A 57,671-nucleotide genomic window follows, 5' to 3' on the forward strand; every position below is an offset into this window, starting at 1 on the left:
GATTTTGCGCCAGCCCTGCATGCTGGACACCACGGCGGTGCGGCCTACGTTACGCAGATAGGGGCCGGGCACCGCCATGCCGATGGCCACGATGGACGGGTCGTTGTCGAGCAATTGTTCGACGCGCTGGTGGATGGTGACGATGGTGTCGTTGATGGTGTTGTCGTACACCGTGGGCAGGTTTTCGAAGCTCAGGGTGTTGCCGCACAGGTCGAACACGCCGATCTGCACCAGCGAGCGGGCGAATTTGATGCCGATGATGCGGAACCGCGTGGTGTCGAGTTTGAGACCGATGGAACGGCGGTTCTTGGAGCCTTCCAAATCGCCGGTCTCTTCAATCATACCGGCCTCGATAAGGCGTGCGGTGATTTTGGTGATGGCCGCGGGGGTGAGTTCCAGTGCCTTGGCGATTTGCGCGCGGGAGCTGATGCCGTTGTGATACAGGTGCTTGACGATGCGGGAGCGGTTGGATTCGGAGACACTGGCCTGGGAAGTGGCATGGGCGGTGTTTGTTGCCATCGGTCTTAAGTCCTCCTTGTCTGCACCGCTGCGAGTTGTTCCGCTCGTCTTTGAATCTGAACTTGATTAAGATATTAACGCTGTTAATTAATTGACGCAATCAATATGTCATTCGGCGTGTCGTGTATGTGAGTGTCGCCTTGGGTGAATTTGTTAAGATAGTTGTCAATAGTCGGATGCACACTTATACCAAGCGAAACGTTCGATGAAGAACAGGGGAGGGCTGATGTCCGAAAACATTATGAACAATCTCAGAATCGGTGTTGACGTGGGCGGAACAAAAATCGAAGCTGTGCTGGTTGACGCAATGGGCACGGTATTGGGTTCCACCCGCATTCCCGCCAGACATGGCAACGATGCCGTGATCGAAGACATCGTCGCTGTGGCACATCAGGCGGCGGGTGAGCGTTTTGACGAGGTGAGCGCCATCGGCATCGGCACTCCTGGCACGGTGGATTCAGCCAGCGGGCATGTGGGCAATATCGTGAATCTCGACGTGGTCTCGCTGGACATGGGGCCGTTGGTCTCGCAGCGTTCGGGCGTGCAGGCCCATGTGGAAAACGACGTCAACGCCGCCGCCGTCGGTGCGGCCACCGTGTTGGGCGGTGCGGATGGCATGGCCGGTACCATTGCGTTCCTGAACTTCGGCACCGGACTGGCTGCGGGCATTGTCCAAAACGGCGTGCTGATGCATGGCTATAGCGGTGCGGCCGGCGAAATCGGCCATATCCCAGTCGAACCTCATCGCCTCAAGTGCCCTTGCGGGCAATACGGATGCTTGGAAACCGTCTGCTCGGGCGCATCCGTGGGGCGTCTGTGGCCCAACGCCGACCCGCCGATGCCCGACCTGATTCGTCGCGCGAAAAAGCGGGAGGCCGAGGCCGTCGATGTGCTGGACATGGTAGTGCGCGCCATCGGCGACACTATACAGATTCTGGCCCAATCCGTTGATCCGCGGCTGATTATCTTGGGCGGCGGCATGGCCAAGACCGGCGAACCGTTGGTCGAGGTGATCACGGCTGAGCTGCGCCGGCGCGAATCGCAATGCCGATTCCTCGAAACGCTGGACCTGCCGGCCCGGCTGCGTCTGGCACCCGTCGGCCAACCGGTTGGAGCCATCGGTGCCGCCATGGCGGCGTAGCACTGGCATAGTGCCGGGGCATGGAAGATGAGGCGTCGGATTTGTCTCCGAGGCCCCATCTTCCACGCAGTCCTATATCGCTTTATATCGTGCTGTGCCGCGCTTGGTCTTGCGCGTTTCGTTGCCGGGGTGACCGGCTTTTATTTGGTCAAGTGTTGGAAGACCGCGGCGATGGCCTCGCCCTGCACGGTGATGTCGGGTCCGCATTCGCAGCGCCGGATTACCGTGTGTTTGTGGAAGGACGAGGACGTGGCGGCATCCAGATATCTCTGGGCCGCGTCAACGAACGTCTCGTTGATGATGTTCGGCTGCCCATAGACGCATACGTCTGCCATATCCAAAAGGCCCACAGGCATGGACAGGGCCTGGCCGAGATAGCGGCCCGCCCGAGCGAGGATATTCTGATGCTGCTCCACGTCTGCCGTGCTGAGCTGCTTCTTCAATGCGGTTCCGGAAATCATCGTCTCCAGGCAGCCGCGCTTGCCGCAAGGGCATAGCGGCCCATCAAGATCGATGGAAATATGGCCGATTTCGCCGGCTGCATGCAGTTCGCCGATTACCGGCGTGTCCGAGAGCAGAATCGCCGAGCCGATGCCTCTTTCGATGCATACGAAGAGCATATTCGGCCCGCCTTGGCCGAAGAAACGTTCGGTGAGCATGGCTGCGGTGGCGTCGTTGCTGACGTTTACTTCAAGTCCAAAATGCTCGGCGATCGGTGTGGACAGGTCGAGATTGTTCCAGCCGCGCATCGTGGAGGAGCGGACCACGCCGTTGTCTACCACGCCGGGGGAGGAGACTCCGATGCCGATGACATCGCCGTCGGACATGCCCAGCATCTTCTCGATAAGTTCGATGATCACATCCACGGAAACGAATGAGCCGGTGTTCAGGGTGACTTCGGCGTGGCGTAGCGGCTGTCCGAGCAGATTGGTGACTGCACCGTGCAGCAGGTGCTCCTGCGTCAGGTCGATGCTGATGATGCGCAGCCGATCGGTATCGATGCTCAGCAGTGTGCCTCGTTTGCCTTTGCCGCCGCTGGGTGCCTGACCGGTCTCGCGCAGCAATCCTTCCTCCAGCATCTGACCGACCACATCGGAAACGGCCGCGCGGCTCAATCCGGTGCGTCGGCCGAGCTCGGCGCGCGAATACTGGTTGGTGGGGAACAACAACCTGAAGATGAGTTGGCGGTTCTTGCGGCGCACATCGGCGGGGGAGGCCTTGGCCTCATGGTCGTCGGTCGTTGTGTTGAGACCGAGATATGGCATGTTTCCTCCTGCCTGATGGCGAGCGAATGGACGGTGATTGTTGTTCCGTACACAGTTTAGACGGTGAAGCACAATTTCGTCGTTGAAATTGTTATGAAACTTCACCAATAAATTCCAGTGTACCTGTGCGAAGCGTCAGGAAACACCGTGAGTGTTCACAAGGTCCAAAATTGTTAGTATCATTAACAAATAGCGAATCGCCAATCGGCACTATGCCGAATGGTGGTTGGAACGCCGCACATCACCCGGACGTGACAAGGATGTTGCCATTATCCGCAAGACGGGCGGCAGTACAGCGACTCGCATCGGGCGGGCCGCACGGAACTGGAGGAAACCGATGCCGGAAATCATCATTGTCAAGAACGAAGCCGAGGCCGGTGAGATCTACGGCCGTTGCGTGGCGGACCTGATCAAAGCAAAGCCGGACGCCGTGCTGGGCCTGGCCACTGGTTCCAGCCCGCTGGCCGCCTATCAGGCGCTCGCCAAGATCGTCAAGGACGAGGCCATTGACGTTTCGGGCGTGCGTGGTTTCGCGCTTGACGAATACATCGGACTGCCGCTGACCCATCCTGAGTCCTATCATGCGACCATCCATCGTACCGTGGTCGAACCGCTCGGCCTGGACCCAGCCAAGGTCCATGTGCCCGGCGACGTACTCAACGGCACTCCGCTCGAAGACGGCGACAAAGTCGCGCTGGCCGGCCCGGCCTATGATCGTGCCATCGAAGCCGCTGGCGGCATCGACGTGCAGATTCTCGGCATCGGCACCGACGGCCACGTCGGCTTCAACGAGCCCGGTTCCTCGCTGGCCTCCGGCACTCGTGTCAAGACCCTGGCCGAGCAGACCCGCGTCGACAACGCCCGCTTCTTCGACAACGACATCAACCAGGTGCCCACCCACTGCATCACGCAGGGTATTGGCACGATCATGAAGGCCCGTCACCTCGTGCTGCTGGCGTTCGGTGCCGGCAAGGCTGAAGCCATCGAGGAGACGGTGGAAGGCGGCTTGTCCGCGTTCTGCCCGGCTTCCGCGCTGCAGATGCACCCGCACGCCACGATTATCGTGGATGAGGAGGCCGCCTCTCGTCTGCGCCACAAGGACTACTATCGCTACGCCTACACCCACAAGCCGGCCTGGCAGGGCATCTGATCCGATCCGTTCGCCCCATTGCTGAGCTTTCGAGCCTGCAAGCGGTCCATCGGGCCGCCTGCAGGCTCGTCTTGAGCGCAAGACGAGCGGACGGGAAACCATGTGGAGGAGTTGAACATGTCTGATAGGGAAGAGATCGTTTCCCGCGTGACCACGGCGTTGAATGGCAGGCCGTCCCCGGTGGCCATCCGCAATGCGCGCAAGGTGGATGCGCGCGGCGAACAGCGTGGATATTGGGTCGTCTCCGACGCCTCGGGCGTCATCGTGGCCTCGGGCACGGGGGAGGAGACCTTCGAACATTACTGTCGTGCGGTGGGGATTGACCCGGCCGATCGCAACGCGGTCATCGATGCCGAAGGCCGTATTCTGACCCCCGGCTACGTGGACATCCACGCACACGGCGCATGGGAGAAGAGCTTCGATGACGGGTCGGATGGCATCGACGTGGCACGGGCCGGCCACGCCGTGCACGGCACCACACGTCAGGTGCTCTCGCTGATCACCAATCCGGTGGATGTGATCTGCCGGAACATCCGCACCGTCCGCGCCAAGATGGAGTCCGGCCGCCCCGACATCCTCGGCTGCCATCTGGAAGGCCCGTTCCTGGCTCTGGCCCGCAAGGGCGCGCATGACCCGGAATGCCTCAAGGACCCGGTGCCCGACATCGTCGATAAGATGCTTGAGGTCTCCGGTGCCGACCCCGCCTCCGGTGGGCTTGGCTGCATCCGTCAGATCACCATCGCGCCCGAACTACCCCACGGCATCTCCGCCATCCGCCAGTTCGCCGCGGCTGGCGTGGTGCCGGCCGTGGGCCACTGCGACGCCGACTACGAGACCGCCAAAGCCGGCTTCGACGCGGGCGCGGGCATCATGACGCACATGTTCAACGCGATGAACGGTCTGCATCACCGCGAACCCGGTCCGATCCCGGCCGCGGTGGAGGATCCGCGCGTCACCATCGAGCTCATCAACGACGGCTTCCACGTGCAGAATCCGATGGTCAGGCTCTCCTTCCGGTTCGCGCCCCACCGCACGGCCTTCGTGACCGATGCGATGGCCGCCACCGACTGCCCGGACGGCGCCTACAAGTTGGGCGCGCTGGACGTGAACGTGGTCGACGGCCATGCGCGTCTGGTCTCCAACGGCGCCATCGCCGGCTCCACCCTGCTACTGGAAGTCGCCGTGCGTCGCGCGGTGTGCGAACTGGGCTTCAGCCCGGTGGACGCGGTCGAGGCGGCCACTCTGACGCCGGCCAAGGCGTTCGGCTTCGACAAGCCGAATCCGGTGACCGGGGCGCCGCTGGGCCTCATCGCCCCCGGCTATGCCGCCGACTTCAACCTCGCCGACCCGGCCGATTGGACGGTCGAACAGGTGTGGTGCGCGGGCCGCAAGTTGCGCTGAGGCCGATTGCGCGCGGTGCGCGCGGAAGGCATGTCGGAAGTTCGTCGACGATTCGGCGGACCGATGGCATGACGCCCGCGCACACCGCGCTTATGCGTATGCCGTGAATCCCCGTTCGGCTTGACATGCGCGATGGCAGTGCCGCCATCGCGCACACCGTCGCGGATCGCGCGTCTGTGCAACAAAGCTAACATATTGGAAACGCTGACCGTGTCGTGTCACGGTTTCCGAAACCCCAGTGATTGCAAGGCTTATGACGATGTTCTTCGTTGTCTTGCAGCGATAATCCCGCGGTGATTTCATTTGCCGAGAAACATAGTGTACATTAAGAAAACGTACAGAGAAGTACAGAAGCGCATTCGCGCAGGAGAGTGAAGTGGCGTCCGTCGCTTCGGCTCTCCATATGACGGACAACAAGGAGGTTCGTGATCATGACTCACTTCAGCACTGTGAAACGCGTCATCGCTCTCGCCGGTGCCGGTGCCATGCTGTTTTCCGTGGCGGCCTGCGGTGGGGTAACCGCTTCCGATGGCGGCAAGACCACACTCAAATTCGCGGCGTTCGAGGGCGGCTACGGTGCCGACATGTACAAGGAGGTGGTCGCCGCATACGAGAAGCTCAATCCCGACGTCAAGATCGAACTGACCACATCCAAGAAGATCGAGGACGAGATCACGCCGGGCATGAAGGCCGGCAACTATCCCGACATCGTGGAGCTGGGACAGGGCTCGACCTCCGGACTGACCGAGACGCTGCTCAAGGACAAGGCCATCGAGGACGTGACCGATGTGCTTGACATGAAGGTCCCCGGGGAAAACAAGACCGTCAAGGACAAGCTCGTCGACGGCGTGATCGGCCTGTACACCAACCCCTACGGCGGAGACAAGACCTACCTCATGCCCATGTACTACTCACCCTCCGGCTTGGTGTACAACAAGACGCTGCTTGAACAAAACGGCTGGAAGATGCCCACCACATGGGACGAGATGTTCAAGCTGGGCGATGAGGCCAAAGCCAAGGGCATCTCGCTGTTCACCTACCCGACCGCAGGTTACTTCGACGCCTTCTTCAACGCGCTGCTCGCCGACATCGGCGGCGACCAGTTCTACCAGGACGTGATGACCTACAAGAAGGACGTGTGGAAGACCGACGAGGCCAAGGAGGCGTTGGAGACCACCTATAAGCTGGTCACCGAATACCTCAACCCCGACACCGTGGGCTACGCCAACGCCCAGGACTTCACCAAGAACCAGCAGTCCATCCTCGACGGCAAGTCCCTGTTCATGCCCAACGGCACCTGGATTGTCAACGAGATGAAGGATGCGCCGCGCACCAGCGGCTTCGAGTGGGGCTTCGCCCCGGTGCCCACCGTCAAGAATGGCGGCACCCGCTACATCAACACCACAATCGAAGCCGTGTGGATTCCCGCCAAGGCCAAGAACAAGGAAGCGGCGAAGAAGTTCATGGCCTACCTGTACTCCGACGAAGCCGCGTCCATCTTCGCCAAGACCGGTGCCATCCAGCCGATCAAGGGCAACACCGATGACCTGGCCTCCGACATGAAGGTGTTCTACGACGCCTACAACGAGGACAACGTCAAGGCCGTGGCCGGCTCGTTCTCCGCAACCGCCACCGTGGAAGGCAAGAACATCAAGGACGACCTGTACAACGCGGTCGACTCCGTGGCCTCCGGCAAGACCACGCTCCAGCAGTGGCAGGACAAGCTCAACGAGACCAGCAACGCACTGAACGCGGCGGCCAAGCAGTAACCTCGCCGTCGAACAACGGCCGGAGCAGATGGTCCCACGGTCCGGCCCGTCGCACCGATGCATTCATCGGCGGCGGGCGGGGCGGCGGACCGCTCCGGCCCCGCTTTGCCTCAGCGCCATACAGGCAACGCTTTTCAGGGGGAACGATGTCTTCAACGAAACATACAACCGACCTTGGCAGGATGCGCAGCCGTTTCGGCATTCTTTGCTCGCTGCCCACCGCAATCCTGCTCATCATCTTCATCTTCATACCCACGGTCAACGTGTTCCGCATGTCCGTATACAAATGGAGCGGCTACTCGGACGAACAGACCTTCGTGGGGCTTTCGAACTTCCGGAAACTGTTCGTCGATCCGAACTTCATCCACGCGTTCCAGAACACCGTGCTCATCCTCGTGCTGGTCACCTCCGTCACCATGCCGCTGGCCATCATCTTCGCCGCGGTGCTCACGCAGAACCGCATCATCGGAGGCTCGCTGATTCGCTTCATCCTCTATGTGCCCTCGGTGCTGTCCATCGTGGTGGTCGCGGCCATATTCTCCGCCATCTACGATCAGAACAACGGCCTGATCAACGGCACCCTGAGCTTCCTGCACCTGAACGGGCTCAAGCAGGTGTGGCTGGGCAATCAGGACATCGTCATCTTCTCCATCGCCTTCGCCATGCTATGGCAGTCCTGCGGATACTACATGGTGATGTACATGTCGTCGATGGCGGGCATCGACCCGAGCCTGTACGAGGCGGCGCAGCTGGACGGCGCCAGCAAGACTCGACAGCTGTTCTCGATCACCATCCCATTGATCTGGGCGAACATCCGCACCACGCTCACCTTCTTCATCATCAGTTCGGTGAACCTCAGCTTCGTGCTCGTTACGGCCCTGACCAACGGCGGGCCCGATAACGCGTCTCAAGTGCTGCTCGGCTACATGTACGACCAGGCGTATTCGAACTCGTCCTACGGCTACGGCATGGCGATCGGCGTGGTGATCTTCCTGTTCAGCTTCATCATGTCGTTGATCGTGAACCGTGCCACCAAGCGCGAAGTGCTGCAATACTAAAGGAGGGCGAGATATCATGGCTTATTCATCAGTTTCCGGAAGACCGGCCCACTCCAGGCGCGTGCGTCCGGCGGCCGATCGAGGTTCGGCCCATTCATGGACGGCGGGCCGCATGGTTGGCCAGGTGGTGCTGGTAATCGCCGCCTTGGGCATCGCCATCCCCACCCTGTGGGTGTTCGTGGCTTCGTTCAAGGATAAAAGTGAGTTCTACGGATCACCCTGGACCTGGCCCAAGGGCCTGCACTGGCAGAACTATGCGGATGCTTTCGTGGACGCCAAGCTCGGACAGTACTTCGGCACATCGGTGCTGGTCACCGTCATGTCGATGGCCATGGTGCTGGTGATCGCGCTGCCCTGCTCCTACGTGCTCGCGCGCTTCGATTTTCCGGGCAAGAAGATTCTTAAACTCGCCGTTCAGGCCGGCCTGTTCATCAACGTGAACTACATCGTCGTGCCGATCTTCCTGATGCTTGTGGACGCCGACAAGCTGCTCTACAACATCATGCCGAACGGGTTCTTCGTGAACAACGTGTTCATCCTGGCGCTGGTCTACGCCTCGACGTCGCTGCCATTCACCATCTTCCTGCTCCAGGACTTCTTCGCCTCCATTCCGAAGGACTACGAGGAGGCCGCCATGATTGACGGCGCCTCGCAAACCAGGATCATGACCCGCATCTTCTTCCCGATGGCCATGCCCGCCATCTCCATGTCGATGCTGTTCAACTTCCTGACCTACTGGAACGACTACATCATCTCCATGACCCTCATGACCGGCAACAACCGCACCGTGCAAGTGGGCCTGCTCAACCTCATGCAGACGCAGAAGGCGGCCACCAACTACGGGCGCCTGTACGCCGGCATGGTGATCGTCATGGTGCCGGTGCTGATCTTCTACGCCGTCGTGCAGAAGAAACTCCTCGAAACCTCGACCATGGGAGGAATCAAATGAGCGACAGGACGAAAAGCGTGATCGCCACGACGGTCAAAGTGACGCTGTATGTCTGTTTCGTGGTGCTGACCATCGTCGGCGTCGGTCGTGACGGATGGGACGGGCTCTGCCTGGAACTCATCGGATTGGCCGGCGTGATCGGCGTGGTGTGGTGGTACAACGCGCATAACCGATGATCCGGCCGGACGGTGTGAGGCAACGGCCTGGTCACCCAGGCCGTTGCCTCACACCGTTTCTCGCCCCTCCCATGAAAAAGGGCAAGAAACGAAGGCGCACGAGCCGCGGCTAGTGCATCCGGCCGTCGGCCATGAACAAGGCATGGGCGTCGCCCTTCGCCTTGGCCTCAAGATAGCGGCGGAACACCGACAGGCGTTCCGTGGTGCTATGGGCTAGGGGAGAGGGCAATTCGTTCAATGCGAACCAGCCGACGTTGAGGCTTTCGTCATCCCCCACAAACGGTTCGGCATTGCCGCCGGGCTTGAGCGCGCACAGGAAGGAATGATCCATATACTGCGCGTGGTCGCCGTTGGCATAGGTGAGGATACGCTGCTCGGAATTCACGGACACCAAGTCGGTGACCACGACGTCCACGCCGGTCTCCTCCTTCACCTCGCGTACCGCGGCGTCGGCAGGCTGCTCGCCCGGGTCGATGATGCCGTACACCATCGCCCACTCTCCGGTGTCGGCGCGCCGACCCAGCAGTATGCGTCCATGTTCGTCAAGTACGCATGCCGTCACGCCATGCAGCCACAACAAATCATGGCCGATCTTCTTACGCAGTTCCAGAATGAACGGGGGCGTGCTCATGCGTTGGCCCGTTCCGACATCCACGCCTCGACTCCCTCGATGGTCTTCGGGATGCCGGCGGAAATCCATTCGGGGCCGTTCTCGGTCATGAGCACGTCGTCCTCGATACGGATGCCGATGCCGCGGTATTCCGGCGGAATCAGCAGATCATCCTCGCGGAAGTACAGGCCGGGCTCGATCGTGAAGATCATGCCCGGACGAATCGGCGCGCCCTGATAGGACTCGAAACGAGCCTGCGCGCAATCGTGCACATCAAGACCCAAGTGGTGGGCCACACCGCAGGCGAGCCAACGGCGGTGCTGCTGGCCTTGCGGAGACAGCGACTCCTCGACGCTCACCGGCAGCAGACCCCAATCGTGCAGACATTCGGCAATCACGCGCATGCAGGCGTGGTGGATGTCGGAGTAGGTGGCACCCGGCTTGGCGGCTTCGAAACCGGCCTGCTGCGAGTCGAGCACGGCCTGGTACAGACGCTTCTGGAAGTCGGTGAACTTGCCGTTGGTCGGGAAGGTACGGGTGATGTCGGCCGTGTACAGGGAATCGACCTCAACGCCGGCATCCACCAACAGCATGTCGCCGTTCTTCACCACACCGGTGTTGCGCATCCAATGCAGAATCGGAGCGTGGGGGCCGGAGGCCACGATGGAGTCGTAGCCGACGGCGTTGCCGATCTCGCGGGATACAGCGTTGAACGCGCCTTCGAGGATACGCTCGGAGCGCGGCTTGTCCAGCGCGTCCGGCAGTGCGGACAGCAGGCGGTCGAAGCCATGCTTGGTGGCGTCCACGGCCTTGCGCATCTCGTTGATTTCGTAGCCGTCTTTGACCATGCGTGCCTCGGCGGCGAACTCGTGCAGCTTGTCGTCGGATGCGGAGTTCTTGTCCGGATCGGCGAAACCGTTGGCCTCGCGGATGGACTCGACCATCGAAGTGATTTCGGGGTCGGTCTCGCTGACCACGCGCACACGCACGGCACCGGCCTCGGCACCCACGTCCTTGGACAGGGCGTCAGCCAGCTGGGCGATGTCGTGGGTTTCGATGCCGGTCATCGCCTGCATCTCCTGGAGGCCAGCACGCGGGCCAACCCAGTATTCGCCGTAGTGGGCGGACATGAAGAAGTCCTCGGTGGAGTTGTCGGCGCGCGGTGCCACAAACAGTTCCGGGGTGTGGGTCTTGCCGGCGGCAGCTTCGGGGGAGTCGGGATCGACCGGGTTCAGGACCAGCACGGCACCAGCTTCATAATCGGAACCCAGGCCGGTGTAGTAGGCGAACGTGGTGTCCGGGCGGAACATGTAATCGCAATCATTGTTGCGCACCTTCGGCTGGCCGGCCGGAATGACCAGACGCTCGCCGGGGAATGCCTTGCCCAGCGCCTCAAGACGGGCTGGCGTGAACTTGGAGGATTCGAGAGGCTTGATCTCCGGATCGTCATCGGCCCAGCCGGACTTCATGAACTCCTTGAATGCGGCCGACTGCGGGCGCAGCGAGCGGTTGTTCACGCGGTCGCTCATCGACTGGTTCGCGCCCGGCGCCGTAGCGCGCTCTTCGGCCTCATATTCCTTGTCCTTGGCGGTGATCACTTCACCCATTGCCACTCTCCTGTATGTAGTTGTTGTCGAATCATCGATTCCCACTTCATACTAGTCGGCTTTATGCGATGTGCCACGATTGACGGCTGACGGTAAAACCAAGTACGGAATTTGGACGGTCTTCTGGACATGCCCATATTGCGAGTGCATCGGGCTGGAATGCGGGCCCGTTTATTGTTCTCGGCAGGGAAGGAGAGGGGCATGGGCTTGAGCTGGAGCTTGTCGATTGATATTGACATATTTTGCGGGCTGAATCCATGTGAACCCATGCGATGAAGGTTTATCGCGTCGCGGGACTCACTGCTATGCGGAGGTCTCCACCTGAGGCACCCCGGCTTTGATCAGTTTTACCCGCAGCGGAGTGCGTTCGATGACGTCGACGTATGTGAAATGGACGATTTCGGTGGCACCGGCTCGTTTCAGTCCTTCGTCGCGTGCGCGTTCCTTGGCCACCACCTCCTGAATGCTGCGGTTATCGGTCATGGCTGGGTCCACGTATTTTTGTGTGCCGTCGTATTCGGCCACTATCACGCGCCCGTCATCGAGCTTCCATACGAAATCAACGCGGTGCTCGGTATTCGTCTGTGGGTCGGTCACCGTTACCTGAATACGCGGCGTGAGGAAGCGATCTTCGATGATGGTGCCTCGCGCGAGGGATTCTCCACCATTCTCGCTCCTTTCGTTTGCATAGCGCAGCAGGCGGAATACTCGGGCATAATCGATTCTCCATTGAACGCAGTCGGCGGCTATCCCTTCCTTGGTTATTCCCTTGGCAAGGGCCGAGTCAAAGATCGGCAACGCAAACCGAAAATCAAGGTCTATAGCGGCCTCGACCAAGGTTCTAGCCGGTGATATCAGGGATAGGCCGGAGGCCTCGTGATGTGTCTTCGGATTGTTCATATCGGGCATATAGACATGTCGTAAGCGCTGATGGCATTGACGAGATCCATGATCGGAAGTCACGATGGTTATGCAGCCATCATGCAAATGCCATTGATGTTCGAATCCATAGGCACTTACTGCCACCAAGCCGCCAAAAACCCACTGAGGATGCTCTTGCGCAAGAGCGCGGGCCATATGCAACGTTCGCTCCGGCGGCGTCAAACCATCCCAGTATGCGGTATTTGCATAAAGACTGGGAATGCCGTCATACACTTTCAACAACTCACCACTCTGGGCACGGCGGCGTAGAGCGGTCTGTTCCGCTTCATTTCTTGAATAGACGCATCTCAGCTCATTCTGCGCGGCTGATATGAGCGAGGCCACTGCTTTGTGTGTCTTCATGACGTCGAGCGTAGCCGGAACGAAGCAGCGTAAGTATGAATTTCAGCCATTGTGGTTCTAGCCTCGGAGCTTGGCTGTCTTGGAGTGAGACATTCCCGATAATTTCAAGGTATTAGGCCACTAATTCGGAATAGTGGATAACATACAAAACTTATCCACCATCAGTAATGTCATTCGAACAACGTGCTTTGGGGATTCGAACAAGATATCATCGGCGAAGGCGGATGTAGCTGGTAGAGGGCGGCGAATTGACGGTTAACAGTGCTTATGCTTTGTACGCCGTCGGTGCTGATTCAGATATTGGCTGGCTTCTGTCTGAGTGTGGAATCTAGCGTCGGCGTGAGTCCAATGGTTGTATCGTGGCCGACGATTCGCTGCGATTTATTGGCGACATAGATCCAGGGCTTGGACGGCTGCCGACGGTGAGAGCAGTCATAACAGTGAATGAGCCTCTGCGAGTTCAAAAGATGATGTAGCGGACGTTTGTGAGAGTCGTTTCCGGGGCAAGACATGGTCGATTGACGATGTTGAAATTTCTCAGCGACGGCAGAATGGCATGCCTTGGCGAGGAGGCGACACTGAGAGGCGATGGAGTCGGGATTAATCCAGGTTTTGGCCAGCTACCGACTCGCAAGAGCATCATAGCGTCGGTGTACCGCCAGAAGCTGGCACTGTACCGACGCTGAATAGCATCAGCGTCGCCGGACATACAAGTTTTGGATTGCAGCCGACTAAGAATGGGATGCCGACGGCAAGAGCCGCATTGCAACTATATGAGACGGCTTCACTGTGCGCGCTGCAGGAAAAGGCCGCCCGCGCGGCGGCGACATATGAGGCGGTTTCACTGTGCGCGCACGATAAACCACCCCGGCGGCTAGGATAGAGGGAATTGAGGAGTGTGACTCCACGCGTGAAGGCAAGAATCCCGAACCATGCAGGGCAAACCTGTGCGAGGGGAGCTTCCTGCGCATGCGGAAGCGGAATATATGCGGGCATGCGTAGACATGACGAGAATGGCGCGAACACGTAAGTGGCATACGCACTCCGAACGGTGCAACAGCAACACGAGCAGAGGTTAGAAGAGAATATGTCATTCGAGCATCCGAATCGGAACAATGAGAGCATGCGGGACGTCGAACTGGACATCATGAGCCGCCCGCCGGAGCATAACACCACCAATCTGGATCTCGACCGGATGAACCTGATGCTCGACATCCTGGGCCACCCGGAGCAGTCGTTCCGCGTGATTCATATCACCGGCACCAACGGCAAAGGCTCCACCGCACGCATGGCCGAGGCCATCTGCCGCGCCTACGGTATGCGCACCGGCCTGTACACTTCGCCGCATCTGGAGAAGATCAACGAGCGTATCGCCATCAACGGCCAGCAGCTGTCCGACGACGATTTCATCGACATCTGGGACCAGACCAAGGATCTCGTGGCCCTGGTGGACGCCAAGATGGAGGAGCAAGGCAAGCCGAAGATGAGCTTCTTCGAGGTGCTCACCGCCATGGCCATCTGGAAGTTCGCCGACACGCCCGTGGACGTGGCCATCGTCGAGGTCGGCATGGGAGGCCTGTGGGACGCCACCAACGTGCTCAACGCGGATGCGGCCATCATCGGTCCGGTGGACATGGACCACATGCAGTGGCTGGGCGACACCGTCGAACAGATCGCCACCGAGAAGGCCGGCATCATCAAGCCGAACTGCACCGCCATCATCGGCCCGCAGCCGCATGAGGAAGCCGTCATGCCGATTCTCACCGAAGCCGCCGAACGCAACCACGCCACGCTCGTGCGCGACGGTTACGAAATGACCGTGTCCGACCGCATGGCTGCAGTCGGCGGACAAGTCGCCACCCTGACCACGCCCAACGGCACTTACGAGGGCGTGCCGATCGCCAAGTTCGGCGAGCATCAGGCCCATAACGCACTTGCCGCGCTCGTCGCCGCCGAAGTGGTGATTCCGGTCAATGGCCCGCTGGACGGCGACTTGGTGGCCGAGGCGTTGAGCTCGGTCAAGATTCCCGGCCGCATCGAACAGATCCGCACCTCGCCGACCATCATTCTGGATGGCGGACACAACGTGAATGCCGCCGAAGCCCTACGCAAGGCCATCGAGGAAAGCTACGACTTCAAGCAGCTGGTCGGTGTGGTCGCCATGATGCGCGACAAGCAGGTCGAGGAATATCTGGGTGTTCTGGAGCCGATCCTGAGCTCCGTGGTGGTCACCGAGAACTCGTGGCGCGAGCGTGTGATGCCGGCCGATGAACTTGAGAAGATTGCCGTGGACGTGTTCGGCCGTGACCGTGTGATCAAGGAAGCGAACCTGCCCGACGCGATTCAGACTGCCGTCAACATGGTCGATGCCGAAGACGAGCTGGGCGTGGGCTACGGCCACGGCGTGCTTATCTGCGGCAGCTTCGTCACCGCCGGCGACGCACGCCTGATGCTTGAGGAACACGCCAGCCCCACGATGAGGCAGGCCATGGCCGTCCATCAGCCGGCGGTCGACCCGGACGATTCGGATCGGCCGGCAGACAAGGCCGAGGATGAGGCCGCCGACAACCTCGAGGATTCGGTAAGCCCGGACGACTTCGACGTATTCGACGTCCTCGGCCTCGGTAAGGAACAGGCCAGTGACGCCGGTAACGCCGGCACCGGCACGGCCAGTGCCGACACAGGCACCGACGATTCCGCCGACGCCCGGTAACCCGAATCCAAGGCATATCGGATACCCGGACACACGGAAAACAATCTCACGCCATGTATCTCAAGGAACTCACCCTCCGCGGATTCAAATCCTTCGCCTCCGCCACCACGTTGCGCTTCGAGCCCGGCATCACGGCGGTCGTCGGCCCCAACGGTTCGGGCAAGTCGAACATCGTCGACGCCCTGACCTGGGTGATGGGTGAGCAGGGCGCCAAAAACCTGCGCGGCACTTCGATGGAGGACGTGATTTTCGCGGGCACGTCCTCCCGCCCGCCATTGGGCCGTGCACAGGTGAGCCTGACCATCGATAATTCCGATCACACGCTCGATATCGATTACACGGAAGTCACCATATCCCGCACCATCTTCCGCAACGGAGGCTCCGAATACGCGATCAACGGCTCGCAATGCCGTCTGCTCGACATTCAGGAACTCCTCTCCGATACCGGTCTTGGCCAGCAGATGCACGTGATTGTGGGTCAGGGACGATTGGATGCGATTCTGAAGGCCGACCCGTCCGGCCACCGCGCGTTCATCGAAGAGGCCGCCGGCATCCTGAAGCACCGCAAGCGCAAGGAACGCGCGTTGCGCAAGTTGGCCAATACCGAAACGAACCTGAGTCGACTTGACGATTTGCTGGGGGAGATTCACCGCCAGCTCGGCCCCCTCGGACGCCAGGCACGCATCTCCCGGCGCGCCGACGCGATTCAGATATCCGTACGCGACGCCCAAGCACGCCTGTATGCCGAAGACGCCCAACGCTCGATGAGCCGCCGCGACACGGTACGTCAAGAGCTTGGCGATGTGCGCAACCAGCTGGCCGTCGCCCAACGTGAACTCGCCCACGTCAAAGTACGCATCGAACAGGTCGAGGCGTTGAGCTCTGAATCCAGTCCGGCCATCGCCAAGGCCAACCAATACTGGCATGAATTCTCGCAGACCCGTGAACGACTGAACGCGCTCGCCCAGTTGGCCGAAGAGCGTAGCCGGTCACTCACCGGCCAGATCGTCACCAACTTCGGTGAGGATCCCGGCATACTCGTCAAACGAGCCGAGGAACTGGAGTCTCAGGCCGCGGCACAAACCAAGGCCGTGGCCGATGCGCGCATCGCACTTGACAAGGCCACCGAGGAACGCGCCGACGACGAGAAGAAGCTTGCCTCAGTCCGCCAGACCTTGACAGAACTGCGCAAAACCGCACAGGAGCGCGATGCACAAATCGCCCGACTGCGCGAACTCATCGCCCGTGAGGAATCCGCCGTGCAACTGGCGACCAGCCGCGCCAAGGATTATGCCTCCCAACGCGACTTGCTGACTTCCCAGCGCGACGATGCCCAGCAACAGCTGGACGCATTGCGCAGCGAAGCAGACTCCATTGCCGACGATGACGGTGCCGCATTGGACGCCGCGCGTGCAACGCTCGCCGAATGCCGCGAACGACTGAACGAACTCGCCGATAAGCAGCGCGAGATACAGTCCAAGATCATCTCGCTCAAATCCAAGGCCGATGCGCTTGCCGACACGCTAGGCAGCCGCAATGCCTCCGGATCATTGGAACGCGACACGGACGTGGCCTCGCTTGGCCGACTCACCGACTTCATCCATGTGGCCGAAGGCTGGGAAGAAGCTGTGGCCCACGCGCTCGACCAGTATGCCAGCGCCATCGTGGTACCCGAGGCAGGCAACATGTTGCACGCCCTCGAACGCGCTCGGGAAGATAAGCTCGGCAAAGCCGTGGTGCTGACCGCGAGCATTGCCGGCGATCCCGTCACAGAGCCAGGCACGGAGTCGGAGGAGAGTAGCGCCGAGAACACGGCGGCCGCCCCGCAATCGGGCAACGCGCTGGCAGCATTCGTCACCGCGAACCCGGATGCCGAGAACCAGGCGCAGGCCGAAGCTGTCGTGCACACCGTGCGTCTCCTGCTGGCTGATGTAGCCATGGCCGGCACCGCCGACGAAGCACAGCACATCGTGGCATCCGGCGAAGCCATGCGGGCCGTCACCAAGAACGGCGAGACCTTCACACACGGCGTGGCGGCGGTCGGCGGCTCTTCCATCTCTCAATCGGACCTGTCTCTGGCCGCCCGTCGAGACAAAGCATTGGCACAGGTCAAACAGTTGGCCGCCCAAGACGGCGGAATGGCTGAGCAAGTGGCCGAGGCCAAAGCCAAACGCGATGAAGCGGCCCGACTCGTCGACCAGGAATCCGCCAAACGCACCGAAGCCCGGCTCAAAGCCCAACAGGCGGAGAAATCTCTGAAATCCGCCACAGACCGCGTCGCATCGTTCACCCGTCAGCTCGAGCAGCTGGATAGGAAAATCACCGAGACCCAAGAGAATCGCAACGAGCATCAGCTCAGGCTCGACGATCTCAATCGCGCTTTGGCATCGGCCCAGCAATCCACAGCGGAACATGCCGATTTCGACGAACTTGATGAACGTGAACGCACGCTGGAGCGCGAACTGAACCTGACTCGCGAGCATGAGGTCGCCGCGAAAATCGCGTGGACCGAAGCAAGCCGCCAAGGGGAGTCACTGAGCCGGCAGGCCGGGCTGCTGCGGGACAACGCCAGAGAAGCCGCTGAACGCCGCGCCCGCATCGAGGCGTTGAACGATCGCAGACGCGAGCAGGCCTCACACCTGCAAGGCGTGGCCGATGACGCGCGAGCAGTGGCCGCCATGGTGGAACATACGCTGCATGACGTGGCCGCCAAACGAGACGAGCTGCAGGCCGCCGCCTCCAGCCATGACGAGGAACTCAAGGCCCTGCGCGCGCAGCGCAACCAGATCGAGCCCAAGGTCACCGATCTGACCGGGCGCGAACATGCCTTGGATGTAAACCGCGAACGGTTGGCCGCCGAATCCGGGCAGCTCATGCAAAAAGTGTCCGACGAACTCGGTCTCACTTTGGAGGAATTGGTTAGTGGTTACGGCCCCGAACAGCCGGTGCCCGTGCTGGATGATGAGGGCAACCCTGTGCCGTTGGATGAGACGGAAGCTGAGGCTGGGACCGAAGAGGGAGAAACCGGGGGAGAGGCCGGCACCAACGGCGATTCCGCCCTCTTTAAGACCGTGCCGTATAACCGTCAGGAGCAGAAGAAGCGTCTCGATAAGGCTCGCCGCGATCTGGCCGCACTCGGTAAGATCAACCCTTTGGCCACCGAGGAATTCGAAGCGCTTGAGGAGCGGAACAAGTATCTCAATGATCAGCGCAACGATGTGGTCAAATCACGTGACGATTTGATGCAGCTCATCAAGGATCTCGATTCCACGATGGTCCAGGTGTTCAAATCCGCGTTCGACGATACCGCCGAGGCGTTCGAGCAGATGTTCGCCACGCTGTTCCCAGGCGGCACCGGACGACTGCGCCTGGAAAACCCGGAAGACATGCTCACCACCGGCGTACTGGTCGAGGCCAGCCCGGCCGGCAAGCGCGTCAAACAGCTGAGCCTCCTGTCCGGCGGCGAACGTTCGCTGACCGCGCTGGCGCTGCTGTTCGCGATTTTCACCGCCCGCCCCAGCCCATTCTATGTGATGGACGAGGTCGAGGCCGCGTTGGACGACGTGAACCTGACCCGTTTGATTAATGCGTTCAATGAGCTACGCGCCCATGCGCAGCTCATCATCATTACGCACCAGCAACGCACCATGTCGATTGCCGACGCGCTTTACGGCGTAACCATGAGAGCCGATGGCGTAACAGCCGTGGTGAGTCAAAAACTCGAACGATAAACGAATGGTTCCCGCTGGCAGGAACTGGTACCACAGGTGACAGAGGGCGGTCCATATCGAAAGACCGCCCTCAGTCTCGCTTCGTTCGACAGCTCCCGCCAGCGGGAGCGGGGCGGTATTAGCGCAATGCCTTGCGCACGCCCTGTACAGTCTGCAGCGTCTTGTAGAAGACCTTCTTGATGGGTACGTCGCGGGCGGGGGCCACCGGGGTGATTTCCTCGGTGAACTTGCACTTGAACTCGTTAAGGCCCTTGAGAGACGGCGCGAAGTCGGAGCCAATGCCCATGAGATCGTATTCAGTAATACCCTGCGAGCCTAGGATGCAGCATTCGGAATACAGCAGCTTGTCGGTCACATGCAGACGCATAACCTCGTTGCGCATGCCGGCATAGTAGCGCACCGCATGTGTGCCGTTCACGGTGACAATCGACCATGCCACCACACGGTCTTCAATACGTGCGGCGAACACACGGCAATGGTCGGCACCCAACGCGCCGATCATATCGGAATAGTCGCTCATCGGAGCAGGCGTGAATCCATCGCGCTGGCCGGTCTCGACCATCACATCGTAATATTCGGAGAAATCGGCCAGCGCCTTATCCGTCTCATCGGCAACCTCGGCCGGGCACTCGCGCAGAGACTTGCGCACGTCACGGCGTCCACGACGCTTCATCCGAGCCAGAATCTCATCATCGCCACCGGTGACGTCGATGATCACGGTCTGGTCGTACGGCACTGTGGAGAGCACCTTCTCCGTACCATCGGCGAACCAGGTGTCGATACGCAGGAACGCGATGTTCTTGTCGGCCTTCTTGACGGTGTCCATGATGGCGTCGACGACCTCGCGCTCCTCAGCCTCGGTGGGCTTGGCGACCCACGCCGGCCCATGCATCGAGCGCAGATAATGATAACCGTGCGTCTCAAAATCGATAAAGGAGATCACGGCGACCAATTCACCATCACGCTTGATCAGATAATCGCCCCATGGTGTGCGTCCGTCGATATCCGCCTGAAAACCAGACCAAACCTTGGTCTGTTCGATAGGCAACGTGATGCCGGCCTTCTCGGCTTCGGCTTCCAGTGTGGCTCCGTCAACTTTCTCCAACGTGATCATTACGATTCAGCTATCCTTTTTCGTTCGTATCCGTATGTCGTGTTTCTGGTTTGGTCGTATTGCGCGTGATCTGATGTGGGCCAATCGGGATCCGATCAGGATCTGATTGGCCGGAATCCCGTCACAAGCCAAACATGCGTTCGACGACGTGATCGTCGCCGTCGAACGGCACATGCTTGTGATGGTCCTTGATCCAACGCTCGTTGCCCTTGCCGATAATCAGCAGGATGTTGAATCGGTCGGCGTGCGCACGGGCATCGTAAATGGCGTTGGTGATGGCCGTCGGACGGTCGGAAATCACCGTGGAGGCCACATCCTTGTTCGTGATGTAGCCTTGCATTTCCATGCAGATGTCGATGAACGGCTCGGTGTCCGTATCTTCGGCGGTGAAAATGAAGTTCGCGATACGGTTCTCGGCAGCCTCGACGATTTCCTTACGACGATCGTAGGCCTTGTTGCCGGCCGATCCGGTCACCAGCGTGATACGCGGGTTTTCCTCGCCCCAACGCTCGTAGACGAAGTCAAGCAGCGCGGTGACGGATGCGTAGTTGTGCGCATAATCGACGATGGCGAGCGTGTTCGACTGCGGATCGCGGAACTGTTCCATACGGCCGGCGATACGTACGGATTCGATGGCGTGCAGTGCGCCGGCGTCATCGAGCGATACGCCAGCCGCATGGGCGATGGCGATGGCCGCCGCCGCATTGAGGTAGTTGAAGTCGCCATCGATGGACAGATGGTAGTCGCCAAGGGTCTGATCTCCGTCGGCGATGTGGAAGGAGGCGTGCGCCGTGTCGGCGGGCCAGGCGACGACGTCCGCACTGGTGCCGGCATTATCCGCGTCATGCAGGGCGAAGGTGGTTGCGCCGATGCCGGCTGCCGCCGCGTCCTCCCGCAACAGATCGGCGTGCAGACTGTCCGCGCCGAGTACCAGCGACTTCGCGTTGGCGATGATCTGGCGCTTGCAATACAGGTAATCCTCGAACGTGGGGTGTTCGATCGGACTGATGTGGTCGGGGGAGATGTTGAGGAACGCGGCCACATCGAAAGTCAGGCCATAGACGCGGTCCACCTTGTACGCCTGGGAGGAGACCTCCATCACCAGATACTCCATGCCGTTATCGGCCGCCTCGCGCATCATGCGGAAGGCGTCCATCGATTCGGGCGTGGTCAGATCGGACTCGACGTAGGTGTGGCCGTCAAGGCAATTATCGACCGAGGAGAACAATGCGGCCTTGCCACCGGAGACGGCGTTGATAAGCGCCTGCGTGAAGTACGAGGTGGTCGTCTTGCCCTTGGTGCCGGTGACGCCGATGACCGTGAGCTCGTTCTGCGGATATCCGTAGAACGCGGCGGACAGCAGGCTCATCGCCTTGCGTGCGTCGTTGACGATCAGGCCGGGGGCGGCGGTTGCGGCTGAGTACTCGGTTTCGGCCACGTATGCGGCCAGGCCGGCTTCGTCGATGCCGTTCAGATACTCGGCCTTGAATCGGCCCTTGCAGCACAGCAGGGTGCCCGGCGTGACCTTGCGGGTGTCGTAGGTGATGCCGGCGAACGGTTCATCCGTCGAAGCGATACGGGCCGGGTCGTCGGTCCAGACATCCCCTTGGATGATTTCACGCAGCAGATGGTGTTCCTTGAGCAGGTCAGCGGCCGAAGCCAAAGTCAAAGCCATAATTGTTTCTCCCTATTATCTAGCCGATACGCCATTCTACAGGTGGGGTGCAGCGTGTTGTGGCTCACACGTCATCGACCACGATATGGGCACATGATTTGATTAGAATGGTGAACCGTGACGACAAGCGAAGCAACTACGCAATCCGGGCAGTCGGCCGGATCGGGCGAGTCCATGGCAGCCAAGCGCGCCAGATTCGAGCAGCTCGCCATGCCCGCCGTCAATGCACTGTACCGGCAGGCGATGAGGCTGACCAACAATCCCGATGACGCGCAGGATCTGGTCCAGGACACCTTCGAACGCGGGTTCAAGGCCTTCGACTCATTCCAGCCGGGCTCCAACTTCGAGGCGTGGATGACCACCATCGAGCGCAATGCCTACTTCAACCAGTATGCCAAGGCCAAGCGGCGCCCGCAGCGTGCCAACGACTCCACTGGCGAATACGACGATTGGGACATCTACGATGCCGCCGAACATACGTCGGAGGGGCTCAAGTCCGCTGAAGAGGAATATTTGGACGCCTTCGCGCCCGAGGAAATCATGGCCGCGCTCGCCAAACTCTCGCCGGAACGCCGGCAGGTGTTCATCGACGCCGCCATCGACGGCAAGTCCTACCAGCAGGTGGCCGATGAGCAGGGCGTGAAAATCGGCACGGTAATGAGCCGCCTGAATCGCGCCCGCACGCAACTCAAGCGTGAGCTCGCCTCGTATGCGAAAGAGCGCGGGTACGTGACTGGTTCGTCGGCTGGTTCACCATCCGCGAAGTTGAGCGAAAACGTTGGTCGAATCGCCGATTCCGGCCATAATGAAAGTAGTGGACAAACTGTTGGCAGCAATGGCGACACGCAAGCCGTAGTGAGACATAGTCATGCGACTCACGCCCACACGCCACAACAGTCAAGCAAGCTTTCGGGAAAGGAGATCTGATGAACGATCAGCCGGTAGAGCGTACTCGCCATATCTCCATAACCCGTACGGCGGCCGATGGCACGGTAAGCCAGACCGAAGTGCATATCACGGCGGTGCATCATCGTTCAGTAGATACCGGCTCGGCCGCTGCGTCGGTCCAGACAGACGTGCATATCGTTACGGAGGGCGACTGTTTTGACCCCCGTACCTGCTGCGACGAGCGTGAACAGGCGTTGATTGCCGCGTTGCGTGCCTACTTGCGCCCGGATGTGGCGCCCGAATGTCTGATGGCCCGGCTCAAGGCCACGCTTGATCACTGCTGCGGCGAAGATAAGTAACGACATATACAACAAGGCCCGTCTGATGTATCATCAGACGGGCCTTGAGCGTTCTATAAGAAACGCGAAGAATCAGGCGTTAGGACGCTTGCCGTGGTTGGCGGCCTTCTTACGACGATCCTTGCGCTTACGTCCGCGCATGCCCATGATGGACTCCTTTGCTGCAGTAAAAAAATAAGCCTTCGGAATTATGCCACATAAGTACGACGTGATGCAACACGGGTGTCCATGTGGCGATGATCGTCAGGCTTGGTTATTCGGTTTTTCAGATTTGTTCGGCGTGGAAGGTGACCACGGTGGTGTAGTCATCGCCCGGCTCGAGCACAACCAGATCCTTGCCGGTGCGGAAGGCGTCGGCGTAGGCGGTCATCGGTTCGACGGCCACGCCGGCCTGACGAGCCTTCTCGCCGATTTCGTTGCCGGTGCACACCTGCCAGGAGTTGATGGTCTTGTCGCCGGTCAGCGTGACCTTGATGCCGTCGGGGCGGGTGAACACGGCGGAAGTGCTGCCATCTTCACCGCGGTTGGTGATATCGGTCCAGGCATCGTCGAAGCCACGTCCCTCCAGCGTGGGGTTATCGCGCAGGTCGAAGATGCCGGAAACCGGCTCTTCACCGGTGGGCAGCAGGTGTTCGTCTACGGTCACGTGGGTATCGCAGTGCAGCTCAAGACGGCAGGACTCGTTGTCGGCGGTAATGGCCTGACCGGTGGCGTGCTTGCCGTTTGCCAGCCACGGGTGGATGCCAAATGCCCATGGGGCCTTCACGCTGTCGTTGTTGTGCACGGTGAAGGTTTCCGTGAGACCGTTCTCGTCAAGTGCATAAGTGGCGGTGATGGTGATATCAAACGGGTAGCCGGCGATGTCGGGGGAGCGCCAGGAGAGCGTCACATGTGACTCCTGCAAATCAACGAGCTCCCACATGTAGCGGTAGGCGTAGCCGTGCAGGGAGGATTGGCGGTCGAACTCGTCGATCGGCATCTGGTAGTCTTCGCCATCGAAAGAATACTGACCATTGGTCACGCGGTTCGGGTACGGTGCCAGCACCCAGCCGTTGCAGCAGGGGATGACCTTGTTCGGGTCGAAGGGGACGATGAGGTCTTCGCCGCGCCACTTCAGCTCGCGCAGGCTGGCACCCATTTCGGTGACGACGGCACCCCATTCGCCGGCCGAGATGACATATTGGTTACCAGTGCGAGGCTTCAAAGCCATAGTGCACACTCCTTGGTGAAACAGATTGTTACCGCTCACAATCGTATCGCACAAGTCCCAAGACGCGGCGGCACATAAGGATAAATAATTGGCTCCCCTCTGGCGGGGAGCCAACGTAACGGAACTACTTCTGGGCTACTTCGTAGCGGACCACAGTGGTGTAGTCGCCGTTGGGGGCGAGCGTCACCAAGTGGTCACCAGTGCGGAAGGCATTGGCCGGGGCGGTCATCGGTTCGACGGCGATACCATACGGATGCTCGGAGAACGGCGCGCCAGTGGCGGTGTAGCACTGCCAAGCATTGATCGTCTCATCGCCAATGAGCTTCACTTCAATACCGTCCGGGCGGGTGAATGTGGTGGTGGTCGTACCATCGGCGGCACGCTCCACGTCGACCCAGGCATCATCAAAGGCGCGGCCTTCGAGCGTCGGGCCATCGTTCAGGTCGTAGATGCCGGTAACCGGTTCGGTGCCGGTGGGAATCAGCGCCTCGTTCACCGTCACATGACTGTCGGCCTTAATCTGCAGGTGGCAGGCGGCGGAGTCGGCATCGCGTTCGGCGACAGTCGCGCCCTGCTTGCCGTTGGCCAGCCACGGATGCAGGCCGAGAGCCCACGGTGCCGGCTCGTCGCCATCATTGCGGGCATTGACGGTCACGGTCATGCCGTTGTCGCCGAGTTCGTAGGTGACGGTCACGGTCACATCGAACGGGTATCCGTCCAGGTTGGGGAAGCGCAGCGAAAGCGTCACGGCGCTATCGGTCAACGATTCAAGCTTCCACATGTAGTGGTAGGCGTATCCGTGGTTCGCATTGTTGCGCGGTGCGGGATGATATTCGTTAACCGGCGCGCAGTAATGCTTGCCATCGAAATCGTATTCGCCGTTTTCGATGCGATTCGGCCACGGGGCCAGCACATAGCCGTTACAGGTGGGGGTCAGGTCGTTGACGCCGAACGGGCAGAAAATTTCCTTGCCTTGATAATCGAATCGGCGAATCTTGGCACCGAGTTCGCAGATGACGGCGGAATAATCGCCATAGTGAATCGAATACTGATTTCCGGTGCGTGGTGTTTTACTCGTCATGGAATCACTCCCGTAGTGAGGTTGGTGAGCCGGTAGCTCCTGCTATCGCTGGCTCCAGTCTAGCGCGTCTCCTCTATCGAGGCGGGGATTGGCGATAGCCGGCATATAATAAACAATTCGTACAGACACGGTAGCAATACGTGGAGTGACGAGTCTCACACCATCATGCGAGAAGCACGTGGATTCCTTGGAAACCGGTGATTCGTGGGAGACACGGAATAGTTGTGACGGCAGATTCCTGTAATCCCTGCCTTACACTGGAAAACACTATTGACGTTCAGGAGGTTCCGATGACCAAAAGCGTTGTGCTCGCTGATCCGCGAGGCTTCTGCGCGGGTGTGGACCGTGCGATTCTTACCGTACAGACCATTCTCAAAGCCGCGGAGGCTTCCGGAAAGCGGACGCGCGAGGATGGGCTGCCCCCGGTATATGTGCGCCGGCAGATCGTGCACAACAAGCATGTGGTCGAGGACTTGGCCGGGCAAGGCGCGGTGTTCGTCCAGGAATTGGCGGAGATTCCGGATGCTGCTGCCCAAGCGGGTATTCCGGTGGTGTTTTCCGCCCATGGCGTATCTCCGGTAGTGAAGGCGGAAGCCGAACGTCGTGGCATGCATGTGGTGGATGCCACCTGCCCTCTGGTGGGTAAGGTGCACCGTGAGGTGCTGCGTTTCGTGCGCAAGGGGTATGAAATCGTCTATATCGGGCACAAGGGCCACGATGAAGCAGTCGGCGTGGTGGGGGAGAACCCCGAACATGTGCACTTGATCGAGCATGAATCGGATGTCGATTCGTTGGATTTTGCGCCCGACACCAAGTTGGTGCTGCTCTCGCAGACCACGTTGAGCGTGGATGAGACCGCCGGCACCATTGCCGCGCTGAAGGCCAAGTTCCCGTGGATTCAAGAGCCGCCGAGTTCGGATATCTGCTATGCCACGTCGAATCGTCAGGCTGCGGTCAAACTGGTGGCCCAGCAGTCCGATTGCGTGGTGATTGTCGGATCGGCCAACTCCTCGAATTCCGTGCGACTGATGGAGGTGGCGCAGGAGGGCTTGGGGAAGCGCGGCAAAGCGTATCGCGTGGATGATGCCAGCGAGCTTGATCCGGCGTGGTTCGTCGGACTGGAGTCCGTGGGTATCTCCTCAGGTGCCTCCGTGCCGGACGAACTGGTGTCCGGTGTGATTGACGCTCTGCAAAACTTGGGTTTCACCGGTATGAAGTCCATCGAAACCATCAAAGAAAACATGCACTTCGTGTTGCCGGCGGAGTTGCGTAGGAAGAAATAGTCATCCTTGGCTCCCCTCACCGAGGGAAGCCAAGAACGGTCACCACGTGCCGATTGGTGCGGCAATGGCGTTCATCACCTTCAGCAGGTCCTGCGGGTTCACCCCCACGGACAGTCCGCGTTTGCCGCCGGAGACCAGAATCTGGTCGAATTGCAGGGCGCTTTCATCCAACACAGTCTTATGACGTGTCTTCTGGCCTAACGGCGAGATGCCACCTACCACATAGCCGGATTCACGCATCGCGACCTTGGGATCGGCCATAGAGGCCTTCTTGGCACCTACGGCTGCGGCCAATGCCTTCAGGTCCATATGTCCGCTGACTGGTACCACGCCTACCACACGCTCCGAACCGGTGTCCGCCATTAGGGTTTTGAACACCTGATGCTCGTCGAAGCCGAGCTTGGTGGCCGCTTCCACGCCGTAGCCGTCATCCATATGGTCGTTGGAGTGCTCGTATTCGTATACGTGGAATTCCACGCCCGCCTTCTCCAGTTGGACTGTCGCCGGAGTGGAACCCACGCCCTTATCATGCTTGCTTTTCTTTGCCATGATTACCGTTCTACTACGAAGAGACCCCCGCACAAGGCGGGGGTCTCACAGCTTAGTTCTCAAACGAACCGTAGCGGCCTAGACCGCAGTGGTTCACTCGGAGATCTCAGCGAAGTACAGCAGGGTACGGATCATGTTGGAGGTGAAGCCGTACTCGTTGTCGTAGAAGGACACGGTGCGAGCCAGGGTCACGCCGTCAATGGTGTTGACGTCGGTCTGGGTCGGGTCGAACACGCCACCGTGGGTGTCGCCGAGAATGTCGGAGGAGACGATGCCCTCATCGTTGTAGCCGTAGTACTCGGTGTCGGAGAAGGCAGCCTTGAAGGCTTCGTTGATCTCGTCGGCGGTGGTCTCGGTGTTCAGCACGGTGGTCAGCTCGGTGACGGAGCCGTCCGGGACCTGGACGCGCTGGGCGTGGCCCTGCAGCTTGCCGTTCACGGACGGAACGACCTTGCCGATGGCCTTGGCAGCGCCGGTGGAGTGGGCGATGGTGTTGATGGCGGCGGCGCGCAGGTTGCGGCCGGTCTTGGTGCCACGCGGGCCATCGAGCAGCATCTGGGTGCCGGTGTAGGCGTGGATGGTGGTCATGAAGCCGGCCTTGATGCCGAACTTCTCGTCCAGCAGCTTGACCATGGCGGCCATGGAGTTGGTGGTGCAGGAGCCGGCGGAGACGATCACGTCGGAAGCCTTGAGGATGTCGTGGTTCACGCCGAACACAACGGTCGGGGTGGTGTCATCCTTGGCCGGGGCGGAGATCAGGACCTTCTTGGCGCCAGCGTTGATGTGAGCCTGGGACTTCTCGGCGGAGGTGTAGAAGCCGGTGCACTCGAGCACGTACTCGACACCGTCGTTCTTGACCCACGGAATGTTGTTGGCGTCCTTCTCGGCGTAGACCTTGTATTCCTTGCCGTCGACGATGATGGAGTCTTCGGTGGCCTTGACGTCAACCGGAGTGCCATCGTCATGACGGAAGGTGCCGTGGGTGCTGTCGTACTTCAGCAGGTAAGCCAGGGTAGCCGGGGTGGTCAGATCGTTGATGGCGGCAACTTCAATGTCACCAGCCTGGCCGCCGCGAGCCTGCAGCTCGAAGATGCGACGGAAGGCGAGACGACCAATGCGACCGAAGCCGTTGATACCAATCTTAACTGTCATGTAATTCTCCCTTGTAGGGTGGCCTTGGCGCGCTTTGGCACACCGGGCCATTGTTTACCAACAGTTGCTACTGTAATGCCGACTCTGTACACATGGCAACGTTTCAGCGTGCGTTTTGGGCAAAAATGCCGTATTTTTTGTGAGCGCTCACAATTCGGATTGCCCGCAACCGGCATGTGATTTTCCTCTCCTTTGGAGGAATGTCTTGAATCATCACGAGCAAGCGCACGATACACGAGTCAGCGAACCAGCAGCTTGGACACTGCGGTGTCCAGCTCGCCGATATCGCCGCCAAATTCGTGAAATCGGCTCACCTGAGGCAATGCCACCTCGATGGGGAAAGTGACGATCAGTGTGCCGTGTTCCACGCTGATGGCCGCGTCCACGCCGTCGCGGAACTCGTTGCTGACGCCTTGCACCACCGTATTGGTCAGCGTGCCGTTCTTGAGCTCGTATTTCAGCCCCGGTTCGTTCACGCCAAGCGAAACATCGGAGTGGGAGAACGCCGACACCATACGGCCGTCCTCGGGCACTGGATGCGCGGGGAACGAAAGCCTGCCATCGGTGATGGCCGTGACGATGAGCCCGTCACCATACAGGTACCCGCTTGCCCCATGCCGGGCCAATAATGCCATCAGTTGAATGCCGGAAATCGTATGGTCAATGCGGCCGCCCAAACCGCCATAGACATGGAATTCGCGGCAACCCGCCGACCAACCGACCTTCAGCGCGGAAAGCATGTCCGGGTCGTCCTTCAACGCGGGCAGCGCGATGGTGCGCACATCAGTGCGAGGCGGCCGGCCCTCCAGCGAATCGAAATCGCCCACCACCACATCGGGCACGATGCCCAACTCGCGCGTATGGTCGAGCCCGCCATCGGCCGCCACCACATACGCGCCGGCCGGCACCACGGGCGTGCCCGCATAGTATTCGCCCGCACCAAAAATCACGCATACCTGAGCCATGATGCCCACTGTAGCCGGTATCCACCCACCGACACACGGGCCGCGAATGTCCGGGCGTGTGGTAGGATTCCTATTTGGCTTGAGAAATCAAGAAAGCGGGGCAACCCCACCTGGAAGCCTTTCAAGGCCTCGGGTTCAAGGCAAACAGCCTAGCGATTGCGATATACAACGCGCAATCAGGAATGACGCAAAGAACTGATATGTGTCTGCAGAAGCTGAGCGCATATTGGCGCTGGTTTTGGCTTGCCATGAACCCAAAGCATTGAACAGGACTCCAGCAAAGGACCTCGCCACGGAATTAAAGTAGAGGATTGGAGTCATCATCAGCGACGAACCACGTATTAACGACGAGATTCGCGTCCCGCAGGTACGCCTGATCGGCCCGAAGGGCGAGCAGGTGGGCGTCATCGCGACTTCCGTCGCGCTGAACCTGGCCAAGGAGGCAAACCTCGATCTCGTCGAGGTGGCCCCGAACGCGAAGCCTCCGGTCGCCAAGCTCATTGATTACGGCAAGTTCAAGTACAACGAGAAGATCAAGGCTCGTGAGGCTCGCCGCAACCAGAGCACCGCGGAAATCAAGGAGATTCGTTTCCGCCTGAAGATCGACGACCACGATTTCGACGTGAAGAAGGGCCATGTGACCCGTTTCCTTAACGGAGGCGACAAGGTCAAGGTCACCATCATGTTGCGCGGTCGTGAGATCTCCCGCCCGATTGGTGGCGTGGAACTGCTGCAGCGTTTGGCCGACGATGTCGAGGAATACGGCACCGTCGAGTCCAAGCCGAAGCAGGAGGGCCGCAACATCATCATGACCCTTGCGCCGAAGGGCAAGAAGGTCCACACCCAGTCCGAGCAGCGTCGTCGTGGCGCCGAGTCCCGCGCCGAGCGTCAGGCTCGCCAGGCGGCTCGTCTCGCGGCCAAGCAGGAGTCTCAGGCTCAGGCCGCGGCCGACGCGCAGTCCGCGATTTCTCAGAAGACTTCCGACAAGAAGCAAACCAGCAAGGAGGGCAGCAATGCCGAAGATGAAAACTAATTCCGCCGCTTCCAAGCGCGCCAAGATCACCGGCACCGGCAAGGTGAAGCATGTCGGTTCCGCCATGCGCCACAACCTCGAGCACAAGTCCGCTCGCAAGCGCCGTGAACTGTCCGCCGACGATGTGCTGCGCGGCGGCCAGGCCAAGAAGCTGCACCAGCTTCTGCAGAAGTGAACATAGGGCTTACCCGGAAATAATAAGACTTTAGAAAGCTGAGGAATAGATTATGGCACGTGTCAAGCGCGCAGTGAACGCCCACAAGAAGCGTCGCGTTGTTCTCGAGAGGGCTTCCGGCTACCGTGGCCAGCGCTCCCGCCTGTACCGCAAGGCCAAGGAACAGCTGCTGCACTCCTTTAACTACAACTTCCGCGACCGCAAGGCTCGCAAGGGCGATTTCCGCAAGCTGTGGATCCAGCGCATCAACGCTGCCGTCCGCGCTGAGGGCATCACCTACAACCGCTTCATCCAGGGCCTGCGTCTCGCCGGCATCGAGCTGGATCGTCGCGCTCTGGCTGAGATTGCCGTCTCCGACCCGAACACCTTCAAGACCATCGTGGACGCCGCCAAGGCCGCCCTGCCTGAGGACGTCAACGCTCCGGTTGAGGCCTGATTGCTTGAAGTCGTGACTTCACACTAGAAACCCCGCTTCCGAGCGGGGTTTCCTATTATCAGTCCCCTCTGACGAGGGGGCTCTCGCGCAGCGGGTGGGGGAGAGAACAAACTCATGACCAACGGATTCACCAGACTCACCGAGCAGTTCCTCGTCCACATCGGTGTGGAGCGAGGACTCGCCACGGCCACCGTCACCGCCTACGAATCCGACATCGCCAAATACATTGATTGGCTCGAAACCCGCGGCATCCACGAACCGGACGCCATAACCAAACAAGACGTCGAAGACTACATCGCCGCCCTTGACCAGGCGGGGGAGTCCGCCCGCTCCAAAGCCCGAAGACTGGCCTCGATCCACGAATTCCATCGCTTCGCGCTCGGTCAGCACGCGGTGACTGCCGACGTTTCTGCCGCAGTCAAGGCACCCAAAGGTGCCAGCACCCTGCCTGACGTACTCACCGTGGACGAGGTAACCCGTCTGCTCGACACGGCGGCAGTCGGCGGATCAACCGATCCGGTGGTATTGCGGGACAAGGCCCTGCTCGAATTCATGTACGCCACCGGCTGCCGCGTCTCGGAAGCCACCGGCACGAATCTGGACGATATCGACCTGGACGAGCACATCGCGCGACTCATGGGCAAGGGCTCCAAGCAGCGGCTTGTGCCATTGGGCAGCTACGCATGCCGGGCCATCACCGCATACCTCAATGCGGGGCGTGGCGAGCTGGAACGGCGCTCCAGCGCCAAGATTCCCGAGAGACGCGCACTGTTTCTCAACAAACGTGGCAAGCGCATCTCGCGGCAATCGGTATGGGAAATCGTCAAAGCAACCGGGGAACGGGCCGGCATCACCAAACCACTCCATCCGCACACCCTGCGTCATTCGTTCGCCACGCACCTGATTCAGGGTGGCGCGGACGTGCGTACCGTGCAGGAACTGTTGGGGCATGCCAGCGTGACCACCACGCAGATCTACACGCATGTCAGTCCCGAAGCGCTTATCGAAACCTATCTCACCGCCCATCCTCGGGCGCGATGACCGATGTCTGGCGAGGTGATGAGACGGGTTGTCCGCGATATGTCGAAGCAACGTGTTTGCGGCGATATTGGCGAACGGATAAGAGTACGCTGGTCAGGTGAGATCAGGATTCGACGGAGGTCCAGGCATGGCAGATCGGCGTGGCGACCACGGGCAAGACGGCGCATTCCGTCAAGGCACGCTGCCCATGGACGAAGCGTATGTCGTTACACCACCCCGGAACATGGATATTGATAAGGTAGACAGTATGCCTACCGATTTGCTTGGACGTGAATACGAAACCTTCCCCGCACCCGAACCGCTGCAACAGCACGGTCCGGCGCGCGTCATTGCCATGTGCAACCAGAAGGGCGGCGTAGGTAAGACCACCAGCTCCATCAATATCGCCGGTGCGTTGGCCCAGTATGGCCGCCGCGTGCTTATCGTCGATTTCGATCCGCAGGGCGCCGCCACTGTGGGACTGGGCGTCAACGCGAATACCGTGGAGAACACGATTTACACCGCGCTGTTCGATATTTCCGTGGATCCACATGATGTGGTGCAGCACACCGCATTCGAGAACATCGATGTGATTCCGGCGAACATCGATTTGTCCGCCGCCGAGGTCCAACTGGTCACCGAAGTGGGCCGAGAGCAGATCCTGAACAGCGTGCTGCGCAAGCTCAAGTCGGAATACGATCTCATCATCGTCGACTGCCAGCCATCGCTCGGCCTGCTCACCGTGAACGCGCTTGCCGCAGCTGATGGCGTGATCATTCCCGTGGCCGCCGAATTCTTCGCCTTGCGCGGTGTGGCCCTGCTGATGCAGTCCATCGAAAAAGTGCAGTCCCGCATCAATCCCGCATTGGAAGTGGACGGCGTGCTCATCACCATGTACACCAAGACACTGCACTGCGAAGAGGTCTGCCAGCGCATTTACGAGGCGTTCAGCGAAAAGGTGTTCCACACGTTCATCTCCCGCTCCATCAAACTGCCCGATTCCACGGTTGCCGCCGCGCCCGTGGTGGTCTATGCACCTGAGCACAAGACATCAAAGGAATACCGTGAGGTGGCACGTGAGCTCATTGCTCGCGGCATCGTGGCGTAACGATTGTTTCGATAAACGATGAATGAGACTTCCCTTTCTCGGATCCCCTCTCTGAGGGAAGCTGGCTCGCGTAGCGAGGCTGAGGGGAGCTCCGCGGAAGCCGAAATCAGCACGGAGGAATCCGCCACCTCCGGCTTCCAAGTCAACCTCGAAGTCTATTCCGGTCCGTTCGATGCCTTGCTCGGCATGATCGCCAACAACAAACTCGAGCTGACCGAAGTTTCTCTCTCCTCGATCACCGAGGAATTCCTGACATACGTGCGGGGGCTCGATTTCACGAAAAACATGGATGAGGCCAGCGCCTTTCTCGATATCGCCTCTATTCTGGTCGAGGCCAAAAGCGTGGCGATTCTGCCCGGCAGCGAAGACAGCCAGCACGATGAGCAAAGCCTTGAAGCACTGCGCGAACGCGATTTGCTGTTCGCCCGACTCCTCCAATACCGCGCCTACAAGCAGGCCGCAGGTGACTTCCGGGCGCGTATCGCCGCCAACTCCGGCCGATTCCCGCACCCGGCGGCCATGGACGAGGGCATTGCCGCCATGCTGCCTGAGCTGGTATGGACGCTGACCCCGCTCGAACTCGCCCAACTGGCCGCCCAGGTCATCGCCAACGCGCCCGCCTCCGAAGTATCGATTCACCAGCTGCACGTGCCGCTGGTCGATCTGCGGGCCCAATCGCTGGTGGTGCGCGACCGACTGATCGCGGCACTGGAATTCAAGGGAGACCAGTCGATGTCGTTCAGCGAATTGACCCGGGACTGCACTTCTCGTATTGAGGTGGTGGCTCGGTTCATGGCCGTGCTCGTGTTCTTCAAACAAGGTGTGCTGCAGTATCAGCAAGATGGTCCGTTTGCCGAACTGCATCTGAGGTGGGTGCCCGGCGTAGACGAAACGATGAGCGACGTGAACATTTCCGAAGGCGATTTTGCGTAAGGACGGCGACTGGTGACTGAGCGGATTGACGCAACGAATGCAACCGAACACATGGCGGATACGGAATCGACGGCTGGATCCGCAAAGGCCGCGGTGAGGGGAGTGGAGGAGGCGCGTCCCCAATACGTGGATTTCACGGTAGACGTTTTTCCCGGCGGGCTGCCCGCATGTCTGGAAGCGATTCTGATGGTCTCCGACCAGCCGCAGACCGCCACCGAGCTGGCCCGTATTTTGGCATTGGACCGCAACACAGTCGAAGGGGCATTGCAAGCCCTGCACGATGACTATGAGGGCGATGAATCCCGTGGCATCCGCCCGCGCGGCTTCGAACTGCGCCGCACCGCTCGTGGCTGGCAGTTCGCCAGTCGCGCCGCGTTCGAGCCGGTCGTCTCATTATTCGTCACCGACGGCCAGACTGCGAGACTCAGTCAGGCCGCACTGGAGGCGCTTGCCATCGTGGCCTATCGCCAGCCCGTCACCCGAGCCCAAGTGGCCGCGATCCGCGGTGTCAACTCCGATGGCGTGATTCGCTCGCTCACGGTACGCGGCCTTATCAAGGAAGACGGCGTGGACCCCGAATCCCGCGCGGCCCTTTTGGTCACCTCCGAGTTCTTCCTCGACCAAATGGGACTGAAGAGTCTCGACGAACTACCCTCCCTGGCGCCGTTCCTCCCGCCCGTCGCCGAAATGACACAGTCGAAATCGGAAGACGCGGACGTGATTTCGTAGCGATTGGGGCCCGCTACCTGACCAATATTCGTGCGCTAGACCATCCAATATGTGATTTATGGTCATTGTGACTATAAGTAGTGCTATGCTCTCAATGCAGGGAGAACAACCGGTATGGAAAGAGGCATGGCATGGGATTCGGCAATGTGTCCGAGCGCCGCAGCGCACCGCCACAGGTCGGCGTGTCAGTGGTGATTCTGGCACTCGGCCCGAAAGGCGATACCGGCAACAGTGCCGCCGATTCCGGCAACGCCGCGAACTCGGCCCATTCCCGTCTCTGGTTGCCCTTGGTCAAGCGCGTCCGTCAGCCGTTCCTGGGCTGCTGGGCATTGCCCGGCGGCGACCTGCGCTCCGACCGGTCGTTGGAACAGTCTGCCTACGCGGCCCTCGAATCGACCACAGACCTGCACCCGCGATACCTCGAACAGCTGTACACCTTTGGAGGCCCGACCCGGTCTCATGGCGGATTACCCATGGTATCCGTCGTGTACTGGGCGCTCGTCGGCCAGACCGAGGCCGCGGGCTTCGAGGATGGTGACAACGTACGATGGTTCCCCGAAGACGAACTGCCCGAGCTGGCGTTCGACCATCGCCAGATCATCGACTACGCGCTGCTCCGCCTGCGCTCCAAAATCGAATACTCCGACGTGGCCACCCGACTGCTCGGCCCCACGTTCACCCTGCGCCAACTGCACGGCGTCTATGAGGCGATTGGCGGCGAAACCCTCGACTTGGCGAACTTCCGCCGCAAAATGCTTGCCTCGGGAGATCTTGAAGACACCGGGGAGAAGGTGCGCGAAGGCCGCCAACGACCGGCCACCGTCTACCGCTACATCCCCAAACGACTTGTCGAGAACGGTACGCCCCACGAATCCGATGGCGACGACATCGTGGAACTGTCCAGACAAGGCGAGCGTGAAGACGCTCTCGACGCGCTGATCCCATCCGCGCGCATCTGATTTTTCCCGCCGACCCGCTTCGGGCCGGCATCACAGACGTATATAGGAAAGGAACCGCTATGACCGCACTATCCACTGCGCCGTCCGTTGACGAGATCATCGCCAAGCTGGGCGCGCAAAGCACCTGCGATGCAGGACTGACCCAGGACCCATGGCACTTCGACACCACCACACCCAGCTACGGTCCCGGTGCCTCGATGCTCGACCGTCTGCCCGCCAACGCGCCGCGTCAGCAGGTGCTGCCGGACGAATACCGCAAGGCCTCCGACGAGGAGCTGCAGCAGCGCATCACCGACGCCAAGCAGCGTCTTGGCTCCAAACTGTTGATTCTGGGCCACTTCTACCAGCGTGACGAGATCATCAAGCACGCCGATTTCGTGGGCGACTCCTTCCAGCTGGCCAAGAACGCCACCGAACGCCCGGACGCCGACCACATCGTGTTCTGCGGCGTGCACTTCATGGCCGAAACCGCCGACATCCTCTCCACGCCCGAACAGAGCGTGACCCTGCCCAACCTGTCCGCCGGCTGCTCGATGGCCGATATGGCCAACATCGACCAGGTCCAGGAATGCTGGGACCAGCTCGGCGAGATCTGCGGCACCCAGCCGGACTCCGATGGCTTGCAGCAGATCATCCCGGTCACCTACATGAACTCATCCGCCGCGCTGAAGGCGTTCTGCGGACGCAACGGCGGCATCGTATGCACCTCGTCCAATGCGCACGCCGTGCTGGAATGGGCGTTCGCCCGCGGCAAGCGCGTGCTGTTCTTCCCGGACCAGCATCTGGGCCGCAATACCGCCCGCGCGATGGGCATTCCGCTGAACGAGATGCCGCTGTGGGATCCGTTCAAGGCACAGGGCGGCGCCGCCGATCCGGCCGACTACGCCCGCGCCAAGATGATTCTGTGGAAGGGCTTCTGCTCTGTGCACCAGCGCTTCACCGTCGAACAGGTCGAACGCGCCCGCAAGGCATACCCGGGCGTCAAGGTGATCGTGCACCCCGAGTGCTCGATGCAGGTGGTCGACGCCGCCGACGGCACTGGCTCCACCGCGTACATCGTCAAGGAGATTGCCAACGCACCCGCCGGATCCGCCATCGCCGTGGGCACCGAAATCAACCTGGTGAACCGTCTGGCCGCGCAGTACCCGGACAAGACCGTGTTCTGCCTGGACCCCGTGGTCTGCCCCTGCTCCACGATGTACCGCATCCACCCGGCTTACCTGGCTTGGGCTTTGGAGAACCTCGAAGCCGGCAACGTGGTCAATCGCATCACCGTGGACGAAGACACCGCCCGCGAAGCCAAGGTGGCGCTGGAGCGCATGCTGCGCGTTCACCCGTGACATGCTTCTAGCTCCCCCTCCCTGAGGGGAGCTGTCACCGTAGGTGACTGAGGGGGAGCGGATGACGCAAAAACAGAGGAAAGCAACACAATGAGCAACACTGAAATCGTCGTCGTGGGCGCAGGCGTCGCCGGACTGTCCGCGGCACTGGCCGTGGCCGGCACCGGACACGACGTGACCTTGGTAACCAAGGCCGAACTGGTGGAATCGAACACCTATCATGCGCAGGGCGGCATCGCTGCGGCCATCTTCTCCGACGACGACCCGAAGCTGCACGCCGCCGACACCATGGCCGCGGGCCACGGCCTGTGCGACCCGAAGGCCGTGGACATCCTCACCCGTGAGGGTGCGGAGCGCGTCCGCGAGTTCGCCGCGGCCGGCGTCCACTTCGACCGCGACGCGCAGGGACACATGCTGCGCGGCCTGGAAGCGGCTCATTCGCGCGCCCGCGTGGTGCATGCCGGGGGAGACGCCACCGGCAAAGTGCTCGAACTGGACGTCTCCGCCATGGTGCGCAAGAACCCGCGCATCCACATCATCGAGAACGCATTCCTCAAAGACCTCATCGTGCGGGACGGCCACATCGCCGGCGTCCGCCTGCTGATCGACGGGCAGGACAAGGATCTGTCCGCCGACCGGGTGATCTTGGCCGCCGGTGGAGCAGGCCGTATGTACCCGTACACCACCAATCCGCCGGTCGCCACCGCGGACGGCCTCGCCGCCGCATGGCGTGCGGGCGCCCAGGTCGCCGATCTGGAGTTCTACCAGTTCCATCCCACCGCCATGGCCGTGGGCGAGCACTTCCTCGTCTCCGAAGCCGTGCGCGGCGAAGGCGCGGTGCTGCTGGACGAACACGGCCACCGGTACATGAGGGACATCGATCCGCGCGCCGAACTCGCACCGCGCGACGTCGTGGCCCGCGAGAACTTCCGCGTGATGCAGGCGCAAGGCGGCAAGCCCGTGATGCTCGACGTGTCGCCGATGACCCGCGAGAACCCCGACCTGGCCAGCTTCCTGGCCCACCGATTCCCGACCATCGACGCCTATACGCGTTCGCTTGGCTTCGACTGGAGCAAGGAGCCGATCCCGGTGGCGCCCGCCGCGCACTACTACATGGGAGGCATTCGCACCGATCTGAACGCCCGGACCTCCATCCCCGGCCTGTACGCGGCCGGCGAATGCGCCCGCACCGGTGTCATGGGCTCCAACCGCCTTGCCTCCAACTCGCTGCTCGAAGGACTTGTCTACGGACGCCGCGCCGGTCTTGCCGCCGTCGCGGACGGTGACGACGCGGTCTGGGCACCCGAACCGTTCCTGAACTCCGCCACCGGTGCCGTGTTCGACCATGCGCCGATCGCGCTGGCCGCTCCTGCCGCTACGGCTGCTGCTGACGATACCGCCGCCGACAAGGTCTGGGACCGTACCCGCATCCAGAACACCATGTGGCATGGCGTCGGCGTGCTGCGCGACGAGGCCGGACTGAAAACCGCCATCGCCGAACTCGGCCAAGGCCTCGCCGCCGCAAACGCCCAGGCTGATGTAAACGCCGATGGTGCTGCAAGCAGCGTTGAGGCTTTGGAGAACCGCAACATGCTCACCGTAGGCTATGTGGCCGCCATCGCCGCGCTCGCCCGCACCGAGTCGAGAGGCGCCCACGCCCGCACCGACTACAGCGAGCCAGTCGACAACTGGGCCCACTCCGTCGCCTACATCAAGGACTAACCCATGCTCACATCACACATCATCCGCGTCGCCGTCGAAGCGGCGCTCGCCGAAGACGCGCCCTACGGCGACATCACCTGCGAGACCACCATCCCCGCGGACGAAACCGGCTCGGCCCACCTCACCGCACGCGAAAACGGCGTGATGAGCGGCATCGACGTGTTCGCCGCAGCCTTCGCCGCGCAGAACCCGGCCGTCACCGTCACCGCCGCCATCAAGGACGGCAAACGATTCCAGCGTGGCCAGGTACTCGCCACCGTGGAAGGTCCGGTACGCGACCTGCTCACCGCCGAGCGCATCGCCCTCAACTTCACCCAGCGCATGAGCGGCATCGCCACCATGACCGCCGCCTTCGTGGACGCGGTGAACGCCATCTACGGCGATGACTATGACGGACCCGTCACCCGGCCACGCCGCTACGAGCGCACCCGCATCGTCGATACGCGCAAAACCACGCCCGGCCTGCGCCCGTTCGAGAAATACGCCGTGGTCTGTGGCGGTGGCCACAACCATCGCTACGGACTGTCCGACGCGGTCATGATGAAGGACAACCATCTGGCGGCGCTCGCCGCGCGCGGCATCGACCTGGCCGGCGCGATCCGCCACGTGCGCGAACAGGTGGGCCACACCACGCATATCGAAGTGGAAGTCGACCGCCTTGACCAGATTCCCGCCGTGCTCGCCGGCGGAGCGGACACCATCATGCTGGACAATTTCTCGCTCGACGACACCCGTCGCGGCGTGGAGCTCATCGACGGCAAGGCCATCGTGGAAGCCAGCGGCAACATGAGCCTGGAGCGAGTGCCAGCCGTGGCCGCCACCGGCGTGGACGTGATCTCCGTGGGTGCGCTCACCCACTCCGTGCGTAGCATCGACCTCGGATTGGATTGGAACTAGTCATGGCCGATACCCCCAACACGTCCAGCGAAGCCGGCGAACTGTACCTGGACGCCGCCGCCACCGAACCAGTGAGCCCGGCAGTCATCGAGGCCATGACCCCGTTCCTGACTGAGGCCTACGCCAATCCGGCCAGTGTGCACCAGCCTGGCAAAACCGCGGCCCGCGCGCTGGACGCGGCCCGCGCATCATTTGCCGCGGCATTGGGCGCCCGGCCGGATGACGTGATCTTCACCTCAGGCGGCACCGAATCGGACAATCTGGCCATCAAAGGCATTGCCATGGCCCGCATGCGCAAGCTGGGCCTGCGGCCGGTCTACGGACTCGACGAAACCGATGGCAAACAGCTGGCAAGCAGCCGCCCGCGCATTATCATTTCCGCTATCGAGCACCCGGCCGTGGCCCAATCGGCGGCATGGCTGCACGAATGGTTCGGTTTCGAAGTCGTGCGCATTCCCGTGGATGCGCAAGCACATCTCGATCTCGACGCACTTGAACGCGAGCTCGACGGCGAGGCCAGCGAACGTACCACGATGGTCTCCACCATACTTGCCAACAACGAGGTCGGCACCGTGGAACCCGTGGAGGAACTGGTCCGCATCGCCCATGCGCACGGCGTGCCCATCCATGTGGACGCCGTACAGGCCGCCGGCCAGATTCCGATTCGTTTTCGTGACTGGGATGTGGACGCTCTGTCCGTATCCGGACACAAATTCGGCACGCCCAAAGGTCTGGGCGCACTGCTGGTACGCGGCCGCACGCCCATCGAACCGGTGCTGTCCGGCGGCGGGCAGGAACGCGGCCTGCGCTCCGGCACACAGAACGTGGCCGGTGCCGTGGCGCTCGCCATCGGACTCAATGAATCGAATGCGCGCATGCAGGCGCAGTACCGTGAATTGGTCGCGTCCCGAGACATGCTCATCGATGCGGTTCGCCGGGTCGTGCCCCGCGCCGACCTGACCGGCGACCCCGTGCGCCGTCTGCCCGGTCATGCCTCCTTCGTCTTTCCCGGCGTCACCGGCGAGGCGCTGCTCGTCGACCTGGACGCGCGTGGCATCGCTGCCTCATCCGGCTCGGCCTGCGCCATCGGGCGCCACGAGATTCCTGCCACGTTGCTGGCGATGGGCCTCGAACCGTCCGTCGCCAAATCGGCATTGCGCATGACGTTCCGCAGGCCATTGGCCCGCGAGCAGATCGAACGGGTCAGCCTGGCCCTCGAAGAGTCCTATGCCGGCCTGACCCGGCGTTGACCCGGCACCGTCGGGTCCGGCCCGGACAATCCGCGGGGGAGCGCTCGCCGTGTGGTCAAGCCGTGCAAGTATCATCGTGACGGTTTGTGTGCAGGTATACATAACACCTCAGAGTAGATACTCAAGTACTCGAGAACGCAAGTACCGAACGATTACGCAAAAGAATCAGCATTAAGAGAGGTTTCGATGGCGGTTCGTGGAGATATCCGTAATGTGGCGATTGTGGCTCACGTCGATCACGGCAAGACCACCCTGGTCAATGCCATGCTTCAGCAGTCGCACGTGTTTTCCGAGCGTGAGGAAGTGCCGGATCGTGTGATGGATTCCAACGATCTGGAACGCGAGAAGGGCATCACCATCCTCGCCAAGAACACGGCCGTGGAATACACCGGTCCGCTGGCCGCCAAGTACGGCCACCCGGAGGGCATCACCCTCAACATCATCGACACCCCCGGCCACGCCGACTTCGGTGGCGAGGTCGAGCGCGGCATCTCCATGGTCGACGGCGTCGTGCTGCTCGTGGACGCCTCCGAAGGCCCGCTGCCGCAGACCCGATTCGTGCTGCGCAAGGCCCTGGAGGCCAAGTTGCCGGTCATCCTGTGCGTGAACAAGGTCGACCGCCCCGACGCCCGTATCGAAGAGGTCGTCGGCGAAACCTCCGACCTGCTGCTCGGCCTGGCCGACGACGTGCAGCACGAGGGCATCGACCTGAACCTCGACCAGCTGCTGGAGATGCCGGTCATCTACTGCGCCGCCAAGGCCGGCTACGCCTCCGTGAACCAGCCCGCCGACGGTGGCCTGCCAGACAACGACAACCTCGAGCCGCTGTTTGAGGCCATCATCTCCACCATCCCGGCCCCCGAATACGAGGAAGGCGCCCCGCTGCAGGCTCACGTGGCCAACATCGATTCCTCCGACTTCCTCGGCCGACTCGGTCTGGTCCGTATCTACAACGGCACCCTTGAGAAGGGCAAGACCTACGGCCTGTCCCGTGTGGACGGCTCCCTCGAGAACTTCCGCGTCTCCGAACTGCTGCGCACGCAGGGCCTCGAGCGCACCCCGGTCGAGTCCGCGGGCCCCGGCGACATCGTGGCCGTTGCCGGCGTTAACGACATCATGATCGGCGAGACCATCGTCGACCCCAACGACCCGAAGCCGCTGCCGCTCATCCATGTGGACGATCCGGCCATCTCCATGACCTTCGGCACCAACGACTCCCCGCTGGCCGGCACCGAGGGCAAGGACCACAAGCTCACCGCCCGCATGATCAAGGATCGTCTGGACCGCGAGCTCATCGGCAACGTCTCCATCAAGGTGTTGCCCACCGACCGCCCCGACGCCTGGGAGGTCCAGGGCCGTGGCGAGCTGGCGCTGGCCGTGCTCGCCGAGCAGATGCGTCGCGAAGGCTACGAGCTGACCGTCGGCCGTCCGCAGGTGGTCACCAAGAAGATCGACGGCGTGGTCAACGAGCCGATGGAAAACACCACCATCGACGTGCCAGAAGAGTACATGGGCACCGTCACCCAGCTCATGGCCGACCGCAAGGGACGCATGGATGGCATGACCAACCACGGCTCCGGCTGGGTCCGTCTGCAGTTCACCGTGCCGTCCCGTGGCCTGATCGGCTTCCGCACCGCGCTGCTCTCCGCCACTCGCGGCACCGGCATCTCCTCCTCCATCTCCGCCGGCTACGCGCCGTGGGCCGGCGCCATCACCATCCGTCAGAACGGTTCCATGGTTTCCGACCGCAAGGGTATCGCCACCCCATACGCCATGCAGCGTCTGCAGGCCCGTGGCAACTTCTTCGTCGAACCGCAGTCCCCGGTGTACGAGGGCCAGGTCGTGGGCGTGAACAACAAGCCCGACGAGCTGGACGTGAACATCACGCTGGCCAAGCATATGACCAACATGCGTTCCTCCACCGCCGACGTGCTGGAGACCCTGACCCCGCCGATCAAGATGAGCCTTGAGGAGTCCCTGGACTTCGCCAACGAGGACGAGTGCGTGGAGGTCACCCCGGAGTCCATCCGCGTGCGCAAGATCATCCTCGGCCGTGAGGACTGGTACAAGTGGCGCGCCAAGCAGCGCCGCCAGAACGCCGCGCAGCAGGGTAAGTAATCTGGTGCGGCTGTAGCCACCATTCTCTCTAGCTCCCCTCTCTGAGGGGAGCTAAGTTATAAGAGTTTACGGGTGGAAGGTTGGATGCTCAAACGTCCAACCTTCCACGCCCATAGACCTCATAATAGAGGCCATTTCATAGCATCTATTTCACACTTAATTGATCTCATCGAGAGATGAGTCAACCCACCTGCTTTTTGTTATTGGTTGATGGAGATTTGATAAATAGGCGCATAATTATTACACCAACTGCACTTATCGAACCAACGATCCACCATCCTATCATGGAAAATGAAGAGCATAATGGTGTAGTAATATAAGGATATAAAATACCGAAAGCGCCGTCGATAAAATTACTTGACGCTTCGTATTCTCCTTGCTTTCCTTGACGACGTAAAGCGTATGATACCGTCCAAGCCGCGCCATTCATAGCAATTTCAGTCAACGCTAGCAGAGCAGTGATGACACAAAAAACGAAAATAGCAGCAATTTCGTATCCATATTGAGATAGGAATAAAGAGACCGGAACCAATACTACTGCGAGTGACTGGATTAAAGCAGCACATTCGTAATCCTTAACACCTTCCAAGAAGGTTGCATTTTTACGCGTTAAAACGGTATGCAATATCGTGCCGGTGAGATTTACCATTGCCTTATGAACTCCAACTAAAACTGTTGGAAATGCAGTGAACTTTACCAGCCATACTGGCATGCCAGTATTAAATGCGTACAAAGCCAATACGGGAATATTCATCAGGATACAGGTCATGATGAACCGGGAATCACGCATAGCACCTTGAGCATTAAGATGCAGCATTTTGAAATTGATATTACGAATAGAGTTAAAAGATTTACGTAACCAATAAAATGCATTGCGAACAGATTTATTCTCTGAATGATCACGGATCCTAGGCAGTCGTAAAGCGCTTACCGACACTAAAAAACTGCTTATAGCATTTACAGCAATGGCAACGATGTACCAAGAACGCGTATTCCCCGACAATGCAAGCAAAGAACCAATCGTACCAAGAATCGTGCCAAGATAACCGTATGACGCAGTAACTGATCGTGTTGTAGCAATATCGTCGGACGGTGTATACCGTACTATCAAAATGCTTCTAGCCGGATGATAGAATGAAGATGATAATCCGGACATCGCAAGTAAAATTGTGATCGCTGCAGGATCAGTAATAAAGCATAACAAAGCCATGCACATGCCGAAGCAAATATTAGATGCACAAATAACAGATCGTGGTTCCAAACGATCGGTAATCGTACCGCAGCATGCAGAGCCGATCATCATTCCCGCAGCCATTGCACATCCGCTCACGGTTAGCCATAACGTACTAAATTTCAAAATGCCAGTAACATATACCGACCACGTCGATACCATTGCAACGGAACCTATGTTATTGAGCAGTGTATTGAAACACATAATACGTAATGCTGAATCCAACTCCGTAATACGCACGATGGCGATCTTATGTAAAAGATTATTTAGATATACCATAAAAATGATTCTAAAACTCAAGAAATCGGATGAGGCATATTTGATGTTTGATTTAACGATGTCGTAAACATATTGCATTCATCACGGACCCCAAACATTAGTGGAATACAGTGCTCCGAATAAGTACACCCTTCATGCTTGCATAGATAAGAAAATTACGTTACTTGCATCTCGCATTGTGAAGGTTAAGTCATCACAAACTACATAGTCACGCAAAGCCAGCACTCCTGACGAGCTGGAACAAACACCGGAGAACAAACCCGATAATGGCCGAGATCGGCCTGCCTGACCCCGAATACAGCGAACCCAACAACTTCATGGTCAAACTTGTCCTGCGCAACAACATTCGGCAGTGCGTACCCTACCTCAACGACACTGAGGGCATGACCATCAGGAAGGTCATTGCGGAGCTCGGGTACCCGTCCGAGGGGGCGCTGGTGAAATGGGTTCGCGAGGATCCGCGCGACGCGGGCTGCACGCCGACGAGCGTGTACCAGTGGATGCACCGCTACCACAGCGAGGGGATACTGGGCCTGATGAACGCAAGAAACGCGCCGATGCCCGCTGAACCGATGCCCGGGTCCGGCGGAGACGGCGTGGAGGGGCTGCGCCGGCAGGTGGAGGCCCTGCGGTTGGAGAATGCGGTGATGAGGGAGACGATCAATGTTTTATTCCTCGCCAAGTCATATCCCCACCTATACTGAAACGCATGACTGTGAAGAGCACTGCTGAACTGCGTCCGTGGTCGTATCGCCAGAACGCGCTGGTCAAATCGTTGATCACGATTGCGGCGGGCGTGGCTTCCGCCTTTGTGGGCACGTTCGCCCACCGTATGGGTGCAGAACTGAGTGTTCCGTATGGTCTGGTGCTGGCATTTCTGCTGATCGGCCTATCGACATGGTGCGCCCGTTCGCGCATGGGCGCGGTCGGACTGGCCCTGCACCTCATCGCCTCCTCGCTGACCGCATGGGGCATGGCACTGACCACCACATCCGGCAAAGCGCTCATCGTCGCCGGATTCCAAGGCGACATGCCGTTCTTCTCCCAGCATGCCGGCTACATCTGGCTGTACGGCCTGATACTGGTCCAAGTCGTCCTGCTCATTCTTCCCGCCCGCTGGTTCGTTATTCCCACTCATTCTGAATCGCGCGCGTAACTATATATGGCGGCACATTTCCGGGAATGCGTCGCGTATCGGCGGGCGTAGGGGATTACGGCCGCTACCATAGAACCTTATGGCACGCATGAAACTGTTTTACTTGGGCCCGGAAGGCACCTTCACCCATCAGGCGGCAATGACGGCCGCCGACCAGTTCGCCACACTCGGCGACTTCGACCTCACCGCCCTACCCGACGTGCCCGCGATCATGCAGGCCGTACAGTCGCGCCAAGGCTGGGGCGTCATCGCATGGGAAAACAACGTCGAAGGCTATGTGGTCCCGAATCTCGACGCGCTGATCGACGCCCCCGACGTGGCCGGCTTCGCCCGGATCAGTGTGGACGTGGCCTTCAACGCCTTCACCGTGCGCGGCCACAGCATCTGCGATTGCACCGGCAACCCCGTCAGCGCCCACCCGCACGGCCTGGCCCAATGCACCCGGTTCATCGCCGAACACCATTTGCAGCCCGAACCCGCATCCTCCAACGCCGCCGCCTGCCGCGACCTGAAGCCTGGCCGCGTGGCGCTCGGCCCCAGCATCTGCGGCGAACTCTACGATCTCGACACCCTCGCCGAACATGTGCAGGATTTCGATGGCGCGCACACCGAATTCCTTGTCATCGCCCCGCGTGATGTGGTCCAGGAATTCAACGCCCGCGCCCACCGCAATGACGCCGGCGACTTCGAAACCATCATCACCTTCATCCCGCTGGTCACCGGCCCTGGCGTGCTCGCCGACCTGCTGGACGTCCTGCGTGATGCGGGGCTGAACATGACCAGCTTCATCTCGCGCCCGATCAAAGGCCACGACGGAACCTACAGCTTCATCGCCACCCTTGACGCTGCCCCCTGGGAGCCAAGATTCCGCACCGCACTGGAAGAGATCGCCGGACACGGCGACTGGGCAAAAACCTTGGCCGTCTACCCGCGCCGCGAACGCCCGAACCCGCCGGTCGACGCCTGGATGCTGCCCGAGGGCGGCGTCCACATCACCAATCGCGCGTCGGAAGGCTGGCAGTACGCCGAGGGAGCAAGGAAGGAACTGCTGTGGTAGACACAGTCGGAATCGTCGGACTCGGATTGATTGGCGGCTCGCTCGCACGCCGCCTGACCGAGCGCGGCGTACGCGTCATCGCGTGGAACCATCGCTCGCACCCCTACGCCCAGGCCGAAGCCGATGGCATTTTCTGCAAGAGCACGCTCTCCGAACTCATGGATGCCGAGCCGGATGTGGTCGTGCTGTGCAATCCGCTCAAGGCGATGCCCTCAATCCTCGCCGCCCTAGCCCCGCTTATGGGCGACCATCCGAACACCACGCTCACCGACGTGGGCTCAGTCAAGGGCATGGTCCGCGATCAGGTCAAGGCTGCCGCGCTGGGGAAGTGCTACGTCGGTGCCCATCCGATGGCCGGCAACGAACTGTCCGGCTGGCAGGCCGCCGACCCGCATCTGTACGACGGGGCCCTATGGGCCATCACCGTGGACGAGTCCACGGACTACCGCCGCTTCCTCGACGTCGCCGCGATGATTACCAAGGACGTCGGCAACCGCGTCATCGTCGTGGACGACGAGACGCATGACAAGGCCGCGGCGATGATCTCCCACATGCCGCATGTGGTGTCCACCGCGCTGATCAACGAACTGGTCGCCAACCCGGACCGCAACATCGCCGCCGCACTGGCTGCCGGCTGCTGGAGGGACATGACCCGCGTGTCCCTGACCGACCCGGACCGCACGCGCGCGATGGTCGAGGAAGACTCGCTGAACGTCGAAGTGCTGCTGCGCCGCATGGCGGCACGTCTGACCGATATGGCCGACCAACTGCACGCTGGTGCCGACGGCGAGCAGGATGTGATGGGATTCTTCGCCGAAGGCGACCCCTTCCGCCGGTACAAGGCCGCCGTGACGCGAGCCGGCATCACCGCTGCACAAGCTGGTACGGCCACCGCGCAGCAAGCCGGCACAACTGCCGCCGGATTCCCGGAACGCGAGCTCGCCGTCCCCGAAGCCGGCTGGCAGCAGACCTTGCTGTTCTCCGCACGCCGGGGAGAAGCCATCACCGGTTTCATCCATCCGCGTCAGGCCATCGTCCAACTGCGCCCCGCCATGTAACTGCGCCCCGCCATGTAACTGCGCCCCGCCATGCAGCCCGTGTGCAGGTTCCCCTCGCCGCCCGTCACGAAGAAGGCTGCGCGAGGGGGATGAAGTTCCCGCTTGTTTTCGTGAGAAGACCGTGTGGCTCCGCTGTTCGAAAGACCCAAAGGAGTAAGGTAGTCTGTACCGTTTTTCGGGAAACGCATAGAAGTTGATGCGGCGGATGGTTAAGGGGATGATGACGTATGACGTTACCAAGGCAGATTCCGGCCGGTGCCCGCGTGGTGGTGCGCATCACCGACGGCATTGACCCGGTCGACCACCGTATGAAGTTCCGCGACTATGTGGGGCATGTGGTTTCCTGGGATGGATACACGTTGGAGATGGTGCGTGACGCCGCCGCCAATGGTTCGCGCCCGGCCCAGAACGTGACCATCCATCAGGAACAGATCGCCACATTGAAACCCGTGCCGGAGCGGCGTAACACGCCACCCCGGCCGTAACCCAAGGCCATAAAGAATTCGGAGGAGAACGAGAGTGTCATCTACGCAGTTCGACGGCGATATCGACTCCTTCGTCTCCTATCTGAAGTCCAACCGCGGCCTGTCAGCGAATACGCTCAAAGCGTATCGCGCGGATCTCACGGCATGCCTGCACCTGTTCGAGCTGCGCGGCGTGACCGATCTGAACGAGATCACGCTGGATGATCTGCGCAGCTGGATGGCGGTGGAATCGCGCGATCACGCCCGCAGCAGCATGGCCCGCAAAACCGTGGCCGTGCGCGGGTTCTTCGCGTGGGCCTATGAGCATGGGCTGACCGCCACCGACCCGGCCGCCACACTGATGACTCCCTCGATTCCCAGCACGCTGCCCGCGGTGCTCACCGAATCCCAGGCCGAGCAATTATTGGATGTCGCTGAACATGCCGTTGCAACAAACCAGTACAAGGACGATGGGGGAGCGGCAGCCGCGTCCGGCAGCGGCAAGGCAGCTGGCAAGACAGCTGATAAGTCGGCCGATACCGTAAACCGCAGTGAGGCACCCGCCCGTGCAGACAAGCGCGACAACGCCCGAGTCACCGCCGAATCGCAGCGCAACGCCGCGATTCTCGAACTGCTGTATGCCACCGGCATCCGTGTCGCCGAACTGGTGTCGATGGATATCGCCGACATCGACTTCTCCAATCGCACCATCAAAGTCACCGGCAAAGGCAACAAGCAACGCGTGGTGCCGTTCGGACTACCCGCCCAGCGTGCGCTGGAGACTTGGCTGGAACAGGGGCGGCCGGTACTGGCCCGTACGGCAACGGATGCAGTCAAGTCCCGTGCTGCCAACGCCCTGTTCCTCGGCGCACGAGGCGGCCGTATCGACCAACGCATAGCCCGTGACATCGTGCACAGAGCGGCCCGAGAGGCCGGCGTGCCGGACATCAGCCCCCATGCGTTGCGTCATTCCGCCGCCACGCACATACTGGACGGCGGTGCCGATTTGAGGGAGGTGCAGGAGATGCTCGGGCATTCCTCCTTGAAAACTACACAACGCTATACGCACGTCTCCATCGAGCAGCTCAAGAACCGTTACGGACAGGCCTTTCCGCGGGCATGACCACTATGTGGACATTGGTTAACAAACTCAGCAAAGACTGAACCTAGCCGGCAAGAACCCCTGAATTTTACATGGGTGTAACAAAAAATACACTGCTTGTCTCCCAAGTGCGCAAAAATGACAGGTAATCAGCAACGGGGTTGGATTGTTCGAGACATCGTGAGATGCAAGTCTCACGGTGACGGGGAATCCAGCCCCGTTCGCATGAGGCGGGGCTGAGACGTCCTGCAACCTAATGAATAGGAGAAATCATATGAAGAAGAAAGCTCTTGCTTTCGCTGCCATGGCTTGCTCCGTGGCCATGCTGCTGAGCGCCTGCGGCGGCTCCAACAGCAACGCTGCCTCCGGTAACACCGCTGGCTCCAACATCATCACTGCGTACAACTCCGAAGCGCAGAACCCGCTGATCCCGGGCAACACCAACGAAACCGGCGGCAGCAAGCCGGTCGGTCTGCTGTTCTCCCAACTGGTCTCCTTCGACAAGGATGGCAAGGCTTCCAACGAAGTGGCTGAGTCCATCACCCCGAACGCTGACGCCACCCAGTACACCATCAAGCTGAAGTCCGGCTGGAAGTTCACCGACGGCACTCCGGTAACCGCTGAGTCCTTCACCAAGGCCTGGTCCTACGTGGCCAACGCCAAGAACGCCCAGAAGTGCTCCTCCTTCTTCTCCGCCATCGCCGGCTATGACGATCTGCAGAAGGATGGCCTCAAGGGTGACGAGCAGCTCTCCGGCCTCAAGGTCGTGGACGACACCACCTTCACCGTTGACCTGAACCAGTCCGACTCCGTGTTCCCGATTAAGGTCGGCTACCCGGCCTTTGCCCCGCTGCCGGAATCCTTCTACAAGGACCCGAAGGCCTTCGGCGAGGCTCCTGTGGGCAACGGCCCGTACAAGTTCTCCAAGTGGGACCACAACAAGGAAATCGCCCTCGTCAAGAACCCTGACTACAAGGGCAACGAGGACGTCAAGAACGACGGCGTGACCTTCAAGGTCTACACCGACGACTCCGCCGCCTACCGCGACATTCAGGCCGGCAACCTCGACGTGATGGAATCCGTCCCGGCCGCCTTCACCAAGACCTTCAAGACCGACAAGAAGGTCCAGGCTTACTCCGAGGCCGGCTCCGTCATCCAGACCTTCACCATCCCGTCCTCCCTTGACCACTTCAAGAACGACGAGGAAGGCCAGCTGCGTCGTCAGGCCATCTCCATGGCCATCAACCGTGACCAGCTCATCGACAAGGTGCTCAACGGCAACGCCACCGCCGCCACCGAGTTCACCTCCCCGAAGACCCCGGGCTACTCCGACTCCCTCAAGGGTGCCGACAACCTGAAGTTCAACGCCTCCAAGGCCAAGGAACTGTGGGCCAAGGCTGACGCCATCTCCAAGTACGACGGCCAGCTCACCTTCTCCTACAACGCCGATGGTGGTGCCAAGCCGATTTACGACGCCGTCGTGAACCAGCTCAAGAACAACTTGGGCATCGACGCGGCCACCAACCCGATCCCGACCTTCCAGGAATTCCGTGACGCGATCACCAACCGTCAGATGAAGGGCGCCTTCCGTACCGGCTGGCAGCCTGACTACCCGTCCGCCGAGAACTACCTGTGGCAGCTGTACTCCACCGCTGCTGCTGATGGTAACGGCTCCAACGATGGTGACTACAAGAACCCGGCCTTCGATGACCTGTGCAAGCAGGCTGCTGCCGCTTCCAGCACTGATGACGCCAACAAGCTGTACCAGCAGGCTGAGGAAATCCTTCTCAACGACCTTCCGGCCATCCCGCTGTACTACTCCAACGCCTCCGGTGTGGCTTCCCTCAACGTGAAGTCCGGCTACGCCTTCGATTGGCAGAACCTCCCGACCTACACCGAGATGTCCAAGAAGTGAGTCTGACTCACTGAACGGATACCGTTAGGTAGTTCGGAAATAAAGGGCGAGGATCGCAAGATCCCCGCCCTTTTTGTTGTGTGAGGGGTGCTTGCTCACGCCATCGGGAACCAAGTTAAAGTATCCACTATCCGACCGCAACCATGGGCATATCCACCAACATTGCCCAATCTCAAACCTTGCGTTAACGCAAATTTACATATCACAGTCCGGGCATGCGGTAAACTGTCGGAGTATTTATCGACCGGCGGGGGCGTACTATACCCTTTCTGGCCGGTCTAGGAAATAAGGAGCAACCGTATGGGTAAGTATCTTCTGCGACGCATTCTGCAGATGATCCCCGTGGTTCTCGGTACGACACTTCTGGTCTATGCCCTTGTCTTCGCCCTGCCGGGCGACCCCGTCAAGGCCATGTTCGGAGACAAGCCCGTCAATGAGGCCGTCGCAGCCCAGATCCGCGCAGAATACCATCTCGACCAGCCGTTCATCGTTCAGTACTTCATCTACCTGAAGAATGCACTGACCCTGAACTTCGGCGATACCTTCGCCGGACAGCCTGTTCTCGACGAAATCGCCCGCGCCTTCCCGGTCACCATCCGGCTCGGCCTGATGGCGTTCGTGTTCGAGGCGATCTTCGGCGTGGTCTTCGGCATCATCTCGGGCCTCAAGAAGGGCAAGTGGTACGACACCGTCATCCTGATCGTCTCCCTGCTGCTTATTTCCGTGCCGACCTTCGTCACCGGCTTCGTCATGCAGTATGTCTTTGGTATTCAGTGGACGATATTGCCGGTGACGGCAGGCGCAGACCCGGGCTTCATCGACCTGCTCATGCCGGCCATGGTGCTCGGATCGGTGTCGATGGCCTACATCATTCGATTGACTCGCTCCGAAATCTCCTCCAACATCGCCGAGGATTACGTGCGCACCGCACGTGCCAAAGGTATGTCGAACGGTCAGGTCATGCTGCGCCACGTACTGCGCAACTCCCTGATTCCGGTCGTCACCTACCTTGGTCAGGACATCGGCGCCCTGATGGGTGGTGCCATGATCACCGAGCAGATCTTCAACATCCACGGCATCGGCTTCCTCACCTACCAGTCCATTCTGAAGGGCGAGGCTAACCTGGTGGTGTCCATCGTCACGTTGCTCATGCTGATCTTCGTGGTGTGCAACCTCGTCGTCGACCTGCTGTACGCGGCCCTCGATCCGCGTATCCGTTACGCGTGAGCCGGGAGGAGTGAGCGATAATGGCAAACGAAACCACTGAGAACGAACTCAACGAGACCGGCGAACCGGGAACCGAATACTTCATGGAAACCCTGCCTGGTCAAGACCGCTACGTGGCTCCAATCGAGGAGACCCCGTTGCAGGACATCGATTCCGTCGACGAATCTGCTCCGGCCACCAGCATGTGGGCCGACGCATGGCGCACCCTGCGCCGCAACCCGCTGTTCATCATCTCCGGGCTGCTGATTCTCTTCATCATCGTGGTGGCCATCGCCCCCGGGCTGTTCACCAAGCAGGACCCGAACGCTTGCGATCTGGGCAACTCCCTGAGCCCCTCCACCGCCGGCCACCCCTTCGGCTTCGACCTGCAAGGCTGCGACGTGTACACCCGCGTGATCTACGGCACGCGCACCTCGCTGTCCGTCGGCGTGCTCTCCACGCTGCTGGTCGTGATCGTCGGTACCCTGATCGGCGCCGTCGCCGGCTTCTTCGGCGGCTGGATTGATGCAGTGCTGAGCCGTATCACCGACATCTTCTTCGCGCTGCCTATGCTGCTTGGCGCCATCGTGGTGCTTCAGATGTTCAAGACCTCCAAGTCCATCTGGAAGATCGTGCTGGTGCTGACGCTCTTCGGCTGGGTCGGCGTATGCCGTATCGCCCGAAGCGCCGTGCTGGAATCGAAGAACCTCGAATTCAACACCGCTTCCACGGCCCTCGGCTCCACGCCTGCCAGAAACCTGTTCCGTCACATCTTGCCGAACTCCCTGGCCCCGATCATCGTCATCGCCACCACCTCGCTGGCCTCCTACATCGTGGCCGAAGCCACGCTGAGCTTCCTCGGCGTCGGCCTGCCCACCACCACGGTGAGCTGGGGCGGCGACATCTCCAGCGCGCAGACCAACCTGCAGACCGATCCGATGGTGCTGTTCTACCCGTCCGCCGCACTGGCCATCACCGTGCTTGCGTTCATCATGATGGGCGACGCCGTCAAGGACGCCCTCGACCCGAAGAGCCGAACGGCCTGAGCAAGGGGAGTGGAGAAAGACAATGACTGACAATACCAACGCCACGATGCTGGCCATGCAGAAAGAACATGGCCCGCTGCTGGAAGTCCGGAACCTGGCCATCGACTTCACCACCGACACCGGCAAGCCGGTGCATGCGGTGCGAGACGCCAACTTCACCGTCTATCCCGGCCAGTGGGTGGCCATCGTGGGTGAATCCGGATCCGGCAAATCCACCTCCGCCATGGCTGTGCTGGGTCTGCTGCCCGGCACCGGTCACGTGGTCAACGGCTCCATCAAGCTCGACGGCGAGGAAATCGCCGGCGCCAAGCAGAGCGAGTTCGACAAGCTGCGCGGCACCAAGATGGGTCTCGTGCCTCAGGACCCGATGAGCAACCTCAACCCGGTGTGGCGTATCGGCACCCAGGTCAAGGAGGCGCTGAAGGCCAACAACATGGACGTGGACCATGAGAAGCGCTCCGCCCTCGCCAAGGCTCTGGCCGGCGACGAGGTCGAAGTCAAGGGCAACGACGACGAGACCTTCCTCGGCGCCAAGGAACTGCCCGAGCTCATGACCGAGGCCAAGAAGGCTTTGACCGAAGCCGGCGTGTCCGGCGAGGACTTCGACAAGGTCGTCGCCCGCTTCACCAACGAATGGGTTCCGGGCTCCGAAACCCGTTGGCGCGTGGCCGACGACCTCATCAAGGCCGGCGTGGCCGATGATCAGGCTTGGTACCTGGCCAAGAAATACGTCATCGGCTCCACGATGGAAGACCGCATCGCGGGCCTCCTGTCGGAGGCCGGACTGCCCGATGCGGCCACCCGCGCCCGCCAGTTCCCGCACGAATTCTCGGGCGGCATGCGCCAGCGCGCCCTCATCGCCATAGGCCTGGCCTGCAGACCCGACCTACTGATCGCTGACGAGCCGACCTCCGCCCTCGACGTGACCGTGCAGAAGCGCATCCTCGACCACCTGCACATGCTCACCGACTCGTTGGGCACCGCCGTGCTGTTCATCACCCATGATCTGGGTCTCGCCGCCGAGCGCGCCCAGCACATTGTCGTGATGTACAAGGGACAGGTCGTCGAATCCGGACCGTCCCTGGAAGTGCTCCAGCACCCGCAGCACCCGTACACCAAGCGACTCGTGGCCGCCGCCCCGTCGCTGGCCTCCCAGCGCATCTTCTCCGCCAAGGAGCGCGGTGAGAACGCGGACGCCCTGCTCGATCACCACATCGCCGGCGAAAGCACGCTTGAGAAGAGCGAGCACATCATCACCGTCGACCACTTGACCAAGGAATTCAAGCTGCCCCGCAAGAAGGAGATGTTCAAGGCCGTCGACGACGTGTCCTTCTCCGTCAAGCGCGGCACCACCCTGGCCATCGTGGGCGAATCCGGTTCCGGCAAGTCCACCGTGGCGAACATGGTGCTTCACCTCCTGAAGCCCACTTCCGGCAAGGTGTTCTACGAAGGCCGCGACACCTCCACGTTCAAGGCCAAGGATCTGCTCGGTTTCCGCCGCCACGTGCAGCCGGTGTTCCAGAACCCCTACGGTTCGCTCGACCCGATGTACTCCATCTTCCGTTCCATCGAGGAGCCGCTGCGCATCCACAAGATCGGCGATTCCAAGTGGCGAGCCAACCGTGTCAAGGAACTGCTGGACATGGTCGAGATGCCGGCTTCCGTGATGGGCCGTTACCCGAACGAGCTTTCCGGCGGCCAGCGTCAGCGCATCGCCATCGCGCGAGCCATGGCCCTGGACCCGGACGTGATCGTGTGCGATGAGGCCGTGTCCGCCCTCGATGTGCTGGTGCAGGATCAGGTGCTGCGCCTGCTCAACGACCTGCAGGCCGAGAAGGGTCTGAGCTACCTGTTCATCACCCATGATCTGGCCGTGGTCCGCCAGATCGCCGACGAGGTTGTGGTGATGCAGCACGGCAAGCTCGTGGAGCACGCCACCACCGACGAGGTCTTCGACCACCCGCAGAAGCAGTACACCCGAGACCTGCTCGACGCCATCCCCGGCGGCAAGCTCCAACTCGGTCTGGACTGATAATCTGCGTTTGAGCGCATTGTATTGGGTTCTTTCCATCCGTGGAAAGAACCCAATATTCGTATGTGCAGGTTTGCATGATGGTTCGCGTGGGACGAAAACGCAAAAATTGGTGTTTTCCCGATGTTGTCCCACAATTTGTGGGACAACATCAACATCAATCGATAGACATGAGTGTTGTCCCACAGCAGATTTCTCACGAAGCCCGGAATTACGCCATTCTTAGTGTGGTCGATAATTACTCATGATGCGGGGTGTGGGACGGCCCGCGAAAATCGTCGATTTTCGGATGTTGTCCCACGGAATACGTCATACCTCGTATGTGATCGTGAGTGGGGCGTGATCGGACCAGCGTTTGTCATACGTGGGAGCCTTGTCGATGACGAATCCGCGTGCGGTCTCCGCCAACTCGGGCGTGGCGAACTGGTAGTCGATTCTCCAGCCGACATTGTTGTCGAAAGCGCGCCCTCGTTGGCTCCACCAGGTGTATGGCCCCTGAATGTCGCCGGCCAACGAACGCATCACATCCACGAACTCGTATTCGTCCAGCCATTTGTCCACGTAGGCACGTTCTTCGGGCAGAAATCCGGCGTGCTTCTCATTGGCCTTGGCGTTCTTGATATCAAGCGGCGTGTGCGCGATGTTGAAATCGCCGCAGAGCACGGCCTGTTTGCCGCCATGCGCAGCCTCGTCCCGCAACGCTCCCATGCGCTTCAGCATCGTGTCCAGAAAACGGTACTTCTGTTCCATTTTGGTCGGATCGTCAGTGTTGCCGGCATGCACATATACGGATGCCACGGTGATCGCGTAGCCTTCAGGCGTTTTGACATCGGTTTCGATCCAACGCCCTGAATCCACATCCTCGCTCAGACCTGGCAGACCATATCGCTTGTCAAGCACTTCCAAGTCGGTGAGCAGTCCGACTCCCGCGCGGCCTTTCACCCGGCAGACCTCGTTCATGGCATGGAGGTTGGCCGGTGCCTCGATCTTGCCGGCGGTGGCGTATTCGAAACCAAATTCATCGAAAATAGAATCGACATCGTCTTGAGGCGCGCGAACCTCCTGTATGCACCAGACATCCGGCGCATGCTTGCCGGCCCAATCCTCGATGCCCTTGCGTTTGGCCGCACGAATGCCGTTGACGTTAGACGTGGTAATGGTGATGGTCATGCGGCCATACTATTTTGGCCTCCCTACGAATCGAACCGGACATCGGCGGCCGCGATGCTCAGCTTTCTCTAAGCCTGAGTGCTAGTGTTAGCAAGGTTGCAACCGTTATACGAAACGAGGAATCATGGGACTGTTCGGATTCGGCAAGAAGAAGAGCAAGAAGGAAGCCGAGCCGGCCGTTGAGCCTGTCGATGAAGACAAGGTGGCCGCCGAGGCCGCAAACGCCGCAGCAAAGGCGGAAAGCGCTGAAACCGTATTGGCGGAGCCATCCAGCGAATACCAGGGCCGCGGAGAAGAGCGAGGCCCGTGGGACGTCAATGATGAGGACGTGCCCGATTATGACGATTATCTGGATCTCGGTGCCTACTACCTGCCCTTCCTCCAGGGCATTCAGCTGCGTATCAAGGCCAACCGCGCCACCCAGCAAGTGCTTGGCTCCACCATCACCTTCGGCTCCTCCAGCCTGGAGATCGAAGCCTTTGCCGCACCCAAGACCCTGGGACTGTGGGACGACGTTCGCGGTGACCTGCTTGAAGCCAACAAGGCCTCTTCTGAAGTGGACGGTGTGTTCGGCACCGAGCTGAAG

General features: G+C 60.5%; 50 protein-coding genes and 1 pseudogene (2 of these 51 running past the window's edge). 36 read left to right on the top strand and 15 right to left on the bottom strand.

Annotation, left to right across the window (positions count from 1 at the left end; genetic code table 11):
- Nucleotides 1-519, bottom strand: the start of a protein-coding gene (locus BLIJ_RS04460) for an ROK family transcriptional regulator (RefSeq protein ID WP_012577249.1). 696 nt of this gene lie to the left of the window's left edge; only the first 519 of its 1,215 coding nucleotides appear in the window; it begins with the start codon at nucleotides 517-519; its stop codon lies beyond the left edge, outside the window.
- A 226-nt stretch (nucleotides 520-745) separates the two neighbouring features.
- Between BLIJ_RS04460 and BLIJ_RS04465 the strand changes: the two genes are divergently transcribed.
- Nucleotides 746-1,660 carry an ROK family protein gene (locus BLIJ_RS04465; protein WP_012577250.1) on the top strand — a complete coding sequence of 305 codons (915 nt, stop codon included), beginning with the start codon at nucleotides 746-748 and terminating at the stop codon, nucleotides 1,658-1,660.
- Between the two features lie 140 nt (nucleotides 1,661-1,800).
- On the opposite strand, the gene BLIJ_RS04470 is transcribed toward BLIJ_RS04465, so the two are convergent.
- The gene (locus BLIJ_RS04470; RefSeq protein ID WP_012577251.1) at nucleotides 1,801-2,925 is read right to left on the bottom strand and encodes an ROK family protein; all 1,125 of its coding nucleotides are present in this window, start codon (nucleotides 2,923-2,925) and stop codon (nucleotides 1,801-1,803) included.
- Nucleotides 2,926-3,262: 337 nt separating this feature from the next.
- On the opposite strand from BLIJ_RS04470, the gene nagB reads away from it, so the two are divergent.
- The 6 genes from nagB (at nucleotide 3,263) to BLIJ_RS04500 (ending at nucleotide 9,428) form a co-directional block, all read left to right on the top strand.
- Nucleotides 3,263-4,075 carry a glucosamine-6-phosphate deaminase gene (nagB, locus tag BLIJ_RS04475; RefSeq protein WP_012577252.1) on the top strand — a complete coding sequence of 271 codons (813 nt, stop codon included), beginning with the start codon at nucleotides 3,263-3,265 and terminating at the stop codon, nucleotides 4,073-4,075.
- Between the two features lie 117 nt (nucleotides 4,076-4,192).
- Nucleotides 4,193-5,476: an N-acetylglucosamine-6-phosphate deacetylase gene (locus BLIJ_RS04480; RefSeq protein ID WP_012577253.1), complete on the top strand. Its 1,284-nt coding sequence runs from the start codon at nucleotides 4,193-4,195 to the stop codon at nucleotides 5,474-5,476.
- A 431-nt stretch (nucleotides 5,477-5,907) separates the two neighbouring features.
- Nucleotides 5,908-7,245, top strand: coding sequence for a carbohydrate ABC transporter substrate-binding protein (locus tag BLIJ_RS04485; RefSeq protein WP_012577254.1), 1,338 nt, complete (start codon nucleotides 5,908-5,910; stop codon nucleotides 7,243-7,245).
- A gap of 146 nt (nucleotides 7,246-7,391) precedes the next feature.
- Entirely contained in the window at nucleotides 7,392-8,303 is a 912-nt protein-coding gene (locus tag BLIJ_RS04490; protein WP_012577255.1) for a carbohydrate ABC transporter permease, read from the top strand.
- 16 nt (nucleotides 8,304-8,319) lie between these two features.
- Nucleotides 8,320-9,252: a carbohydrate ABC transporter permease gene (locus BLIJ_RS04495; protein ID WP_012577256.1), complete on the top strand. Its 933-nt coding sequence runs from the start codon at nucleotides 8,320-8,322 to the stop codon at nucleotides 9,250-9,252.
- Nucleotides 9,249-9,428, top strand: coding sequence for a DUF6903 family protein (locus tag BLIJ_RS04500; protein WP_012577257.1), 180 nt, complete (start codon nucleotides 9,249-9,251; stop codon nucleotides 9,426-9,428). Before BLIJ_RS04495 ends, BLIJ_RS04500 begins: the two co-directional genes overlap by 4 nt.
- Nucleotides 9,429-9,537: 109 nt before the next feature.
- Here BLIJ_RS04500 and BLIJ_RS04505 read toward each other — a convergent pair whose 3' ends face one another.
- The 3 genes from BLIJ_RS04505 to BLIJ_RS04515 form a co-directional block, all read right to left on the bottom strand.
- Nucleotides 9,538-10,059 carry an NUDIX hydrolase gene (locus BLIJ_RS04505; protein WP_032745258.1) on the bottom strand — a complete coding sequence of 174 codons (522 nt, stop codon included), beginning with the start codon at nucleotides 10,057-10,059 and terminating at the stop codon, nucleotides 9,538-9,540.
- Nucleotides 10,056-11,645 (bottom strand): aminopeptidase P family protein, encoded by a 1,590-nt coding sequence (locus tag BLIJ_RS04510; RefSeq protein ID WP_012577259.1) that lies wholly within the window; start codon nucleotides 11,643-11,645, stop codon nucleotides 10,056-10,058. Before BLIJ_RS04510 ends, BLIJ_RS04505 begins: the two co-directional genes overlap by 4 nt.
- 303 nt (nucleotides 11,646-11,948) lie before the next feature.
- Nucleotides 11,949-12,800 carry a hypothetical protein gene (locus BLIJ_RS04515; RefSeq protein ID WP_049756439.1) on the bottom strand — a complete coding sequence of 284 codons (852 nt, stop codon included), beginning with the start codon at nucleotides 12,798-12,800 and terminating at the stop codon, nucleotides 11,949-11,951.
- 1,252 nt (nucleotides 12,801-14,052) lie between these two features.
- Here BLIJ_RS04515 and BLIJ_RS04520 point away from each other — a divergent pair.
- Both BLIJ_RS04520 and smc read left to right on the top strand, forming a co-directional pair.
- Entirely contained in the window at nucleotides 14,053-15,642 is a 1,590-nt protein-coding gene (locus BLIJ_RS04520; RefSeq protein WP_041981815.1) for a bifunctional folylpolyglutamate synthase/dihydrofolate synthase, read from the top strand.
- A 53-nt stretch (nucleotides 15,643-15,695) separates the two neighbouring features.
- Nucleotides 15,696-19,373: a chromosome segregation protein SMC gene (gene smc, locus BLIJ_RS04525; RefSeq protein ID WP_012577262.1), complete on the top strand. Its 3,678-nt coding sequence runs from the start codon at nucleotides 15,696-15,698 to the stop codon at nucleotides 19,371-19,373.
- A gap of 118 nt (nucleotides 19,374-19,491) precedes the next feature.
- On the opposite strand, the gene BLIJ_RS04530 is transcribed toward smc, so the two are convergent.
- Nucleotides 19,492-20,487, bottom strand: coding sequence for a lipid II:glycine glycyltransferase FemX (locus BLIJ_RS04530; RefSeq protein WP_012577263.1), 996 nt, complete (start codon nucleotides 20,485-20,487; stop codon nucleotides 19,492-19,494).
- Between the two features lie 121 nt (nucleotides 20,488-20,608).
- Nucleotides 20,609-22,162 (bottom strand): UDP-N-acetylmuramoyl-L-alanyl-D-glutamate--2,6-diaminopimelate ligase, encoded by a 1,554-nt coding sequence (locus tag BLIJ_RS04535; RefSeq protein WP_012577264.1) that lies wholly within the window; start codon nucleotides 22,160-22,162, stop codon nucleotides 20,609-20,611.
- A gap of 174 nt (nucleotides 22,163-22,336) precedes the next feature.
- Between BLIJ_RS04535 and BLIJ_RS04540 the strand changes: the two genes are divergently transcribed.
- Nucleotides 22,337-23,089, top strand: coding sequence for a sigma-70 family RNA polymerase sigma factor (locus tag BLIJ_RS04540; RefSeq protein ID WP_012577265.1), 753 nt, complete (start codon nucleotides 22,337-22,339; stop codon nucleotides 23,087-23,089).
- Nucleotides 23,089-23,409: a hypothetical protein gene (locus BLIJ_RS04545; protein WP_007055264.1), complete on the top strand. Its 321-nt coding sequence runs from the start codon at nucleotides 23,089-23,091 to the stop codon at nucleotides 23,407-23,409. Before BLIJ_RS04540 ends, BLIJ_RS04545 begins: the two co-directional genes overlap by 1 nt.
- Before the next feature lie 72 nt (nucleotides 23,410-23,481).
- Here BLIJ_RS04545 and BLIJ_RS15365 read toward each other — a convergent pair whose 3' ends face one another.
- From BLIJ_RS15365 to BLIJ_RS04555, 3 genes are all read right to left on the bottom strand, one after another.
- Nucleotides 23,482-23,556, bottom strand: a complete 75-nt coding sequence (locus tag BLIJ_RS15365) for a 50S ribosomal protein bL37 (protein ID WP_003817083.1) — start codon at nucleotides 23,554-23,556, stop codon at nucleotides 23,482-23,484.
- A 118-nt stretch (nucleotides 23,557-23,674) separates the two neighbouring features.
- Complete coding sequence (locus tag BLIJ_RS04550) at nucleotides 23,675-24,619, bottom strand: aldose 1-epimerase family protein (protein ID WP_012577266.1); 945 nt, start codon at nucleotides 24,617-24,619, stop codon at nucleotides 23,675-23,677.
- 124 nt (nucleotides 24,620-24,743) lie between these two features.
- Nucleotides 24,744-25,700: an aldose 1-epimerase family protein gene (locus BLIJ_RS04555; RefSeq protein ID WP_012577267.1), complete on the bottom strand. Its 957-nt coding sequence runs from the start codon at nucleotides 25,698-25,700 to the stop codon at nucleotides 24,744-24,746.
- A gap of 269 nt (nucleotides 25,701-25,969) precedes the next feature.
- On the opposite strand from BLIJ_RS04555, the gene BLIJ_RS04560 reads away from it, so the two are divergent.
- Nucleotides 25,970-26,983, top strand: coding sequence for a 4-hydroxy-3-methylbut-2-enyl diphosphate reductase (locus BLIJ_RS04560; protein WP_256756150.1), 1,014 nt, complete (start codon nucleotides 25,970-25,972; stop codon nucleotides 26,981-26,983).
- Between the two features lie 39 nt (nucleotides 26,984-27,022).
- Here the strand turns inward: BLIJ_RS04560 and ybaK are convergent, their stop codons facing one another.
- The 3 genes from ybaK to BLIJ_RS04575 all read right to left on the bottom strand — a co-directional run bounded on the left by ybaK (nucleotide 27,023) and on the right by BLIJ_RS04575 (nucleotide 29,649).
- Nucleotides 27,023-27,532: a Cys-tRNA(Pro) deacylase gene (gene ybaK / locus BLIJ_RS04565; protein WP_014484731.1), complete on the bottom strand. Its 510-nt coding sequence runs from the start codon at nucleotides 27,530-27,532 to the stop codon at nucleotides 27,023-27,025.
- Nucleotides 27,533-27,625: 93 nt separating this feature from the next.
- Nucleotides 27,626-28,684, bottom strand: coding sequence for a type I glyceraldehyde-3-phosphate dehydrogenase (gene gap, locus BLIJ_RS04570; RefSeq protein WP_012577270.1), 1,059 nt, complete (start codon nucleotides 28,682-28,684; stop codon nucleotides 27,626-27,628).
- 239 nt (nucleotides 28,685-28,923) lie between these two features.
- On the bottom strand, nucleotides 28,924-29,649 hold the full coding sequence (locus tag BLIJ_RS04575; RefSeq protein ID WP_012577271.1) for a thiamine diphosphokinase: 726 nt from the start codon (nucleotides 29,647-29,649) through the stop codon (nucleotides 28,924-28,926).
- A gap of 310 nt (nucleotides 29,650-29,959) precedes the next feature.
- On the opposite strand from BLIJ_RS04575, the gene infC reads away from it, so the two are divergent.
- From infC to typA, 13 genes are all read left to right on the top strand, one after another.
- Nucleotides 29,960-30,682, top strand: coding sequence for a translation initiation factor IF-3 (infC, locus tag BLIJ_RS04580; protein WP_032682519.1), 723 nt, complete (start codon nucleotides 29,960-29,962; stop codon nucleotides 30,680-30,682).
- The gene (rpmI, locus tag BLIJ_RS04585) at nucleotides 30,663-30,857 is read left to right on the top strand and encodes a 50S ribosomal protein L35 (protein WP_007052593.1); all 195 of its coding nucleotides are present in this window, start codon (nucleotides 30,663-30,665) and stop codon (nucleotides 30,855-30,857) included. Before infC ends, rpmI begins: the two co-directional genes overlap by 20 nt.
- A gap of 52 nt (nucleotides 30,858-30,909) precedes the next feature.
- On the top strand, nucleotides 30,910-31,293 hold the full coding sequence (gene rplT, locus BLIJ_RS04590; RefSeq protein ID WP_011068013.1) for a 50S ribosomal protein L20: 384 nt from the start codon (nucleotides 30,910-30,912) through the stop codon (nucleotides 31,291-31,293).
- 114 nt (nucleotides 31,294-31,407) lie between these two features.
- Nucleotides 31,408-32,334, top strand: a complete 927-nt coding sequence (gene xerD, locus BLIJ_RS04595; protein WP_012577272.1) for a site-specific tyrosine recombinase XerD — start codon at nucleotides 31,408-31,410, stop codon at nucleotides 32,332-32,334.
- A 247-nt stretch (nucleotides 32,335-32,581) separates the two neighbouring features.
- Nucleotides 32,582-33,421, top strand: coding sequence for a ParA family protein (locus tag BLIJ_RS04600; protein WP_010080876.1), 840 nt, complete (start codon nucleotides 32,582-32,584; stop codon nucleotides 33,419-33,421).
- Nucleotides 33,422-33,439: 18 nt separating this feature from the next.
- A complete protein-coding gene (locus BLIJ_RS04605) occupies nucleotides 33,440-34,354 on the top strand; it encodes a segregation and condensation protein A (RefSeq protein ID WP_012577274.1) in 915 nt (304 codons plus the stop codon).
- A 12-nt stretch (nucleotides 34,355-34,366) separates the two neighbouring features.
- Nucleotides 34,367-35,083, top strand: coding sequence for an SMC-Scp complex subunit ScpB (gene scpB / locus BLIJ_RS04610; protein WP_012577275.1), 717 nt, complete (start codon nucleotides 34,367-34,369; stop codon nucleotides 35,081-35,083).
- A 131-nt stretch (nucleotides 35,084-35,214) separates the two neighbouring features.
- On the top strand, nucleotides 35,215-36,042 hold the full coding sequence (locus tag BLIJ_RS04615; protein WP_012577276.1) for an NUDIX hydrolase: 828 nt from the start codon (nucleotides 35,215-35,217) through the stop codon (nucleotides 36,040-36,042).
- A 59-nt stretch (nucleotides 36,043-36,101) separates the two neighbouring features.
- The gene (gene nadA, locus BLIJ_RS04620; RefSeq protein WP_012577277.1) at nucleotides 36,102-37,382 is read left to right on the top strand and encodes a quinolinate synthase NadA; all 1,281 of its coding nucleotides are present in this window, start codon (nucleotides 36,102-36,104) and stop codon (nucleotides 37,380-37,382) included.
- Nucleotides 37,383-37,472: 90 nt separating this feature from the next.
- A complete protein-coding gene (gene nadB / locus BLIJ_RS04625; RefSeq protein ID WP_012577278.1) occupies nucleotides 37,473-39,104 on the top strand; it encodes an L-aspartate oxidase in 1,632 nt (543 codons plus the stop codon).
- Between the two features lie 3 nt (nucleotides 39,105-39,107).
- On the top strand, nucleotides 39,108-40,001 hold the full coding sequence (nadC, locus tag BLIJ_RS04630; RefSeq protein ID WP_012577279.1) for a carboxylating nicotinate-nucleotide diphosphorylase: 894 nt from the start codon (nucleotides 39,108-39,110) through the stop codon (nucleotides 39,999-40,001).
- 2 nt (nucleotides 40,002-40,003) lie between these two features.
- On the top strand, nucleotides 40,004-41,251 hold the full coding sequence (locus BLIJ_RS04635) for a cysteine desulfurase family protein (protein WP_012577280.1): 1,248 nt from the start codon (nucleotides 40,004-40,006) through the stop codon (nucleotides 41,249-41,251).
- A 186-nt stretch (nucleotides 41,252-41,437) separates the two neighbouring features.
- Nucleotides 41,438-43,369 carry a translational GTPase TypA gene (typA, locus tag BLIJ_RS04640; protein WP_012577281.1) on the top strand — a complete coding sequence of 644 codons (1,932 nt, stop codon included), beginning with the start codon at nucleotides 41,438-41,440 and terminating at the stop codon, nucleotides 43,367-43,369.
- 181 nt (nucleotides 43,370-43,550) lie between these two features.
- Here typA and BLIJ_RS13500 read toward each other — a convergent pair whose 3' ends face one another.
- Nucleotides 43,551-44,957, bottom strand: coding sequence for an MFS transporter (locus BLIJ_RS13500; protein WP_012577282.1), 1,407 nt, complete (start codon nucleotides 44,955-44,957; stop codon nucleotides 43,551-43,553).
- Nucleotides 44,958-45,196: 239 nt separating this feature from the next.
- Between BLIJ_RS13500 and BLIJ_RS04645 the strand changes: the two are divergent.
- From BLIJ_RS04645 to BLIJ_RS04690, 10 genes and pseudogenes are all read left to right on the top strand, one after another.
- Nucleotides 45,197-45,550 (top strand): annotated as a pseudogene (locus BLIJ_RS04645) (helix-turn-helix domain-containing protein); the annotation flags it as partial.
- Between the two features lie 38 nt (nucleotides 45,551-45,588).
- Nucleotides 45,589-46,035 (top strand): hypothetical protein, encoded by a 447-nt coding sequence (locus tag BLIJ_RS04650; protein WP_012577284.1) that lies wholly within the window; start codon nucleotides 45,589-45,591, stop codon nucleotides 46,033-46,035.
- A gap of 79 nt (nucleotides 46,036-46,114) precedes the next feature.
- Nucleotides 46,115-47,092: a prephenate dehydratase gene (locus tag BLIJ_RS04655; protein WP_012577285.1), complete on the top strand. Its 978-nt coding sequence runs from the start codon at nucleotides 46,115-46,117 to the stop codon at nucleotides 47,090-47,092.
- A complete protein-coding gene (locus tag BLIJ_RS04660) occupies nucleotides 47,086-48,150 on the top strand; it encodes a prephenate dehydrogenase (RefSeq protein ID WP_012577286.1) in 1,065 nt (354 codons plus the stop codon). The genes BLIJ_RS04655 and BLIJ_RS04660 overlap by 7 nt, the downstream gene beginning before the upstream one ends.
- Before the next feature lie 227 nt (nucleotides 48,151-48,377).
- Nucleotides 48,378-48,635 carry a DUF6725 family protein gene (locus tag BLIJ_RS04665; RefSeq protein WP_007052610.1) on the top strand — a complete coding sequence of 86 codons (258 nt, stop codon included), beginning with the start codon at nucleotides 48,378-48,380 and terminating at the stop codon, nucleotides 48,633-48,635.
- A 34-nt stretch (nucleotides 48,636-48,669) separates the two neighbouring features.
- Nucleotides 48,670-49,737, top strand: a complete 1,068-nt coding sequence (locus BLIJ_RS04670; protein WP_012577287.1) for a tyrosine recombinase XerC — start codon at nucleotides 48,670-48,672, stop codon at nucleotides 49,735-49,737.
- 253 nt (nucleotides 49,738-49,990) lie between these two features.
- On the top strand, nucleotides 49,991-51,631 hold the full coding sequence (locus tag BLIJ_RS04675) for a peptide ABC transporter substrate-binding protein (protein ID WP_012577288.1): 1,641 nt from the start codon (nucleotides 49,991-49,993) through the stop codon (nucleotides 51,629-51,631).
- Nucleotides 51,632-51,931: 300 nt separating this feature from the next.
- A complete protein-coding gene (locus tag BLIJ_RS04680; protein WP_012577289.1) occupies nucleotides 51,932-52,858 on the top strand; it encodes an ABC transporter permease in 927 nt (308 codons plus the stop codon).
- A 20-nt stretch (nucleotides 52,859-52,878) separates the two neighbouring features.
- The gene (locus BLIJ_RS04685) at nucleotides 52,879-53,883 is read left to right on the top strand and encodes an ABC transporter permease (RefSeq protein WP_012577290.1); all 1,005 of its coding nucleotides are present in this window, start codon (nucleotides 52,879-52,881) and stop codon (nucleotides 53,881-53,883) included.
- A 22-nt stretch (nucleotides 53,884-53,905) separates the two neighbouring features.
- Nucleotides 53,906-55,915, top strand: coding sequence for a dipeptide ABC transporter ATP-binding protein (locus tag BLIJ_RS04690; RefSeq protein WP_012577291.1), 2,010 nt, complete (start codon nucleotides 53,906-53,908; stop codon nucleotides 55,913-55,915).
- 309 nt (nucleotides 55,916-56,224) lie between these two features.
- Here the strand turns inward: BLIJ_RS04690 and BLIJ_RS04695 are convergent, their stop codons facing one another.
- Entirely contained in the window at nucleotides 56,225-57,085 is an 861-nt protein-coding gene (locus BLIJ_RS04695) for an exodeoxyribonuclease III (protein WP_012577292.1), read from the bottom strand.
- A 124-nt stretch (nucleotides 57,086-57,209) separates the two neighbouring features.
- Here BLIJ_RS04695 and BLIJ_RS04700 point away from each other — a divergent pair, with 124 nt between their 5' ends.
- Nucleotides 57,210-57,671, top strand: the 5' portion of a protein-coding gene (locus BLIJ_RS04700; RefSeq protein ID WP_012577293.1) for a DUF3710 domain-containing protein. Its footprint extends 384 nt past the window's final position; the window shows 462 of its 846 coding nt (coding positions 1-462); the start codon lies at nucleotides 57,210-57,212; its stop codon lies off the right edge, out of view.

It is taken from the genome of Bifidobacterium longum subsp. infantis ATCC 15697 = JCM 1222 = DSM 20088 (genome assembly GCF_000269965.1).
GTDB lineage: Bacteria > Actinomycetota > Actinomycetes > Actinomycetales > Bifidobacteriaceae > Bifidobacterium > Bifidobacterium infantis.

Bases quoted from the DNA above. Each gene is read 5' to 3' on its own strand.
- BLIJ_RS04465 (WP_012577250.1), top strand. From the start codon at position 746: ATGTCCGAAAACATTATGAACAATCTCAGAATCGGTGTTGACGTGGGC.
- BLIJ_RS04470 (WP_012577251.1), bottom strand. From the start codon at position 2,925: ATGCCATATCTCGGTCTCAACACAACGACCGACGACCATGAGGCCAAG.
- nagB (WP_012577252.1), top strand. From the start codon at position 3,263: ATGCCGGAAATCATCATTGTCAAGAACGAAGCCGAGGCCGGTGAGATC.
- BLIJ_RS04480 (WP_012577253.1), top strand. From the start codon at position 4,193: ATGTCTGATAGGGAAGAGATCGTTTCCCGCGTGACCACGGCGTTGAAT.
- BLIJ_RS04485 (WP_012577254.1), top strand. From the start codon at position 5,908: ATGACTCACTTCAGCACTGTGAAACGCGTCATCGCTCTCGCCGGTGCC.
- BLIJ_RS04490 (WP_012577255.1), top strand. From the start codon at position 7,392: ATGTCTTCAACGAAACATACAACCGACCTTGGCAGGATGCGCAGCCGT.
- BLIJ_RS04495 (WP_012577256.1), top strand. From the start codon at position 8,320: ATGGCTTATTCATCAGTTTCCGGAAGACCGGCCCACTCCAGGCGCGTG.
- BLIJ_RS04500 (WP_012577257.1), top strand. From the start codon at position 9,249: ATGAGCGACAGGACGAAAAGCGTGATCGCCACGACGGTCAAAGTGACG.
- BLIJ_RS04505 (WP_032745258.1), bottom strand. From the start codon at position 10,059: ATGAGCACGCCCCCGTTCATTCTGGAACTGCGTAAGAAGATCGGCCAT.
- BLIJ_RS04510 (WP_012577259.1), bottom strand. From the start codon at position 11,645: ATGGGTGAAGTGATCACCGCCAAGGACAAGGAATATGAGGCCGAAGAG.
- BLIJ_RS04520 (WP_041981815.1), top strand. From the start codon at position 14,053: ATGCGGGACGTCGAACTGGACATCATGAGCCGCCCGCCGGAGCATAAC.
- smc (WP_012577262.1), top strand. From the start codon at position 15,696: ATGTATCTCAAGGAACTCACCCTCCGCGGATTCAAATCCTTCGCCTCC.
- BLIJ_RS04530 (WP_012577263.1), bottom strand. From the start codon at position 20,487: ATGATCACGTTGGAGAAAGTTGACGGAGCCACACTGGAAGCCGAAGCC.
- BLIJ_RS04535 (WP_012577264.1), bottom strand. From the start codon at position 22,162: ATGGCTTTGACTTTGGCTTCGGCCGCTGACCTGCTCAAGGAACACCAT.
- BLIJ_RS04540 (WP_012577265.1), top strand. From the start codon at position 22,337: ATGGCAGCCAAGCGCGCCAGATTCGAGCAGCTCGCCATGCCCGCCGTC.
- BLIJ_RS04545 (WP_007055264.1), top strand. From the start codon at position 23,089: ATGAACGATCAGCCGGTAGAGCGTACTCGCCATATCTCCATAACCCGT.
- BLIJ_RS04550 (WP_012577266.1), bottom strand. From the start codon at position 24,619: ATGGCTTTGAAGCCTCGCACTGGTAACCAATATGTCATCTCGGCCGGC.
- BLIJ_RS04555 (WP_012577267.1), bottom strand. From the start codon at position 25,700: ATGACGAGTAAAACACCACGCACCGGAAATCAGTATTCGATTCACTAT.
- ybaK (WP_014484731.1), bottom strand. From the start codon at position 27,532: ATGGCAAAGAAAAGCAAGCATGATAAGGGCGTGGGTTCCACTCCGGCG.
- gap (WP_012577270.1), bottom strand. From the start codon at position 28,684: ATGACAGTTAAGATTGGTATCAACGGCTTCGGTCGCATTGGTCGTCTC.
- BLIJ_RS04575 (WP_012577271.1), bottom strand. From the start codon at position 29,649: ATGGCTCAGGTATGCGTGATTTTTGGTGCGGGCGAATACTATGCGGGC.
- rpmI (WP_007052593.1), top strand. From the start codon at position 30,663: ATGCCGAAGATGAAAACTAATTCCGCCGCTTCCAAGCGCGCCAAGATC.
- rplT (WP_011068013.1), top strand. From the start codon at position 30,910: ATGGCACGTGTCAAGCGCGCAGTGAACGCCCACAAGAAGCGTCGCGTT.
- xerD (WP_012577272.1), top strand. From the start codon at position 31,408: ATGACCAACGGATTCACCAGACTCACCGAGCAGTTCCTCGTCCACATC.
- BLIJ_RS04600 (WP_010080876.1), top strand. From the start codon at position 32,582: ATGCCTACCGATTTGCTTGGACGTGAATACGAAACCTTCCCCGCACCC.
- BLIJ_RS04605 (WP_012577274.1), top strand. From the start codon at position 33,440: ATGAATGAGACTTCCCTTTCTCGGATCCCCTCTCTGAGGGAAGCTGGC.
- BLIJ_RS04615 (WP_012577276.1), top strand. From the start codon at position 35,215: ATGGGATTCGGCAATGTGTCCGAGCGCCGCAGCGCACCGCCACAGGTC.
- nadA (WP_012577277.1), top strand. From the start codon at position 36,102: ATGACCGCACTATCCACTGCGCCGTCCGTTGACGAGATCATCGCCAAG.
- nadB (WP_012577278.1), top strand. From the start codon at position 37,473: ATGAGCAACACTGAAATCGTCGTCGTGGGCGCAGGCGTCGCCGGACTG.
- nadC (WP_012577279.1), top strand. From the start codon at position 39,108: ATGCTCACATCACACATCATCCGCGTCGCCGTCGAAGCGGCGCTCGCC.
- BLIJ_RS04635 (WP_012577280.1), top strand. From the start codon at position 40,004: ATGGCCGATACCCCCAACACGTCCAGCGAAGCCGGCGAACTGTACCTG.
- typA (WP_012577281.1), top strand. From the start codon at position 41,438: ATGGCGGTTCGTGGAGATATCCGTAATGTGGCGATTGTGGCTCACGTC.
- BLIJ_RS13500 (WP_012577282.1), bottom strand. From the start codon at position 44,957: ATGCAATATGTTTACGACATCGTTAAATCAAACATCAAATATGCCTCA.
- BLIJ_RS04650 (WP_012577284.1), top strand. From the start codon at position 45,589: ATGACTGTGAAGAGCACTGCTGAACTGCGTCCGTGGTCGTATCGCCAG.
- BLIJ_RS04655 (WP_012577285.1), top strand. From the start codon at position 46,115: ATGGCACGCATGAAACTGTTTTACTTGGGCCCGGAAGGCACCTTCACC.
- BLIJ_RS04665 (WP_007052610.1), top strand. From the start codon at position 48,378: ATGACGTTACCAAGGCAGATTCCGGCCGGTGCCCGCGTGGTGGTGCGC.
- BLIJ_RS04675 (WP_012577288.1), top strand. From the start codon at position 49,991: ATGAAGAAGAAAGCTCTTGCTTTCGCTGCCATGGCTTGCTCCGTGGCC.
- BLIJ_RS04680 (WP_012577289.1), top strand. From the start codon at position 51,932: ATGGGTAAGTATCTTCTGCGACGCATTCTGCAGATGATCCCCGTGGTT.
- BLIJ_RS04685 (WP_012577290.1), top strand. From the start codon at position 52,879: ATGGCAAACGAAACCACTGAGAACGAACTCAACGAGACCGGCGAACCG.
- BLIJ_RS04690 (WP_012577291.1), top strand. From the start codon at position 53,906: ATGACTGACAATACCAACGCCACGATGCTGGCCATGCAGAAAGAACAT.
- BLIJ_RS04695 (WP_012577292.1), bottom strand. From the start codon at position 57,085: ATGACCATCACCATTACCACGTCTAACGTCAACGGCATTCGTGCGGCC.